General features: G+C 63.1%; 49 protein-coding genes (1 of these 49 running past the window's edge). 21 read left to right on the top strand and 28 right to left on the bottom strand.

Translation table 11 applies throughout. The features are described from left to right. Both U0988_RS12030 and asd read left to right on the top strand, forming a co-directional pair. Positions 1 to 798 carry the 3' portion of a right-handed parallel beta-helix repeat-containing protein gene (locus tag U0988_RS12030; RefSeq protein ID WP_322292870.1) on the top strand. Its footprint begins 195 nt before the window's first position, so 798 of the gene's 993 nt are visible here — the last part of the coding sequence; the start codon falls outside the window, past its left edge; it ends in the stop codon at positions 796 to 798. 50 nt (positions 799 to 848) lie between these two features. Next, positions 849 to 1706 (top strand): archaetidylserine decarboxylase, encoded by an 858-nt coding sequence (gene asd / locus U0988_RS12025; protein WP_322292869.1) that lies wholly within the window; start codon positions 849 to 851, stop codon positions 1704 to 1706. Here the strand turns inward: asd and ribA are convergent. The 7 genes from ribA to pabB all read right to left on the bottom strand — a co-directional run bounded on the left by ribA (position 1703) and on the right by pabB (position 7898). Further along, entirely contained in the window at positions 1703 to 2740 is a 1038-nt protein-coding gene (gene ribA, locus U0988_RS12020) for a GTP cyclohydrolase II (RefSeq protein WP_322292868.1), read from the bottom strand. The genes asd and ribA overlap by 4 nt on opposite strands. Positions 2741 to 2775: 35 nt before the next feature. After that, complete coding sequence (locus tag U0988_RS12015; protein WP_322292867.1) at positions 2776 to 3570, bottom strand: exodeoxyribonuclease III; 795 nt, start codon at positions 3568 to 3570, stop codon at positions 2776 to 2778. A 382-nt stretch (positions 3571 to 3952) separates the two neighbouring features. Further along, positions 3953 to 4627 carry an outer membrane lipoprotein carrier protein LolA gene (locus tag U0988_RS12010; RefSeq protein WP_322292866.1) on the bottom strand — a complete coding sequence of 225 codons (675 nt, stop codon included), beginning with the start codon at positions 4625 to 4627 and terminating at the stop codon, positions 3953 to 3955. 64 nt (positions 4628 to 4691) lie between these two features. Next, positions 4692 to 4859, bottom strand: a complete 168-nt coding sequence (gene rpmG, locus U0988_RS12005; RefSeq protein ID WP_160601956.1) for a 50S ribosomal protein L33 — start codon at positions 4857 to 4859, stop codon at positions 4692 to 4694. Between the two features lie 150 nt (positions 4860 to 5009). Continuing rightward, positions 5010 to 5414, bottom strand: a complete 405-nt coding sequence (arfB, locus tag U0988_RS12000) for an alternative ribosome rescue aminoacyl-tRNA hydrolase ArfB (RefSeq protein ID WP_322292865.1) — start codon at positions 5412 to 5414, stop codon at positions 5010 to 5012. Continuing rightward, the gene (locus U0988_RS11995; protein WP_322292864.1) at positions 5407 to 6108 is read right to left on the bottom strand and encodes an RNA pseudouridine synthase; all 702 of its coding nucleotides are present in this window, start codon (positions 6106 to 6108) and stop codon (positions 5407 to 5409) included. Before U0988_RS11995 ends, arfB begins: the two co-directional genes overlap by 8 nt. Further along, positions 6105 to 7898, bottom strand: a complete 1794-nt coding sequence (gene pabB / locus U0988_RS11990; RefSeq protein ID WP_322292863.1) for an aminodeoxychorismate synthase component I — start codon at positions 7896 to 7898, stop codon at positions 6105 to 6107. Before pabB ends, U0988_RS11995 begins: the two co-directional genes overlap by 4 nt. A gap of 119 nt (positions 7899 to 8017) precedes the next feature. On the opposite strand from pabB, the gene U0988_RS11985 reads away from it, so the two are divergent. Further along, positions 8018 to 9631, top strand: a complete 1614-nt coding sequence (locus U0988_RS11985; RefSeq protein ID WP_322292862.1) for a helicase HerA-like domain-containing protein — start codon at positions 8018 to 8020, stop codon at positions 9629 to 9631. 39 nt (positions 9632 to 9670) lie between these two features. Here the strand turns inward: U0988_RS11985 and U0988_RS11980 are convergent, their stop codons facing one another. Continuing rightward, positions 9671 to 10048 (bottom strand): VOC family protein, encoded by a 378-nt coding sequence (locus U0988_RS11980; protein WP_322292861.1) that lies wholly within the window; start codon positions 10046 to 10048, stop codon positions 9671 to 9673. Between the two features lie 84 nt (positions 10049 to 10132). Next, complete coding sequence (locus U0988_RS11975; RefSeq protein WP_322292860.1) at positions 10133 to 11950, bottom strand: aminopeptidase P family protein; 1818 nt, start codon at positions 11948 to 11950, stop codon at positions 10133 to 10135. A gap of 37 nt (positions 11951 to 11987) precedes the next feature. Here U0988_RS11975 and U0988_RS11970 point away from each other — a divergent pair, with 37 nt between their 5' ends. Together U0988_RS11970 and U0988_RS11965 are read left to right on the top strand one after the other, a co-directional pair. After that, positions 11988 to 14060 carry a S9 family peptidase gene (locus U0988_RS11970; RefSeq protein ID WP_322292859.1) on the top strand — a complete coding sequence of 691 codons (2073 nt, stop codon included), beginning with the start codon at positions 11988 to 11990 and terminating at the stop codon, positions 14058 to 14060. Beyond that, complete coding sequence (locus U0988_RS11965; RefSeq protein WP_322292858.1) at positions 14057 to 14455, top strand: acyl-CoA thioesterase; 399 nt, start codon at positions 14057 to 14059, stop codon at positions 14453 to 14455. The genes U0988_RS11970 and U0988_RS11965 overlap by 4 nt, the downstream gene beginning before the upstream one ends. Here U0988_RS11965 and U0988_RS11960 read toward each other — a convergent pair. The 4 genes from U0988_RS11960 to U0988_RS11945 form a co-directional block, all read right to left on the bottom strand. Next, a complete protein-coding gene (locus U0988_RS11960) occupies positions 14452 to 16128 on the bottom strand; it encodes a diguanylate cyclase (RefSeq protein ID WP_322292857.1) in 1677 nt (558 codons plus the stop codon). The genes U0988_RS11965 and U0988_RS11960 overlap by 4 nt on opposite strands. A 118-nt stretch (positions 16129 to 16246) precedes the next feature. After that, positions 16247 to 17362 (bottom strand): alanine dehydrogenase, encoded by a 1116-nt coding sequence (gene ald / locus U0988_RS11955; protein WP_322292856.1) that lies wholly within the window; start codon positions 17360 to 17362, stop codon positions 16247 to 16249. A gap of 72 nt (positions 17363 to 17434) precedes the next feature. Further along, positions 17435 to 19771 (bottom strand): FtsK/SpoIIIE family DNA translocase, encoded by a 2337-nt coding sequence (locus U0988_RS11950; protein WP_322292855.1) that lies wholly within the window; start codon positions 19769 to 19771, stop codon positions 17435 to 17437. 93 nt (positions 19772 to 19864) lie between these two features. Beyond that, on the bottom strand, positions 19865 to 20455 hold the full coding sequence (locus U0988_RS11945; protein ID WP_322292854.1) for a thiamine phosphate synthase: 591 nt from the start codon (positions 20453 to 20455) through the stop codon (positions 19865 to 19867). A 20-nt stretch (positions 20456 to 20475) separates the two neighbouring features. On the opposite strand from U0988_RS11945, the gene U0988_RS11940 reads away from it, so the two are divergent. Next, positions 20476 to 21162, top strand: coding sequence for a YggS family pyridoxal phosphate-dependent enzyme (locus U0988_RS11940; RefSeq protein ID WP_322292853.1), 687 nt, complete (start codon positions 20476 to 20478; stop codon positions 21160 to 21162). A 62-nt stretch (positions 21163 to 21224) separates the two neighbouring features. On the opposite strand, the gene U0988_RS11935 is transcribed toward U0988_RS11940, so the two are convergent. The 3 genes from U0988_RS11935 to U0988_RS11925 all read right to left on the bottom strand — a co-directional run bounded on the left by U0988_RS11935 (position 21225) and on the right by U0988_RS11925 (position 28533). Beyond that, positions 21225 to 23942: a TonB-dependent receptor gene (locus U0988_RS11935; RefSeq protein WP_416172395.1), complete on the bottom strand. Its 2718-nt coding sequence runs from the start codon at positions 23940 to 23942 to the stop codon at positions 21225 to 21227. Positions 23943 to 24043: 101 nt separating this feature from the next. Further along, the gene (locus U0988_RS11930) at positions 24044 to 26803 is read right to left on the bottom strand and encodes a [protein-PII] uridylyltransferase (RefSeq protein WP_322292852.1); all 2760 of its coding nucleotides are present in this window, start codon (positions 26801 to 26803) and stop codon (positions 24044 to 24046) included. Between the two features lie 38 nt (positions 26804 to 26841). Further along, positions 26842 to 28533 (bottom strand): class I adenylate-forming enzyme family protein, encoded by a 1692-nt coding sequence (locus U0988_RS11925; protein WP_322292851.1) that lies wholly within the window; start codon positions 28531 to 28533, stop codon positions 26842 to 26844. 189 nt (positions 28534 to 28722) lie between these two features. Between U0988_RS11925 and lgt the strand changes: the two genes are divergently transcribed. Further along, a complete protein-coding gene (gene lgt, locus U0988_RS11920) occupies positions 28723 to 29622 on the top strand; it encodes a prolipoprotein diacylglyceryl transferase (RefSeq protein ID WP_322292850.1) in 900 nt (299 codons plus the stop codon). Next, positions 29619 to 30686, top strand: a complete 1068-nt coding sequence (locus U0988_RS11915; RefSeq protein WP_322292849.1) for a class I SAM-dependent methyltransferase — start codon at positions 29619 to 29621, stop codon at positions 30684 to 30686. The genes lgt and U0988_RS11915 overlap by 4 nt, the downstream gene beginning before the upstream one ends. Before the next feature lie 26 nt (positions 30687 to 30712). Here the strand turns inward: U0988_RS11915 and U0988_RS11910 are convergent, their stop codons facing one another. After that, a complete protein-coding gene (locus U0988_RS11910; protein ID WP_322292848.1) occupies positions 30713 to 32275 on the bottom strand; it encodes a PAS domain-containing protein in 1563 nt (520 codons plus the stop codon). 257 nt (positions 32276 to 32532) lie between these two features. Between U0988_RS11910 and U0988_RS11905 the strand changes: the two genes are divergently transcribed. From U0988_RS11905 to U0988_RS11895, 3 genes are all read left to right on the top strand, one after another. Continuing rightward, positions 32533 to 33168, top strand: coding sequence for a 1-acyl-sn-glycerol-3-phosphate acyltransferase (locus U0988_RS11905; protein WP_322292847.1), 636 nt, complete (start codon positions 32533 to 32535; stop codon positions 33166 to 33168). After that, entirely contained in the window at positions 33161 to 33958 is a 798-nt protein-coding gene (locus tag U0988_RS11900) for a DUF1295 domain-containing protein (protein ID WP_322292846.1), read from the top strand. Before U0988_RS11905 ends, U0988_RS11900 begins: the two co-directional genes overlap by 8 nt. A 122-nt stretch (positions 33959 to 34080) precedes the next feature. Then, positions 34081 to 34707: a hypothetical protein gene (locus U0988_RS11895; RefSeq protein WP_322292845.1), complete on the top strand. Its 627-nt coding sequence runs from the start codon at positions 34081 to 34083 to the stop codon at positions 34705 to 34707. 6 nt (positions 34708 to 34713) lie between these two features. Here the strand turns inward: U0988_RS11895 and U0988_RS11890 are convergent, their stop codons facing one another. Beyond that, the gene (locus tag U0988_RS11890) at positions 34714 to 36453 is read right to left on the bottom strand and encodes a bifunctional metallophosphatase/5'-nucleotidase (RefSeq protein WP_322292844.1); all 1740 of its coding nucleotides are present in this window, start codon (positions 36451 to 36453) and stop codon (positions 34714 to 34716) included. A 122-nt stretch (positions 36454 to 36575) separates the two neighbouring features. On the opposite strand from U0988_RS11890, the gene U0988_RS11885 reads away from it, so the two are divergent. Continuing rightward, positions 36576 to 37316, top strand: coding sequence for an SDR family NAD(P)-dependent oxidoreductase (locus U0988_RS11885; protein ID WP_322292843.1), 741 nt, complete (start codon positions 36576 to 36578; stop codon positions 37314 to 37316). Positions 37317 to 37318: 2 nt separating this feature from the next. Next, positions 37319 to 37924 carry a 2-hydroxychromene-2-carboxylate isomerase gene (locus U0988_RS11880; protein WP_322292842.1) on the top strand — a complete coding sequence of 202 codons (606 nt, stop codon included), beginning with the start codon at positions 37319 to 37321 and terminating at the stop codon, positions 37922 to 37924. On the opposite strand, the gene U0988_RS11875 is transcribed toward U0988_RS11880, so the two are convergent. The 3 genes from U0988_RS11875 to gyrB are packed head-to-tail and all read right to left on the bottom strand — an operon-like array spanning position 37921 to position 42094. After that, entirely contained in the window at positions 37921 to 39096 is a 1176-nt protein-coding gene (locus tag U0988_RS11875; RefSeq protein ID WP_322292876.1) for an NAD(P)/FAD-dependent oxidoreductase, read from the bottom strand. The two genes, U0988_RS11880 and U0988_RS11875, sit on opposite strands and share 4 nt — an antisense overlap. 7 nt (positions 39097 to 39103) lie before the next feature. Next, entirely contained in the window at positions 39104 to 39499 is a 396-nt protein-coding gene (locus U0988_RS11870) for a hypothetical protein (protein ID WP_322292841.1), read from the bottom strand. Next, positions 39500 to 42094, bottom strand: coding sequence for a DNA topoisomerase (ATP-hydrolyzing) subunit B (gene gyrB / locus U0988_RS11865; RefSeq protein ID WP_416172394.1), 2595 nt, complete (start codon positions 42092 to 42094; stop codon positions 39500 to 39502). It abuts the gene before it with no gap. 518 nt (positions 42095 to 42612) lie between these two features. Between gyrB and guaA the strand changes: the two genes are divergently transcribed. Then, positions 42613 to 44229: a glutamine-hydrolyzing GMP synthase gene (guaA, locus tag U0988_RS11860; protein WP_322292839.1), complete on the top strand. Its 1617-nt coding sequence runs from the start codon at positions 42613 to 42615 to the stop codon at positions 44227 to 44229. Here guaA and U0988_RS11855 read toward each other — a convergent pair whose 3' ends face one another. Further along, on the bottom strand, positions 44230 to 45204 hold the full coding sequence (locus tag U0988_RS11855) for an oxidoreductase (protein WP_322292838.1): 975 nt from the start codon (positions 45202 to 45204) through the stop codon (positions 44230 to 44232). A gap of 140 nt (positions 45205 to 45344) precedes the next feature. On the opposite strand from U0988_RS11855, the gene U0988_RS11850 reads away from it, so the two are divergent. Beyond that, complete coding sequence (locus U0988_RS11850) at positions 45345 to 46313, top strand: nitronate monooxygenase family protein (RefSeq protein ID WP_322292837.1); 969 nt, start codon at positions 45345 to 45347, stop codon at positions 46311 to 46313. A 15-nt stretch (positions 46314 to 46328) separates the two neighbouring features. Here the strand turns inward: U0988_RS11850 and U0988_RS11845 are convergent, their stop codons facing one another. The 6 genes from U0988_RS11845 to U0988_RS11820 all read right to left on the bottom strand — a co-directional run bounded on the left by U0988_RS11845 (position 46329) and on the right by U0988_RS11820 (position 50436). After that, on the bottom strand, positions 46329 to 46757 hold the full coding sequence (locus U0988_RS11845) for a hypothetical protein (RefSeq protein WP_322292836.1): 429 nt from the start codon (positions 46755 to 46757) through the stop codon (positions 46329 to 46331). After that, positions 46754 to 47194, bottom strand: a complete 441-nt coding sequence (locus tag U0988_RS11840; RefSeq protein WP_322292835.1) for a hypothetical protein — start codon at positions 47192 to 47194, stop codon at positions 46754 to 46756. Before U0988_RS11840 ends, U0988_RS11845 begins: the two co-directional genes overlap by 4 nt. 93 nt (positions 47195 to 47287) lie before the next feature. After that, positions 47288 to 48712: a metalloprotease TldD gene (gene tldD / locus U0988_RS11835; RefSeq protein ID WP_322292834.1), complete on the bottom strand. Its 1425-nt coding sequence runs from the start codon at positions 48710 to 48712 to the stop codon at positions 47288 to 47290. Positions 48713 to 48738: 26 nt separating this feature from the next. Continuing rightward, positions 48739 to 49242: a DUF4402 domain-containing protein gene (locus U0988_RS11830; protein WP_322292833.1), complete on the bottom strand. Its 504-nt coding sequence runs from the start codon at positions 49240 to 49242 to the stop codon at positions 48739 to 48741. Between the two features lie 293 nt (positions 49243 to 49535). After that, positions 49536 to 49796 (bottom strand): zinc-finger domain-containing protein, encoded by a 261-nt coding sequence (locus U0988_RS11825; RefSeq protein WP_322292832.1) that lies wholly within the window; start codon positions 49794 to 49796, stop codon positions 49536 to 49538. A gap of 55 nt (positions 49797 to 49851) precedes the next feature. Further along, positions 49852 to 50436, bottom strand: a complete 585-nt coding sequence (locus U0988_RS11820) for a DUF4402 domain-containing protein (protein ID WP_322292831.1) — start codon at positions 50434 to 50436, stop codon at positions 49852 to 49854. Between the two features lie 122 nt (positions 50437 to 50558). On the opposite strand from U0988_RS11820, the gene U0988_RS11815 reads away from it, so the two are divergent. From U0988_RS11815 to U0988_RS11790, 6 genes are all read left to right on the top strand, one after another. Continuing rightward, complete coding sequence (locus U0988_RS11815; RefSeq protein WP_322292830.1) at positions 50559 to 51542, top strand: ABC transporter ATP-binding protein; 984 nt, start codon at positions 50559 to 50561, stop codon at positions 51540 to 51542. Beyond that, on the top strand, positions 51539 to 53125 hold the full coding sequence (gene nadB / locus U0988_RS11810; RefSeq protein ID WP_322292829.1) for an L-aspartate oxidase: 1587 nt from the start codon (positions 51539 to 51541) through the stop codon (positions 53123 to 53125). Before U0988_RS11815 ends, nadB begins: the two co-directional genes overlap by 4 nt. 28 nt (positions 53126 to 53153) lie before the next feature. Continuing rightward, positions 53154 to 53852: a VIT family protein gene (locus U0988_RS11805; RefSeq protein WP_322292828.1), complete on the top strand. Its 699-nt coding sequence runs from the start codon at positions 53154 to 53156 to the stop codon at positions 53850 to 53852. Between the two features lie 3 nt (positions 53853 to 53855). Beyond that, positions 53856 to 54740, top strand: coding sequence for an alpha/beta hydrolase (locus U0988_RS11800; RefSeq protein ID WP_322292827.1), 885 nt, complete (start codon positions 53856 to 53858; stop codon positions 54738 to 54740). A gap of 344 nt (positions 54741 to 55084) precedes the next feature. Then, positions 55085 to 55588, top strand: coding sequence for a hypothetical protein (locus U0988_RS11795; RefSeq protein WP_322292826.1), 504 nt, complete (start codon positions 55085 to 55087; stop codon positions 55586 to 55588). A gap of 596 nt (positions 55589 to 56184) precedes the next feature. After that, positions 56185 to 57671: ribonucleoside-diphosphate reductase subunit alpha (locus U0988_RS11790; RefSeq protein ID WP_322292825.1), on the top strand; the 1487-nt coding region annotated here is incomplete at its 3' end.

Genomic DNA, 57671 nt, shown 5'->3' with positions numbered 1-57671 from the left:
AATGGCAGCGGCACCATCGTCATCGCACCGGGCACCTACCGCCAATGCGCGGTCCAGACCGCCGGCTCGATTTCCTATCGTGCGGCCGAGCCGGGCAGTGTGATTTTCGACAGCGTTACGTGCGAAGGCAAGGCGGCGCTGGTGTTGCGCGGGCGTGACGCCAGTGTCTCAGGTATCGTGTTCCGGGGAATGGCAGTGCCCGATTTCAACGGCGCGGGCATCCGGCTGGAGCGGGGAAACCTCACCGTCGCGCAAAGCTGGTTTACCGACAGCCAGCAAGGCATCCTGTCGGGCGATGACCAGAATGGCCGGATCGTGATCGACACATCCACCTTCTCCGGCCTCGGCACCTGCGAGGGAGCGGGCGGCTGTGCGCATTCGGTCTATGTGGGCGATTACGGCCATCTGCGCGTCACCCGCAGCCGGTTCGAGAAGGGCCGCGGCGGCCATTATGTAAAGGCGCGCGCCGCCCGGGTGGATATCGCCTCCTCCAGCTTCGACGACAGTGCGGGGCAGCACACCAATTACATGATCGACCTGCCCGCCGGGGCCACGGGCCGGATTACCGACAACTGGTTCGTCCAGGGGCAGAGCAAGGAGAACTACTCGGCCTTCATCGCAATCGGCGCGGAAGACAGGTTGCACGACTCCGACGGGCTGGAGATTGCCGGAAACGATGCCCGTCTCGCGCCGTCGGTGCGCCGCAGCACGGTCTTCGTGGCCGATTGGTCGGGCGCGCAGCTGGCCATAGGGGCCAACACTCTGGGCACTGGTCTGAAGGCCTTCGAACGGCGCTGAACCCGTCTAAAGGATTGAGCTTGCCGGGGCAGGCCGATAGGGCAGGGGGCATGGCCATTTCCCCTTTCATCTGGTTGCAGCATCTTGCGCCCCAGCACGCGCTGTCGCGAGCGGCGGGGATGATCGCGCGGGGCCGGAACCGGCGGCTCAAGGATGCGCTGATCCGGCGGTTCATCCGCGCCTATGGGGTGGACATGGACCAGGCCGAATTGCCCGCCGCCGATTATCCGACCTTCAACGATTTTTTCACCCGCGCGCTGAAACCCGGCGCGCGCCCGATTGCGGATAGCGACGCCTATATCGTCAGTCCGGCGGACGGGGCGATCAGCCAGCTTGGCCGGATCGAGGGAGGCCGGATCGTGCAGGCCAAGGGGCAAAGCTACACCGCCGAGGAACTGATTGGCGGCGATGCCGAACTGGCCGCCCGGTTCGACGGCGGCCATTTCATCACCATCTACCTGTCCCCCAGCGATTATCACCGCGTCCATATGCCGGTCACGGGAACCCTGAGGGAGACCACCTACATTCCCGGCGCGCTGTTTTCCGTCAACACCGTGACCGCCGCCGCCGTCTCCCGCCTGTTTGCCCGTAACGAGCGTCTGGCCTCCATCTTCAACACGGCCGAGGGCGCGGTTGCCAGCGTGATGGTGGGCGCGATGATCGTTGCCAATATCGAGACCGTATGGTCTGGCCCCGTCACGCCGCATGGCAAGCGGGTAATCCGAACGCGCTATTCCGGGGGCGACGCACCGCAGTTGGAAGCCGGCGCGGAAATGGGCCGGTTCCTGCTCGGATCGACCGTGGTGCTGCTGTTCGAGCCCGGCAGGATCGAATGGCTGGATGGGCTGAAACCGCTGGATACCGTCCGCATGGGGCAGGCCCTCGCGCGGAAAATCACACCCGGTTAATCGAGCAAATGACCTGAGCGGTCGCGCTTGGTGCCCAGATAGCGGGCGCTGTGCGGGTTGGCGGGCAATTGATGCTGCACCCGTTCGATGACCCGGACACCGGCTTGTTCGAGAGCCACCACCTTGCGCAGATTGTTGGTCATCAGTCGGACGTCCCTCACACCCAGCAGTTCAAGCATCCGCGCGGCTGTGCCGAAATCACGCGCTTCGTCGGGCAAGCCGAGCCGCTGGTTCGCCTCGACGGTGTCGAAGCCCTGATCCTGCAACCGGTAGGCTCGCAGTTTGTTGACCAGCCCGATGCCGCGCCCTTCCTGCCGCATATACAGCAGCACGCCCCAGCCGCCGCCGCGCGCTTCCTGCGCCATGGCCGCCAGCGCGGCATCCAGCTGCGGGCCGCAATCGCATTTCAGGCTGCCCAGAATATCGCCGGTCAGGCATTCCGAATGCAGCCGGACCAGCGGCGCCCGCCCGGTCATCTGGGTGCCGATCACCAGCGCGATGTGTTCGCGGGTGTCGTCGGCGCTGCGAAAGGCAACGATTTCGGTGTCTTCACAGGCGGCAATCGGCAGGCGCGCGCGGGTCGCGATGGTCAGCTTTGCAGTGTCGGACCAATGCGCCAGATCGCCGGGTGCGACCGTCTGCGCCTCGCCGATACTAACGGGATCGACCAGAAAGGCGGGCAGGATACCGGCGAGCCGCGCCAGTTCTAGCGCCGCTTCCGCTGCCGCTCCCCACTCGATCGCGTCGGCCTTGAAGGGGCCTTTCAGCGGGCTGGCCAGATCGAGCGCGGGATCGGCAATCGGGCGGGCAGCGGCAAGGGTGAACGGCTCCGCCCCGTGGATCAGCACCGGCGCGTGCGGCGCGGCCGCCTCGCGCTGGTTGACCAGTTTGAGCGTCGCGGCGCGGGCGGAGGAAATCAACATTCGCCCGCTCTGCGCCCGTGCATCGATCGCGGTTTCAACCGGCAGCAACACCGGCCCGCCTTCCATCCGCAGCGGCCAGCCGTGGCGCAAGGCATCGATCGCCTGCGCCACCCGCCGGGCCGGAGAAGGAAGAGGCGGGGCTGCGCTCAGAGATCGAACTCCGTCACCAGCGGGACATGGTCGGACGGCTGCTCCCAGCCGCGGCAATCCTCATGCACGTGATGGCCCACCGAGGCTGCCGCCAACTCAGGGCTGGCCCACATATGGTCGAGCCTGCGCCCCCGGTCGTTGGCCCGCCAATCCTTCGAGCGGTAGCTCCACCAGCTGAAATAGCGTTCCGGGTCGAGGATATGCCTGCGGCCGAGATCGACCCAGCCATGCGCGTCCTGAAACCGCTTCAGTGTCTCGACCTCAAGCGGGGTATGGCTGACCACTTTCAGCAATTGCTTGTGGTTCCACACGTCGCATTCCAGCGGTGCGATGTTGAAATCGCCGACGATCAGGGTCGGGCCGGAGACCGCTTCGGCCCAGCGGGTCATCCGTTCGAGGAAATCGAGTTTCTGGCCGAATTTGCTGTTCTGGACGCGGTCGGGAATATCACCGCCCGCGGGGACATAGACATTTTCCAGCAGCATCCCCCGGCCTGGACCGAGCAATTCCACCCCGACATGGCGCGCCTCGCCATTGTCCTGCCAATCGTTGCGGGTCACTTCCCTCAGCGGGATCCGGCTGACGGTGGCCACGCCGTGATACCCCTTCTGCCCGTGCACCGCATTGTGGGTGTACCCCAGCGCCGCGAAGGCTTCGTAAGGAAAGGTTTCCGCCACCGTCTTGATTTCCTGCAGGCACAGCACGTCGGGCGCCTGCTCGGTCAGGAACCGCTCGACGATCGGCATCCGCAGGCGGACCGAATTGATGTTCCAGGTAGCGATCTTGATCATGGGCGCGGGGATAGGGGGCAGGCGCCGCACTGTCTATTGCTTTGGGTCCATTCCTTTGGTTGCCCCAAAGGGCGTGGCAGCCCAAGCGCGACCGCGCGCCGGCCGGTCAGGCCGCCCCCTCGGAGGCGTTCGCGCAGCGAAGCGGCCGCGAGAGCAGACCAGACCCCAATAAGAAACCCCCGCGCCGGGGGCATTGGCACGAGGGTTTCCTATTTAGCGTTCGTCACGCTTGTACGAGTGCGGCCTCGATGACAGCAGGACAACAGGGGGGAAACCCGCCGTCAGCCACCTCGTATTCATAAAATAGTCGGTTCCGGCTTGCTCGCCAATGAACAATGCGAGCGTTCTGTCGCATTTCTACAACGCCGCACCGGTAAAATGTTCACCGGGGCCGACGAGTCGTCTGGCGCGGATCGCGGTAAGTGAAGCTCTTGTCGTTCACTGCCACCCCGTAGCGATGATTCCTGAGCTTGACCGTGGTGCGATTGTTCTGCGAATCCAGGGCAACCCAGTTGGTCAGCTGCCAGCCGCCCGGTGCCGAAGCGTTGCGAATGAAGATCATGGTGATCACCCCATATTCGGGGCGCTTGGGATCGCGCACTTCCACGCTGATCACGTCGGAATTGCCGGTCGGTATCAGCTTGCCGTATTTGGCAATATCGCGGTTCGGATCGAGCAAGGCACCGAGCGGCGAATCCTTGATCGGCCAGCGCTGGACCTGGTTCACATCGTAATCCACCATCGTCAGCGACTTGCCGTTCGAGACGATCAGCATATTGACGTCTTTCTGGTATTCGAAGCGTATCTTGCCTGGCCGTTTCAGCGTCATGACGCCGGAAACCGACCGACCCTGACGGTCGGTCTGGACGAAATCGGCCTTCATCGTGGAGATGCCGCGAATCGCCTCGACCGCACTGCCCAACTGGCTCTGTGCTGCCACCGGCGCTGCGGGGACCAGCACGGCTACGGGCACGGCAAGAGCCGCGGCACCTGCGAGTGCAACGCGCCAGAGCTTGCGTGCTGGCGATAGACGAAAAGTAGAGTTGGTAATGTTCATGCTCCGGCAAATGACAGCGAAGCGTTGAACCTTGTCTGAATTGATCCGCTGCCGGAAATTCAGCTTACTTGATCTTCGCTTCCTTGAACTCGACATGCTTGCGCACGACGGGGTCGTATTTGCGGAACGTCATCTTTTCCGTAATGTTCCGGGGATTCTTCTTGGTGGTGTAATAGAAGCCGGTGTCAGCGGTCGAAACCAGCTTGATCTTTACTGTTGCAGGTTTCGCCATGGCGGTTTCCTAGATTCTCTGAAAGGGCCGATAGGGCCGGAAATAATACCGGCGACGCGCCCGGAAAGGGGACCGCCGCCGTTCAAGCCGCCGCCATTGGGACAGGGGGCGTAAAAAGTCAAGCGCGTTCGCGCGGGGCCACGCGCGGGGTTACCACTCCACCTTGCCGCGGCCCGCCTTCACCGCACCGCGGTTCTTCTTGCTCTTGATCCGGGCTTCCTTGCCCACCCGGTTGACCCGGCTCTTGGCGCGGACGCGGGGTGCGCGCTCCGCTTCCTCGAGCATTTCGGCAAGGCGTTTGCGGGCATCCTCGCGATTCGCTTCCTGGGTGCGGTAATTGCGCGCGGTCAGCACGATCTCGCCGCGGGAAGTCATCCGGCTGCCGGCCAGGGTCTTGAGCCGGTTGAAAACGGCGGGCTCCAGCCGTAGCGCGAAGACGTCGAGCCGCATTTGTACGGCTGTCGCCACCTTGTTGACATTCTGCCCGCCCGGCCCGGAGGAGGCGATGAAGCTTTCCTCCACCAGCCCCATGGCGCGGGCGACGATGTCAGACATCTTCTGTCATCGACCCTTCAGGGCCAACGTCCGTGAAACCCAGCCGGAGGAAATCCGCCGGCATTGGCGCAGTGGCGGTAATCGCGGGCTTGCCTTCACGCGGAACGACCAATCCCGCCGCGTGCAGCATCGTCCGGCCCCCACCTTTCTCCGCCCCCGTCTCCTCGCCAGCGCCGTAAACCGGGTCGTTAAGCAGCGCCTTGCCGAGTCCTGCTTCCGCATGGATCCGGATCTGGTGGGTGCGGCCGGTTTCGGGGCGAAATTCGACCAGCGTGTTGCCGCCCTGCACATCGATCCGCCGCCAGTGGGTGATGGAGGGCTTGCCCTTCTTCGCGGCGATCATCCGCCAGCCTTTTTCCGCGCTGCTGATTTTCGACAGGGCGAGTTCGATGGTGCCTGCCTCATCCTCCAGTTCGCCCGCGACGATCCCGAGATAGCGCTTGATCACCAGCCGGTCCTCGAACGCCTTGGCAAAGCGTTTGTGCGCCTTGGGATTGCGCGCCAGCAGCAGGCAGCCGGAGGTATCGGTGTCGAGCCGGTGCACCGCGGCGGGCGGGCGCTGGAACCCGAGTTTCAGATCCTCGAAATGATCTTCCAGAGCGTGGCCGCCCTTGCGCGGACGATCGATGGAAAGGCCCGCTGGCTTGTCGATCACCAGCGCTTCGCCGTCTTCGAACAGGATCGGGATTTTCATGTGAATTTGGCTTTCATCAGGCCGCGGACGGCATTGCCCAGCAGAAATCCCTGTTCGAGATCGGCGATCTGCAGATTGGATTCGCGCGCCTTGCCCGCTTCCAGCAGCGAGCGGCGCAAAATTCCGGGCAGCAGCCCAAGTTCGGCGGGCGGAGTCAGCAGGATGCCGTCCCGCTCGACGAAGATATTGGTCCAGCTGCCTTCGGTCAGCAGCCCGTCGTCGCGCAGCAGCAGCGCTTCCTGCGCGCCCTCAGCGCGGGCGACCGCCAGCGCATCCTGATAGAACCCCCGGTCGCTGGTCTTGTGCCGCAGCCGCCAGTCGCCGCTGTCCACCGGCAGGGGCAGCACGATGCATTCCAGCGGCTCGGCGGGAGGTTGCCCCAGTTCCTGGCCTTCCAGCGCAATGGCGCCGCTCCGCGCCAGCAGTAGCCGGATCTTTGCGGGAGCTTCCAGTTCGAAGCACAGCGCCTGGATCTGGTTGCGAGTCTGGTGGCGGTCGAAGGCAAAGCCAAGCTGTGCCGCGCTCTCCTTCATCCGTACCAGATGCAGTTCGAGCTGTTCCATGCCCGTTTCCGGATCGAATTTCATGCTTTCGATCAGATCGAACCCGCCTGCCCGCTGGCGCGCGAAGCCGCCCTTGAGGATCGATTCGCGCCATTCGGGCATCGCTTCGCTATCAGCAACAATTGCCGAGCCAACCCCCAGCACGGCGCTGCCCTGGCTGTTTTCGATCGGGGTCAGGCGCAAGGTGCGGATGGCCACGTTGAACGCCGCGTCGCCGTCCGGGCCGATCCGGCCTATCGCCCCGCAATAGGGTCCGCGCGCGTCGCGTTCGGTCTGGCCGAGCAGTTCCATTGCACGAATTTTCGGCGCGCCGGTGATCGAGCCGCAGGGGAAAATCGCACGGATCAGGTCGGCAGCGCCTTTGCCCTGTTGCAGCCGCGCACGCACGGTGGACACCATCTGGTGGACCGTGGGGTAGCTTTCGACGGTAAAGGGCGCGTCCACCTGAACGCTGCCCGCTTCCGCCACGCGGGACAAATCGTTGCGCATCAGATCGACGATCATCAAATTCTCGGCCCGGTCCTTCACCGAACCCGCCAGTTCCTGCGCCAGCGCCGCATCGGTGCCTGCGTCCTGGCCGCGGGGGCGAGTGCCCTTCATCGGCTTTACCTTGGCTTCGCCGCCGCGCAGGCTGAAGAACAATTCGGGCGACAGGCTGAGCAGCCAATGCGCGCCGTCGAACACGATTCCGCCATACCCGGCCTGCGCCGCGGGCCGCAGCGCGGCGTACAGCGCTACCGGATCACCGCGATAGCTGCCCGCCATCGGAAGGGTGAGATTGGCCTGGTAGATATCGCCGGCGCGGATCGCATCCTGCAGTGCGGCGAAAGCCTCTGCGTATCCGCCGGGGGACAGCTGCGGGTCCAGCGGGCCGAGCGATGCACTGCCTTCCGAGCGTGCGGCTAGCCAGTCCGGCACAGTGCCAGCGGGCACGATTTCCGCACTATCGAACAGCCCCAGCCACACCAGCGGGCCGCCCGCCCCGCAGTGCGCCTGCGCCAATTGCGCCAGCTTGGGTTCCAACGCAAGGCCCGCTTCATAGGCGATATATCCCGCCAGCGTACCGCCTTCGGATGCCCGTGCGGCGTCGGCAGCTTCCAGCACATCCGCCACTTCGTCCGCACGGCGCGCCGCGAAAATCCGGCGCGGACCCTCATAGACATGCGCGTCCACGCCGCCGCTTTCGCGGGCATCGTCGAGCAGGACAAAGGGTTGCCGGTTGGCCATATTTCCCCGCCATATACGGGCAGCGGAAAATTGGAACAGCCTGCATTGCAAACGCTGGCGCTTGACCGCCCCGCCCGCGCTGCGCCACAGGTCGGGAGAGCGGACGGGGAGTTACCGGCATGAGCAACACTATTGCGGACCAGATTTTCCTGGGTCTGGGCGCGAATGGCGAGAAGCAGTCGCTGCATCTGGGGCGGGCCAACCGCCACGGGCTGATCGCGGGCGCGACCGGCACCGGCAAGACGGTCACGCTGCAGGGCCTTGCGGAGAGCTTTTCGGCCAGCGGGGTGCCGGTGTTCGTGGCCGATGTGAAGGGTGATCTGGCGGGTATTTCCATGCCCGGTTCGCCCACCTTCAAACATGCCGACAAGCTGGAAAGCCGGGCGAAAGAACTCGGGATGGACGATTACGCCTATTCCGATAATCCCGCGGTGTTCTGGGATTTATACGGCGAGCAGGGCCACCCGATCCGCACCACGATTTCCGAGATGGGCCCGCTCCTGCTGGCCCGCCTGCTCGATCTGAACGAAACGCAGGAAGGTGTCCTCAACATCGTGTTCCGCTTCGCCGACGAAGAAGGAATGCTGCTGCTCGACCTCGAGGATCTGCAGACGATGCTGGTTTATACGTCGCAGCATGCCAGCGAGCTGACCACCAGATACGGCAATGTGACCAAAGCCAGCATCGGCACGATCCAGCGGCAATTGCTCAGCCTCGACAGCCAGGGCGGGGGGCAGTTCTTCGGCGAACCGGCGCTGGAAATCGCCGATTTCATCAAGCTGGACGAACAGGGGCGCGGCTATATCAACGTGCTGGCGGCGGACAGATTGATGCGCAGTCCGAAGCTCTACGCCACCTTCCTGTTGTGGCTGCTGGCCGAATTGTTCGAGTCGCTGCCCGAAGTCGGCGATCCGGAAAAGCCCAAGCTGGTGTTCTTCTTCGACGAGGCGCACTTGCTGTTCGATGATGCGCCCAAGGCCCTGGAAGACAAGATCGAACAGGTGGTCCGCCTGATCCGCTCCAAAGGCGTCGGCGTGTTCTTCGTGACGCAGAACCCGATCGACATACCCGAAGAAGTCGCCGGGCAATTGGGCAACCGGGTCCAGCACGCGCTGCGCGCCTTTACGCCCAAGGACCAGCGCGCAATTCGCGCCGCCGCCGAAACTTTCCGGATCAATCCCGACCTCGATGTGGAAACGGCGATTACGGAACTGAAAACCGGCGAGGCGCTGGTTTCGACCCTGATGGAGGACGGCTCGCCCGGCATTGTCCAGCGGACTCTGATCAAGCCGCCGCGTTCACGCCTCGGGCCGATCACGCCCAAGGAACGCGCGATCATGCAGTCGATCTCGCCGGTGGAGGGCAAATACGACCAGCGGGTGGACCGTGAAAGCGCCGCAGAAGTGATCGCCCAGAAAATGGTCGACGCCGCCGCTACCGCCGAGGAAGTGGAAACGCAGGGCCGCGATGAAGTGGCCAAGCGGGAACGCAAATCGACTTCCCTCTGGGACGGTTTAGGCGGCAAGGTCGTCAAGGCAGCAAGCGGCGCGGCGGCGGCCAGTGCTGGTTCCATTCTTGCGGCCAAACTCAGCGGCCGGAAGAGCCGCGCCAATCCCACCGCGAGCGCGGCCAGCTCGGCGGGCGGAACCATCGCGACCGAGATCGGCAAGGCGGTGGGCATACCCGGTCTGGGGCGATTTGCCCGCAATCTGATCGGCGGATTGATGCGCTGAGCGGGGCCAGGGCGCTGTCCAGGGCCCGCCGCACATCCTTCATCCCGCGCCGGTCATCAGGAACGCGTTGAGCTTGTTGCCGTCGGGATCGCGGAAATAGGCGGCGTAAAATCCGTCGCCGCGGGCACCCGGCGCGCCTTCATCGCTGCCGCCATTGGCCAGCGCAATGTCATAAATCCGTTGGACCTGCTCGATGCTGTCTGCCTGAAGCGCGACCATGACGCCATTGCCGACGCTCGCCGCTTCGCCGTTGAAGGGCTTTGTGGCAGCGATGCCCGCCGGTCCGTCCATCTTTCCCCAGGCGATGAAACTTTCAAATTCCATCATTCGCCCGACGCCCATTTCCGCCGCAATCGCGTCATAGAACTTCGCCGATCGCGGCAGATCATTGGTTCCGACAGTGACATATCCGATCATGGCTTTTCCTCCGCTTGTGGGTCTGGACGACGAATCGTACCGCAGAACATTACAAGAACAAATACCGGATGACAAGCCGGACAGTCACAGAGGCTGGCAGCTCGCCTCCACCCATTCGCGCACACCGGCATCGCCCGGCCCTTCGAGCTGCGGGAGCAGGATTTTGGCAACCTGCGCGTGATAGTCGTTCCACCAGGCAATCTCTTGCGGGGTCAGCAGGCCCACTTCGACCATGCGGCGGTCGATCGGTACGAAGGTGAGCGTTTCGAAACCGAAATACGTCCCTTCTGCGCCGGGAATTTCGCGCGGTTCGACCAGCACCAGATTCTCGATCCGGATGCCGAATTCGCCTGCCTTGTAATAGCCCGGCTCGTTCGACAGGAACATTCCTGCCTGCAGCGGTTCATCCGTGCCCGCCTGCCCGCCGCCCGATTTGGCGATCCGCTGCGGGCCTTCGTGTACCGCCAGAAAACTGCCGACACCATGGCCGGTTCCGTGGGCGTAGTCGACGCCCGCCTGCCATAGGAACTGGCGGGCGAAGGCGTCGAGCTGGCTGCCGGCGGTGTTCTCCGGGAAAACGGCCGTGGCGATCGCGATATGGCCCTTCAGGACGCGGGTATTGCGGTCTTTCACCTCCGGGCTGGGCTCACCCGGACCGATCCACACGGTTCGGGTAATGTCGGTGGTGCCATCGAGATATTGCCCGCCCGAATCGACCAGATAGACGCTGCCGGGGGCAATCGGGATGTTGCTGTCTTCATCGACCCGGTAATGCGGCAGCGCGGCGTGGGGACCGGCGGCGGAAATGGTATCGAAGGACAAATCCCTCAGCATCCCGGTCTGCTCGCGAAAGCTGCGCAGTTTCGCTGCAGCGGACAGTTCGGTCACGCCGCCTGCGGGCGCGGTTTCCGACAGCCAGTGGAGGAATTTCGACACCGCCGCGCCGTCGCGCGCCTGCGCATTGCGGTGACCTTGCTGCTCGACCGGATTCTTGACCGCCTTGGGCAACAAGGCCGGATCGCGCGCGGCGATCACCCGGGCCCCGGCGTCTTCCAGTGTCTGGAAAATCGCCGCGACTCCGCTGCTAGGATCGACCGCGATCTTCTTGCCTTGCAGATGCCGGAGCGCGCCCTCGAACTGGTCACGCGGACGGATGGTGACCGCGTTGCCCAGATGCCGGGCGACTTCGGGCGTGATTTTCTCAGGCGCGATGAACAATTCCGCCGTGCCGTCCGCATGGGCCAGCACATAGGACAGCGCCACGGGGGTGCGGTCCACATCCGATCCGCGGATGTTCAGCAGCCAGGCGATCGAATCGAGCGCGCCGATGACCACGCCGTCCAGCCCTTCGGATTTCAGCCAACCGGCCACCAACTCGCGCTTTTCCGCGCTCGATTGGCCGGCATGGCTGTCATCATGGACCATGACCACGGCGTCGGAGGGAGCAGGCCGGTCTTCCCACACGGCATCGACGGGGTTGGCATCAACCGAGACCAGTTCCGCGCCGATTTTTGCCAGCGCCTCCGATATAGTATTGGCCCAGCCGCGCGTGTGGAGCCAGGGATCGTAGCCGATCCGCGCGCCGGACTGTGCATTGGCGGCAAGCCATGCGCCCACGCTATCCTTCGGAACCTGGCAATACGCATACAGATTGCCGTCCACCTGTTCGCGCACCTGTACGGTATAGCGCCCATCCACGAACATCGCGGCCTTATGTTGCAGCACCACCGCGCTGCCCACCGATCCGCCGAAACCGGTCAGCCACGCCAGCCGCTGTGCATAGGAACCGACATATTCGGACATATGCTCGTCGGAAATCGGAACAACGAAACCGTCCAGCCCTCGCTTCTTCAACTCCTCGCGGAGAGCGGAGAGGCGGGCCTCGTGGGTAAGCATCAGCATGGTTGCGGTCCTTTCGCGACCAACATAGAGCGCCTGCATGACCAATTCCACCTCTGCGGTGCCAGCCGCCGCCCCGACCGCCCGAAAAAAGCGCTCTTCCGCGACCCACCACGGGATCACGGTCAGCGACGATTACGCCTGGCTGCGAGATCCGAAATATCCGGTGGTGGACGATCCGGAGGTGCTGGCGCATCTGGCGGCGGAAAATGCCTGGTTCGAACACCGGATGGCTCCGCACAAGCCGCTGGTGGACCGGTTGTTCAAGGAAATGCGTGCCCGGATCAAGGAAGCCGACAGTTCCGTTCCGCAGAAGGATGGCGATTGGCTGTACTGGGTAGAATACGAAGAAGGCGCGGAGTACCGCAAATGGTGGCGCAGGCCGGTTTCGGGCGGTGACGATGAGCTGATTCTCGACGAACCGGAGCTGGCGGAAGGGAAGGAATATTTCCGCCTCGGCGCGCTGGCGGTCAGCAAGGATGGCACGAAGCTGGCGTTTTCGGTCGATGACAACGGGTCGGAACGCTTCACGGCGCGGGTCAAGGATCTGGTCACTGGGGAAATGCTGGGGGACGAGATCCCCGGCACATTGTCATCGCTGGTCTGGTGCGCGGGGGGCCGCGCACTGATCTACAGCCTCGCCAACGAACAATGGCGCACCGACAACGCGCGGCTGCACTGGCTGGGGCAACCGGTCGCAGACGATGTCGAACTGTATCACGAGGACGACGAAGGCTTCCGGGTCTCGTCCGGCCTGTCGTCGAACGAGAAATGGGTGATCATTTCCGCCGGCGATCACGAAACGGGCGAAAACTACATCATCCCGGCTGATGATCCGCTGGCGACCCCGCTGCTGGTCAAACCGCGGCAGAAGGGCGTGGAATATGACGTGGACGAGCGCGGCGGGACGCTGTTCATCCACACCAACGATACGCACGAAAACTTCCGCATCGCCGCCGCCTCTTTGGAAAACCCGGGCGAATGGACCACGCTGATCGCGGGGTCGGACGAATTCTATATCACCGGGCTTGAACTGTTCCGCGATTTCTACGTTGTCGAGGGGCGACGCGGCGGTCTCGATGTGATCGAACTGCGCTATTACGACGATCCCTTGCGGATTGAACCGATCATTTTTCCCGAGGCAAGCTATAGCGCGGGGCTGGGCGATAACCGCGAATGGCACATGGAAAAACTGCGGCTGTCCTATGAAAGCATGGTCAGCCCGGCCACGACCTATGATTACGATGTCGCGGCGCGGACGCTCGAAACGCTGAAGGTGCAGGAAATCCCCTCGGGCTATGATGCCGAACTGTATATTACGGAGCGGATCGAAGTGGCCGCGCGGGATGGTACCATGGTCCCGGTCAGCGTGCTCTACCGCAAGGATCGCGAAGCTGCCGGACCACTTCATCTCTATGGCTACGGCGCTTACGGCATTTCCATCCCTCCGGGCTTTTCCACCACAAGGTTCAGCCTGGTGGACCGCGGTTTCGCTTATGCCATCGCGCATATCCGCGGCGGCGATGATCTGGGGCGGGCATGGTACAAGGCGGGCAAGCTGGAAAGCCGCACCAACGCCTTCAACGATTTCGTCGATGTCGCAAACGGCCTGATCGAACGCAGCCTGACGCAGGCGGGCAAGATCAGCATTTCGGGCGGATCGGCGGGCGGTGAACTGATGGGCGCGGTGATCAATTCCGATCCGCATCTGTTCGGCGCGGTGGTGGCGCATGTCCCCTTCGTCGATGTGCTGGCAACCATGCTCGATGCCACATTGCCGCTGACCCCGGGCGAATGGCCCGAATGGGGCAACCCGATCGAGGACCGGGCCGCGTTCGAACTGATCCGGTCCTACAGCCCCTATGATCAGGTGCGCGCGCAGGATTATCCGCCGATGCTGGTCACCGCGGGCCTCAACGATCCGCGCGTGACCTATTGGGAACCCGCCAAATGGGTCGCAAAATTGCGCGAGTTGAAGACCGACGGGAATGAATTGCTGCTCAAGACCAATATGGGCGCGGGCCACGGCGGGAAATCGGGCCGCTTCGAAAGCCTGACCGAAACGGCGGAGGAATTCGCCTTCATCCTGTGGCAGATGGGAATGGCGGAGTGAGCAACCGCTTCACCAGGGTCTTCACCGCCGCGCCGGACCATATCGATGTGATGGGCCATGTGAACAACGCCGTCTGGGTCCAGTGGATACAGGACATGGCGACGGCCCATTGGGATGCGGCGGCGCGGGCGGAAGACCGGGATGCGTTCTTCTGGCTCGTGATCCGGCACGAGATCGATTATCGCGGCAATATCTCGCTGGGGCAGAGTGTCACCGGGGAAACCTGGATCCCCGATGGTGCGCGCGGGGCGAAGTCCTCCCGGCGGGTGGATTTCATGGATGCTGCGGGCAAGGTGATCGTTTCCGCGAATACCACCTGGGCGATGCTGGATCGCGAAACCGGCCGCCTGGCGCGCGTGCGGGCCGAGGTAATGGCTCCCTTCGTCCAGCCTTAAGCTGCGACCGACTTGCCGGGGCGGCGTTCGCCCCGACGGTCGGGAAAGGCGACCAGTTTTTCGAACATGGCCCGGTTACGTCCGGCTTCCTTGGCTTCGTACAGCAACTTGTCGGCACGGCTGTATAATTCGTTGAAACTGACGTGTTCCAGCCCGGCATCCGGCATTTCGACTACACCCATGCTGGCAGTGACCAGTCGGTCCAGCCCTGGCACGACAAGGGCGGTCCGGGCGGGGATCGCGATGCGCCGCTGTTCGGCCCTGCGGCGGGCTTCCCTGCCGCGCAGCAGCAGGACGAATTCTTCCCCGCCCAGCCGGATCGCCAGCACGTTCTCGTCTGCATCAAGCGCCTGGGCGACCGCCTGCAGCACCTCATCACCCAGCGCATGGCCATGCGTATCGTTGACGGATTTGAACCGGTCGAGATCGATCAGCGCAAAGGTGTTGAAGCCTAGGCTGCGCAATTCGGCAAAGCGCGGCTCGATCGCGCGGCGGTTCATCAGCCCCGTCAGGTGATCGCGTTCCGACAGCGCTTCGGACTGGCGGGCCATGGCCAGAGCATCGTCGCACTGGCGGCGAAGGATCATGAAGCGATCCACCACGCCGAGTGCGGTGGCGCCGCATTCCAGCGCGATGGCACCATAGAACATCTCGAAAGCGTCTATCTGCGGCAGGCTGGTATTGAAGTAGCTGAAAATCCGGATAATCCCGACGATGACGAACGGAGCCCAGCCCAGCAGCTGGAACCACACTGCACGGCTGCCCCGTCGGATGGCGCTGAAAATCACCAATGCGAACACGGGCAGCATGAGCGCCGAGCCGAGATAGAACAGATCCGACGAATAGCGTCCGAGAGCTCCGGCTCCGAACGCATGGATCATGGTGATGAACGCGCACCACAGCGCCCCCGCACAGAGTAATTTTCGCAAGCGGGGAGAAAGCTTGTCCGGTTCGATAAAGGTAGCCGCAAACTTCGTCGCGGCAACCATCATGCCGCCGAAGGACAGAATGATCAACGCACGCAGCTGGATAATATCCAGCGTGACGAAGGCAGAATAGAAGCCCGAGGTCAGCATGATCTGGGCAAGCGAGCAGGTCGACAGCATGACGTGCCACAGCAGGAATTGTTCTCGAAGCACGCGGTAAAAAGCCAGATTGAACCCCAGCGGCAGCAGGATCATCCCGGCCAGCGCCGCTACCAGGAACAGCACGGTACGGTCTTCGGCCGCTTCGCCGGGCAAGTCCGTCGAAAGATGCAGTTGATCGAGCAGGATGCGTTGATTCGCGCCCTCGATCGCTACGTAGATATGCTGCGTGCCGGATTCGATTTCCGGCAAACGGACCGCAAATTGCTGGTCCGGCAATCCGGGGATCACCTGGTTGAAGGCATAGCGCAGCTCGCGGGATTGGCCGCCGGGTCCTGCCGCCATGACGGTGAGGTGGCGGAATGCCGAAGTCCGGCTCACTGCGTATCGGGGAGACGTCTCCGCCGACTCGTGCAGGGAACTGTCCACGGGGAGCCGCAGAATGATTGCCGGTGCGGACAGGTCGGAATGGTCGCTGCTGCAATTCCAGTCGCGGCGGTTGGAAATCTGTTGCTGCAAATCACCGCCCGCCGCGGCGCTGATGAAGCAGACTGGCTGGCTTCGGTCCGCCGCAGCAAGGGCGGGCACGCCCGGCAATGCGCAATACAGCGCCGCAAGCACAAGCCACCAAAATGCGATTCTTACCCGCCCCATGGGGCAGGAATAACGGGAATTGCTTAGCCCAAAGTTAAAAGCGCCAATCTTTTCAACTTATTGCATCGTCCACGGAAAGGTGCTGGTAACCAAGTTCCTTTGCCACCGCGGCATAGGTCACCTGCCCGGCGTGGACATTCAGCCCTTCGGCCAGATGCGGGTTCTGCCGCATTGCCTCTTTCCACCCCAATTGCGCGATCTTCAGGGCATGGGGCAGAGTGACATTGTTCAGCGCATAGGTGCTGGTGCGGGCCACTGCGCCGGGCATATTGGCGACGCAATAATGCACGATCTCGTCCACCACATAGGTCGGGTCGGCATGGGTGGTGGCGTGGCTGGTTTCAAAACAGCCACCCTGATCGATCGCGACATCCACCAGCACTGCGCCGGGGCACATCGTCTTCAGCATAGCGCGGCTGACCAGCTTGGGTGCTGCCGCGCCCGGGACCAGCACCGCCCCGATCACCAGATCGGCTTCGGCCACCGATTCTTCCAGATTGGCCTTGTTCGAAAAGCGCGTCTTGGCCCGGCTTTCGAAATGGATCCCGAGCTTTTCGAGCACTTCGGGATCGCGGTCGAGGATGGTGGTGTCCGCGCCCAGCCCGACCGCCATTTGCGCCGCATTGAAACCGACCACGCCGCCGCCGATCACCACGACCTTGCCCGGCAGCACCCCGGGGACCCCGCCCAGTAACACGCCGCGGCCGCCATGCGCCTTTTCCAACGCGGTTGCGCCCGCCTGGATGCTCATTCGTCCAGCAACCTGGCTCATCGGTTTCAACAGCGGCAGAGTGCCGCCCGGACCGGTGACGGTTTCATAGGCTATCGCGGTGACGCCCGAACGGATCAGATCGGCGGTCTGTTCGGGATCGGGGGCCAGATGCAGATAGGTGTAGAGGATCTGCCCTTCGCGCAGCTTGGCCCGCTCGACCGCCTGCGGCTCCTTGACTTTGACCACCATCTCGCAGGTGCCGAAAATCGGGTCGGGTCCGTCCTGGATTACCGCCCCGGCCGCGCGGTATTGGTCATCGGTGGCGCCGATGCCCATGCCCGCGCCGGATTCGATCCAGACCTGGTGACCGTTCACGGTCAGTTCCTTGACGCTTTCGGGAGTCAGGCCGACCCGGTATTCGTGATTCTTGATTTCCCTGGGGCAACCGACGAGCATGGCGCTTCTCCTTGGCCAGGGTCGTTACAAGTGAAACCGGACGGGTGCAACGCCGATCCGACCGCCCAATAGCTACAGTGGATTGCCGTCCCGGTCGCGGTAAATCTCGCGCCGGCCGACGTGATTTGCAGGGCCGACCAGGCCTTCATCTTCCATCCGTTCGATCCATTTCGCGGCGGTATTGTAGCCGACGCCCATCTGGCGCTGCAGCCAGCTGCCGCTCGCCTTCTGGCTTTCGAAAACGGACTGGCAGGCCTGGCGGTATTTGCGTTCCTCGGGATCGTCGCTGCCGGTCAGTTCGTCGTCGAAGCTGAAGCCGCCGTCCTCCGGTTCCTCGGTCACCGCATCCACGTAATCCGGCTTGCCTTGTGCGCGCCAGTGGCTGGCGACCCGTTCCACTTCCTCGTCCGACACGAACGGCCCGTGAACGCGGACCATCGCGCCGGTGTTGGGCTTGTAAAGCATATCGCCCTTGCCCAGCAGCTGCTCGCTGCCCTGCTCGCCCAGGATGGTGCGGCTGTCGATCCGGCTGGTGACCTTGAAGCTGATCCGCGTGGGCAGGTTGGCCTTGATCACGCCGGTGATGACATCGACCGAGGGGCGCTGGGTTGCCATGATCAGGTGGATGCCCGCAGCGCGCGATTTCTGGCTCAGGCGCTGGATCAGCACCTCTATTTCCTTGCCGATGGTCACCATCAGATCGGCCAGTTCGTCGACGATCAGGACGATCTGCGGCAGCGGTTCGTAATCGAGCTGTTCCTCCTCGAACAGTTCCTCCCCGCTGTCCGGATCGAAGCCGATGCCGACCCGGCGGCCGAGCGGCTTGCCCTTGGCGATGGCGGCGTTGACCCGTTCGTTGAAGCCATTGAGATTGCGCGCCCCGATGCTGCTCATCATCCGGTAGCGGCGCTCCATTTCCTCGACTGCCCATTTCAGTGCCCGGACCGATTTGTGCGGCTCGGTAACCACCGGCGACAGCAGGTGCGGGATATCGTCGTAGCTTTTCAGTTCCAGCACCTTGGGATCGATCAGGATCAGCCGGCATTCAGCGGGCGTGAACCGGTACAGCAGCGACAGCAGGATGCAGTTGAGACCGACCGACTTGCCGGATCCGGTGGTCCCGGCGACCAGCAGATGCGGCATCGCGGCCAGGTCGGCCACGATCGGATCGCCCGCGATATCCTTGCCCAGGATGATCGGCAGATTGCCGGTCGATTCGGCGAAAGCGGCGCAGGATACCAATTCCCTCAGGGCGACCGTCTGGCGGTCAACGTTGGGCAGTTCGATACCCATTACCGTCTTGCCCGGTATCGGCGAGACGCGCGCGCTAATGGCGGACATGTTGCGCGCGATGTCTTCCGCCAGGCCGATCACCCGGCTGGCCTTGATCCCGGGCGCGGGTTCCAATTCATACATCGTCACCACCGGGCCGGTGCGCACAGCGGTAATCTCGCCCTTTACATTGAAATCGTCGAGCACGGTTTCGAGCAGCCGGGCGTTGCGTTCCAGCGCCATCTTGTCGAGCTTCGGAGCCTGGTGGACCGGCGGTTCTTCCAGCAGCTCGAGACCCGGCAATTCATATTTGGCGAACATGTCGCGCTGTTTGGCCCCCGCCATCACCGCCTTCTTGGGCGGCGCGGAAGGGTCGGTTATCTCGGGCATCCGCCGCGCGGGCTGCTGGATGAAGGGCTCGTCCGCCGACGCTTTGGTCGCTGCTGCCCGCGCCTTGCGTCTTGGAGCAAAGGCGGCGTCCCGGTCATCGCCGCCTGATCCGCGCCGGAGGAAGGCCGGCAGGGTGAGCAATTGCGCCCAGTCGATCGCGAACACCCGGGTCACCAGCGCCGCCCCGCCCGCGAGGCACATTAGTGCCAGCGCGAGGATGGTCCACGACTGCGCGGCTGGAGGGAAACGCGCAGCCACCGCTTCGATCGCCCCCGCACCGAGCAGTCCCGAAAGACCGCCAAGCGAAGCCGGAAAGGTCCAGCCCGGCCCCTCGAATGCGAGCGCCAGAACCGTCGATATCAGCGCCATCGCGGCCAGCAGCATGGCGACCGGCTGCCACCAGCGGGTGTCGGTATCCCGGTCCTCCTGCTCGACATCGCGCCACAATTTGCGTGCGCCGACATACAGCAGCGGCAGCAGCAGGATGCCGGTGAGCCCGAACAGGAACAGCACCCGTTCCGCCGCCCATGCACCGGATATGCCCATCCAGTTGCCGATATCGGTTCCGGCAGCGGCGGTGGAGGCGCTGGGGTCGGTATGTGTGTAACTGACCAGCGCCAGGCCAAGGAAAACCGTTGCCAGCAGCAGCGCCGCAGCCCCGGTCATCTGCAGGGCGCGGCGCAGCGAACGCCGGAATGCCGCGCGCCAGTCGGTCGCCGATGATTTCCCGATTGCGCGGGTGGCCATGGTGTTGTCCTCACTTCACCTGCACGCAGGTGTCCTAGGGGTATAATGCACAGCGCGGGACTCCCGCGTCAAGAATCCGATGGCAGAAAGGCGCTATTCGCTGTTCGACTGTGGCCCGCCTGCCAATCCCTCGGGCAATTCCGCGACCAGGCCATCGATCGCCCCCCACCGGGGGCAGCCGAGTTGCTCTGCGCTTGCCGGGTTCATCCCGCCAAGCGCAATGACCGGAGCAATGGATTGCCGCGCGAGCGCATGGAAACCCTCGGCCCCCAACACCTCGACCCCCGGATGGGAGCGGGTGGGGAAGACCGGGGAGACGAAAATTCCGTCCGCTCCACGCCGGTTCGCCGCGGCAAGTTCGGCAGCGTCATGAGCGGTCGCCAGCCACAGCAGCCCCGCCGGGCGCGTGTCAGCAGCGGTCGTCGGCCCGCCATAAAGCCCGTCCGCGTCCCATTCCTCCGCCTCGCTCCAGCAGCGGCCGGACAGGACCGTACAATGACCCTGCCCGCGTGCGACCACGGCCAACCGGGCAAACCGCGCGCGGCGTTCGCGGGCATCGAGGTGGTAGTGGCGGAACACGAAGCCCGATCCGCGCGGCAGCGCGCGCAGTGCCGCTTCCAGCACGGCATCGTTGCGCGCATCGCTTAGCAGCCAAAGCAGCGGGAGGGTCTGGCGTGTGCTCATGCCTGCGCTATAGCGCAGCGATGATCGAAAACGAACACGCCCCCGCCAATCTTGCAGCCGCCCGGCTCGCCTCCGTCCGCGAGAAAATCGCCGCCGCCGCCGCTTTGGCACAGCGCAAGACCGAGGAAATCACCTTGATTGCGGTCAGCAAGACCCATGATGCCGGTGCCATCGAGCCGCTGCTGGAAGCGGGGCAACGGGTGTTCGGGGAAAACCGGGTGCAGGAAGCCGCGGCCAAATGGCCCGAGCTCCGCGAACGCTATCCCGATGCGAAGTTGCATCTGGTCGGCAGCCTCCAGTCCAACAAGGCCGGGGATGCCGCCGCGCTGTTTGACTGTATCCACTCGCTCGACCGGCCCAGCCTGGTCAAGGCGCTGGCGGGCGCGATGGACAAGGCAGGGCGGCGGATTCCCTGTTTCGTCCAGGTCGATATCGGCGAGGAAGAACAGAAAGGCGGCTGCGCAATTGCCGACCTGCCGTCACTGATCGAACAGGCCCGCGCCGCGGATATCCCGCTTGCCGGGCTGATGTGTGTGCCGCCTGCCGGGATCGAGCCGACGCCGTTTTTTGCTCTGCTCGATAAATTGGCGATGGATAATGGCCTGACGGGGCTGAGCATGGGGATGAGCGGCGATTACGAAATTGCGGTGAAGCTGGGCGCGACCCATATTCGCGTTGGCACCGCGCTGTTCGGCGCGCGAGAGTAGCGCGCATGAAAAAGGGGCCGCCTCCTTTCGGAAACGGCCCCTCTTCTATTCGGATATAGGGTTTAGAACTTGCCGCGAACCGTCACGCCGTAAGTGCGTGGTTCGGCGAGGAACGCGGAATAAGTCTGCTGCGAAGCAACGAACGGCGTGTTGAAGGCAACCTGCGTATAACCCTTGTCGAACAGGTTCTGTGCCCAGCCTTCGATCGACCATGCTTCATCCGGCCCGCGAATACCGACCCGTGCGTTTACCAGGAAGAAACCGTCCTGCTCCTTGCCGAAGAGAAGGTCTGATCCGGTGTTGTAGTCGCCGGTCATGCGGGCGTTGACGAAGAACAGTCCCGACAGGCCGCTGTTGCCCAGTTCAGGGGTATAGCTGAACGAGGTTGTGCCGACCCATTCCGGTGCGTTCGACAGATTGTCGCCCGGCAGCAGGCGAAGGGCCGGATCGAGCGGTGAACCGGTGTCGCGGCCGATCAGATTATCTTCGTAGCTGGTATCGGTGTAGGTGATGCCCATCGTCATTGTCAGGTCCCGAACCGGGCTGAGCGAGGCTTCGAGTTCAACCCCTTGCGCGACGACACCGGGCTGGACGTCATCGGGCGAACAGGCACCGGTTACCGGGCTGGCATCTCTATCCGCACCGCTGAGATCGGTGCCGCAGGCGTTGACGTTCTGCACCAGGAAGACCGAACCGTTGAAGGTGTTCAGCTGGAAATTGCTGAATTCCTGCCGGTAAATCGCCCCGCTGAGCGAGAAGCCCGGCGCGGTGAACTTGGCACCGATTTCGAAAGCGTCCACTTCCTCCTGGTCGAACTGCAGGTTCGCGGTGGTCCCGATAAGTGCGGGATTCCCGGCCACCGGATTGCTCAGCGCCGAACGGTCGAGGTTGAACCCGCCCGCCTTGTAGCCGCGCGAATAGCTGCCGTAGAGCAACAGGTCGGGAGTGGGCTGCCACGACAGGACTGCCGTGCCCGAAAACGCATCTTCCTTGCGGCTGTCGCTCAGCGTCAGGCCATCGATTTCGGACGTTGAATTGCCCTGGCAGGACAGTGCGATAAGCCCGCCCGCCAACCCGGCAAGGGGGGTACCGAGAAGGCCCGACATCAGAGCGCGCTGCTGCGGACAGAACACGTTGTCATTGCCGAATTCTGCATCGAAATCCTTGGTTTCGTTGGTGTAACGAAGGCCAAGCGTAAGATCGATGGTGTCGGTGACGTGGAAGATGTTGTGGGTGAAGAACGCGAAGTTCTTGCTGTTCTGTTCGTAGATATCGCCCGTGCCGCCCAGATCGTTGACCTGTGCCAGCGTATCGAGACCGGCGAAGATCAGCGGCGTTGCCGCCCCGAACGCACCGGCACCGCCGTTAGCAGCCTGCAGGATAGCCCGCCCACCAGCGCTCAGGCAGCCGGTGCTCAGCGGCGAAGCGAGCGCCGGGTTGACGGCGTTGACGATCCGGCACGGGGCAAACGCACCATATTGGGTGCCGAAACGCAGATTGTCCCGCACGGTCAGATCTTCGTTGGCGAAGAAGCCGCCAATCAGCCAGTCGAGACGGTCGTTGAAGGCCGTACCCTTGAGGCGCAATTCCTGGGTGAAGGTTTCGAACGCCCGCGAGCCGGCGTCTTCGCCCGGGGCACGGTAGAGGATGTCGACGGTGGTATAATCGGTGTCCGAAGCCTGGTTGTTGGAATATTCGCGGTATCCGGTAATCGATGTCAGGGACACGTTCCCGAAATCGTAATTTACTTCGAAAGCTGCACCGTAATCCTCGGTTTCGCCTTCGTAGGAACGGCCCGCGGTGGGATAGATGTTGTAATTGAACGTTTCCTGCGACAGCGCATTCGGGTTCTGGCCCAGCGCCAGCAGGATCGGAATGATCGGGTTCTGGGTGCTGGTCAGCGCCGGGCTGCCGGGCAGCGGCATGGCAAAGGGATCGAGCCCGGGCGACACGCGCGCGAGCGGGGCAAAGCCGGGCTGCACGAACACGGCGGCACAGCAGGCTTCGTTCTTGTTGGAATAATCGACGGTCAGGCGCGCATCCAGGGCGTCATTCGGCTCGAACAGCAACTGCCCGCGGACCAGATAGCGGTCGCGGTTGTTCACGTCGGTGTCGTTGGTGACGTCCGTGTAGAAACCGTCACGCTTGAAATATACCCCGTCCACACGGGCGGCGATCGTTTCCGATACCGGCCCGGTGACCCCGCCTTCGATGCGGATCGCATCGTAATTGCCGTAGCTGAACGCGCCGTAGCCGCCGAATTCAAACTCCGGCTTGGCGGTGTAGATGCTGATCAGGCCGGCAGAAGCGTTGCGCCCGCCGAGCGTACCCTGCGGTCCGCGGAGAATTTCGATCCGGTCGATCGGGCCCAGTTCGCTGAGCGCGTTGCCGCTGCGCGAACGATAGACGCCGTCCACGAACACCGCGACCGAACTTTCGAGGCCGGGGTTGTCCCCGACAGTCCCGATACCGCGAATACGCGCCGATCCGTTCGCTTCGTTTCCGGTGGAGGATACCAGCAGCGAGGGAGCGACCTGGTTCAATTCGCGAATGTCGTTGGCACCGGATTTTTCGAGCAAGTCGCCCGAAACCGCGGAGATGGCCACCGGCACGTCGGACAATTGCTGTTCGCGGCCCTGCGCGGTCACCACGATGATCGAGGAATCGTCGAAGTCCTGCTGGTCTGCCGCCGGTTGTTCCTGCGCGAAGACCGGCATCGCCGCCATCGAAGCGATGGAAACGCAAAAAAGGGACGTGGTTGCCCGCAAAGCGAATTTCATGATCATGCTCTCCCAAACATTTTATTGGTTATATGTCTTACTGCCCGGACATCGCGCAGCATCAGTTTTTAATCAATACCAAAATCCGTAGTGCCTCCCATTCACGCGTCCTCGAGTTTGGCCTGCCGCTCGTCGCTCGCTGCATCGAGCAGCGCTTCCTCGATCGCTTTCAGCCTCTCGGTTGCGGTTATTTTATTACCAAGAAGGTCGGTAACATAGAAATTATCTGCCGCACGCTCACCATAAGAGGTGATGTGTGCCGAATATACCACAAGCTGGTGCTCGAACAGTGCGCGTGCGAGGCGGTTGAGCAGGGCCGGACGGTCGCGCGCGTTCACCTCGACGACGGTAAACTTGTTCGACGCCTCGTTGTCGAACAGGACCCGCGGACGCACGTCGAACGTGCTCGCGCGCGAATGCGGCAGCGGACGTTTGGCGAGCCGCGGCACCAGTTCGATCCGGTTGGCCAGCGCGTCGGAGATCGACCGTTTGATCCGCTCGATCTGCCCCGGTTCGTGGAACGGCCTGCCGAGCGGATCCTGGATCAGGAAATTGTCCACTGCCCAGCCATTGCGGGTGGTGTGGATGCGGGCGTCGATGATGTTTGCTCCGGCCAGGTGAATTCCGCCCGCGATCCGGTAGAACAATCCCGGATGGTCCGAAGCGATGATCGTCACCAGCGTCGCGCCGCGCCCTTCGTCATATTCGCAGTGGATCGAGAGTTCTTCCTCCAGCTGCCGTGCCACCGAATACTGGACGAGGTTGCGAGCAATGATCTCTTCGGGTTCCGCCACCCAATAGGCATCGCCGAACAGCTTGCCGAAGTCCTCGATCAGAGGCGCATTATCGCCCAATAGCCCGGCCACGGTTTCCTTCTTGTAGGCGACCCGTTCCTTGCGCCGATGGGGCATATGGCCCAGCCGCAGGCGTTCCTGCGCGGCATCGGACAATTCGCCCAGCAACTGCCGTTTCCAGCTGTTCCACACGCCCGGTCCGACCGCGCGTATATCCACCGCGGTCAGCATCATGAGATGCCGCAGGCGCTCCACGCTCTGCACCTGGGCGACGAAATTCTCGATCGTCTGCGGATCGGTCAGGTCGCGCTTGAACGCGGTCGCGCTCATCAGCAGGTGGTGCCGGACCAGCCAGGCAACCAGATCGGTTTCGTCCTGGTCGAGGCCGAAGCGGGGGCACAGTTTTTCGGAAATTTCCGCGCCGAGAACCGAATGATCGCCGCCGCGGCCCTTGGCAATATCGTGCAGCAGCACCGCGACATAGGCCGCCCGGCGCGAGGCAACCTGGTGGATGATTTCGGAAGCGCGGGGATGGTCTTCCACCAATTCCCCTCGCTCGATCCGGCTGAGCAGGCCGATCGCGCGAATGGTGTGCTCGTCCACGGTGTAATGGTGGTACATATCGAACTGCATCTGCGCGTTGACGCGTCCGAAATCCGGCACGAACTTGCCGAACACCCCGGCTTCGTTCAGCCAGCGGAGGACCTTTTCGGGGTCGTTCCGGCCGGTCAGCAAGCCGATGAACAGCGCGTTGGCCCGCGGATCCTTGCGGACGGCCGAGGTGATGAGCCCGGAATCGCGGTCGGCCTGCCGCATGGTTGCGGGGTGAACTTCCAGCCCCTCGGCTTCGGCGATCTGGAACACCTCGATCAGCCGGGCGGGGTCCTTCGCAAACCAGTCGTCGGACGGGGCTTCTATCTTCCCGCCATGGACCCGGTATCCCTTCACCCAGCGGGGGCGGGTAGTAAAACCGGCCAGCAATCCGCGGCGCGCACGGCGCTGGGCGAATTGCTGGTCGATATGGTCGAGGAATACGCCGGTGAGGCTGCCGACCCGCTTCGCCTGAAGAAAATAGAGCTGCATGAACCGTTCCACGGCGCTCTTGCCCGTGCGGTCGGCGAAATTCATCCGCTGGGCGACCTGTCGCTGAAGGTCGAAAGTCAACCGGTCCTCTGCCCGCCCGGTGATCATGTGCAGATGGCAGCGCACCGCCAGCATGAAGGTTTCGGCGCGGCGGAACGAACGGTATTCCAGCCGGGTCAGGAGTCCCGCCTCGACCAGATCCGCGCCGCTCCTGACCTTGTGGATATATTTGCCGATCCAGTACAGCGTCTGCAGGTCGCGCAATCCGCCCTTGCCGTCCTTCACATTGGGTTCGACGACATAGCGGCTGTCGCCCATCCGCTTGTGCCGGGCGTTGCGTTCCTCGAGTTTCTCGGACAGGAACTTGCGCTCGGTTCCGGCGACTACCTCGGCAAAGAACCGCTTGCGGGCCTGGTCATAGAGATCGCTGTCGCCCCACAGGAAGCGCCCTTCCAGCAGCGACGTACGGATCGACAGATCCTCTTTCGCCATCCGTACCATGTCGTCGGGTGTGCGGCTGGAATGGCCGACCTTCAGGCCCAGATCCCACAGGTAATAGAGGATCGCCTCGATCACCTGTTCGCACCACGGCGCCCGCCGGGTGGGGGTAAGGAACGCGATATCGACATCGGAATGCGGTGCCATTTCGGCGCGGCCATACCCGCCCACCGCCATGATGCTCAGCCGTTCGCCGGTGGAACGGTTGCCCGAAGGATAGACATCGCGGACCACATGGTCGTGGATCAGGCGGACCAGCTGGTCGACCAGAAACGCCTGCCCCGCGCAGCATTCGTGCCCTGCAGACGGCTTTTCTTCCAGCCGCCGCGCCACTTCGGCCCGCCCTTCGTCCAGCGCCCCGCGGAGCAGGGTAACGATCTCGGCCCGGGCGGCGGTGCCGCCGCGCGCGGCCAGTTCCTCGATCGCGCCGCCGATGGCCCGCCGGTCGATGATCGCGCGCTGGTTGGGGATCCTTACCTTGTTCACAAGTTCAACAATTTCCCCGTGGGTTCAAGAAGTGGGATCTATCCGGCGCCCATTGCCGCAGCGTATTGTTCGCGCAGGGTCTTCTTGTCGATCTTCTGCGTGCCCAGTTTGGGCAGCGGTTCGTCCGCCTGCCACAGATGGGCAGGCATCTTGAAAGGTGCAAGCTTTCCGTCGAGGAAGGCGCGCAGCTGCTCGGGCGTCAGGGTCTTGCCTTCGCGCACCATATAGGTCGCGCCGACGATCTCGCCAAACCGCTCGTCGGGCAGGCCGAACACCGAACATTCCGCCACGTCGGGGTGGGCGTAAAGCGCCTGTTCGACTTCGATGCAGGAGATGTTCTCGCCCCCGCGAATGATGATGTCCTTCTTGCGGTCGACGATGAACAGATAGCCGTCTTCGTCCAGATAGCCCAGGTCTCCGCTGCGGAAATAACCATCGCTGGTGAAGGCCGCCTCGGTTGCCGCATCGTTTTTCCAGTAGCCGCGGAAGTTGGCCACCGTGCGCAGGCATACCTCGCCGACCTGCCCCTGGGCGAGTTTGTTGCCGTCATCATCGAGGATGGCGAGATCGACCAGCGGGCGGCTCGCTCGTCCCGTGCTGCCCGGCTTCGCCAGATAGTTTTCGTTGAAATTGCCGCAGCCGACCGCGTTGGTTTCGGTGAGGCCGTAGCCCAGCAGTGGGAAGCCGTCGGGGAAGGAATCGCGGATCTTGGTCACATGGTCGATGGGCCGCGGGGCCCCGCCGGCGGCAAAGCTTTTGCAGGTGGACAGATCATAATTGCCGCGATCGGGATGGGTTGCCATTTCATAGCTCATCAGCGGCACACCGACGAAATAGCTGACCTTTTCCGCTTCGATCAGACGCATTGCCTCGCGCGCGTCCCACTTTGGCATCATCACCAGCTTCCGCCCGATGGCAAAGCTCTGCAGGAACAGTGGCACTTCGCCGGTCACGTGGAACAGCGGGACCGCGACCAGCGCACAGGGCTGCCCGACTGGCGGATTGCCCTGCTTGGTCAGCAGCAGCGACGCCATCGCCGATTGCGCCACATAGTTGAAAATTCCCGAAACCACCCCGCGGTGATCGGACCATGCCCCTTTGGGAAAGCCGGTCGAGCCGGACGTGTACAGGACAGTCGCCAGATCGTCGGGGCCGACTTCGGGCAGGGCGGCAGAACCGGGCTCGGCCCACACATTGGCCAGACCACACGATTGGAGACCATCGTGACCGATGATCACCAGCTGCGCGGAATGGTCGGTACCCTCCAGCCGCTCCGCACGTTGCTTGTCCGCCAGAACCAGGCTGCATTCGGCGATCCTGATGCCGAAGGCGAGTTCGTCGCCGGTCCAGAATCCATTGAGCAGGGTTGCACAGCCCCCGGCCATCACGATCCCCATATAGGAAATGATCCAGTTGGCCGAATTACGCGCCGCGATTCCCACGCGGTCCCCGGTCTTGACCCCGTGACGCGAAACCAGCCCTGCCGCGACCGCCTGCGCCGCGGCATAGGTTTCGCCAAAGGTCAGGCGATTGTCGCCATCGACCAGGAACGGCAGGTCCGCATGTTCGTGGCAATAATGCGCGAAATAATGCGTCAGGCTTGGCGGTGCGTTCTTGAACGCTGGCAATTGCTGGCCGAACCGCTCGTAAGGGACCGTTTCGAAGGGCTGCCCTGGCTGCACCAATGCGTCCATTATGGAGTTGAGTGCCTGATCCAGTTCCGTTGCCATCTAGAAGTATCTCCCAATCCCGATTATGCGGTCCGCCTTGGTCTGGCGAATTCGCGCTGGTCAATCCATTTCGAAGCCCGAATGTTCGCAGCGAAGGGTTTAACCTGCCGCCGGGCTATGCCAAAAGCCGCGCTGTATCCGGCGATGCGGGATATCCATGCGGCTCTGGTTACTTAAGGGGTATGCTTCTTGCTGTCACTACTGGCATCTGCCGCTGCGTCCGATCCGATCCAATGGGCGGAACTCGGCCTGAAACCCGGCATCGAGATCGGGTCTTTCACCTTGCGCTATTACTCGCTCGCCTATCTGGGCGGGCTGCTGTTCGCCTATTGGCATCTGTCGAAGATGCTGCGGGCACCCGGCGCGCCGATGGCGCAGCGCCATGCGGACGATCTGTTCTTCTACTGCACGCTCGGCATCATTCTCGGCGGCAGGCTGGGCTATGCGATGTTCTACGATCCCGCGCTGTTCACCAGTTTCGAAGGCAATGGTTTCGTCAGCTACCGGCTGCTGCGGCTGTGGGACGGCGGGATGAGCTTCCACGGCGGCTTGATGGGCGTGCTGGCGGCGATCGCCTATGTCAGCTGGCGCGGGGAGCTCAGCTTCCTGCGCGTGTGCGATTACATCGCAGTCAACGTGCCGGTGGGGATGATGCTGGGGCGGCTCGCCAATTTCATCAACGGCGAATTGTGGGGCCGGGTCATCACCGTACCCAGCGAAGTGCCGTGGGCGATGGTCTTCCCCGGCGGCGGCCCGCTGGCGCGGCATCCCTCGCAGCTTTACCAGGCTGCGCTGGAAGGGGCGATCCTGATCGTGATCCTGCTCTATGCCTTCTGGCGCACGCGCGCGCGGTATCGCCCCGGGCTACTCGTGGGGATATTCACCACGGGCATCTCGCTGGGGCGCTTCGTCTCGGAATTCTTCCGCGAACCCGACGCGCAATTGGCGGACTTCGCGCGCGAAAGCGGCCTGTCGATGGGCCAGTGGCTGACCATTCCGCTGATCGTGCTGGGCATCGCGGTGATGGCGCGGGCCCTGATTCGCCGTCCGCTCGCCAGTGGCACCACGGGTGATCCCGCCCCCGCATGAGCCGTGACTTCGAAGCACCCGGCAGCGATCATGCGGAGATGGTCCGCCGGCTGATCCGTACCCACGGCCCGATTTCGCTCTCCCGCTTCATGGGGGAAAGCAACGCACGCTATTATGCGGGCAAGGATCCGCTTGGGGCGGGCGGCGATTTCGTCACCGCGCCCGAAGTCAGCCAGATGTTCGGGGAATTGATCGGATTGTGGCTGGCCGACATGTGGATCGCCGCGGGACGCCCGCAGCCGGTCCATTACGTCGAGCTGGGTCCCGGGCGCGGCACGCTGGCGAAGGACGCGCTGCGCAGTGCGAAACGCTACGGTCTGGAGCCGTCGGTTCATCTGGTGGAGGGATCGCCTGTTCTGCGGGACATCCAGCAGGCAGCGCTGGGACCGGTCAATTTTCATGACGATCTGACCAGCGTACCGGCGGATGGACCGTTGCTGCTGGTGGCGAACGAATTTTTCGACGCGCTGCCGATCCGGCAATTGGTCCGCTCCGCCGATGGTTGGCGGGAACGGATGGTTGGGCTGAACGAAGAACGGCTGGTGTTCGTAGCGGGCGACCAGCCGATGGACGCCGCGGTTCCGCCGGACTGGCGGGAGGCGACGCAGGGCACATTGATCGAAACCTGCCCGGCAGCGGCGGCCATCATGCAGGAAATCGCCGCAAGACTGTCGGCGCAGGGCGGCGCGGCGCTGGTGATCGATTACGGCCACACCGAACTGCGCGGCGGCTCGACCCTCCAGGCGGTCCGCGAACACAGGAAGGTGGATCCGCTGGCCGCTCCCGGCGCGGCGGACCTGACCGCCTATGTCGATTTCGAGACGCTCGCCCGGATCGCCCGCGCGCACGATGTCCGCTGGCTCGGCACTGTGTCGCAGGGGCAGTGGCTGACCGAACTCGGAATAGACATGCGCGCCGAAGGGCTGGCCCGGCTAGCGCCCGAATACGCCGAGCGGCTCCAGCAGGACAAGCGGCGGCTCGTGGCGGACGATCAGATGGGCCTTATCTTCAAGGTGATGGGCCTCGCCGGGCCGCGTTGGCCGGGCGGCCCCGGTTTCGCTTGAAGCCGGTGCGGGGTGTCGCCGGAGAGCTAGAGCGCAGACAGCGGCAATCTCAGCCGCGCGACAAATCCTCCGGGTTTCATTTCGCGCTCGAGTGATCCGCGCAACTGGCTGGTGACGGTCATTTCCACCAGTCGCGTGCCAAAGCCTATGTGCTGCGGATCTGCCGGACTGGCAGCGGGGAGCCTCGGGCCGCCGCTTTCGTGCCATTCGATGGTAGCGTAGCCCTCCTCCCCATCGTCCCCGTCACTTCCGTCAACATGGGACACCGTGACCGCGACCTTGCCCTCGGGCACCGACAAGGCGCCGTATTTTGCCGCATTGGTGGCGAATTCGTGGAACACCAGCGCCAGCGGGGTGGTCGATTGCATCCCGATCGTCACCCCGTCGCCGCGAACGGTGATGCGCCCGGAATTTCCTTCGGCATAGGGCTTGAGCAAGATTTCCAGCAGTCCGTGAAGGCTGTCGCCCATTTCGTTTTCGACCGGCCTGACGAAATCGTGCGCCCGGCCCAAGGCATGAATCTTGCTGTTCAGTTCCTCGGCAAATGTTTTCGCTTCGGGCCTGTTTCTGGAGGTCAGCGTGATCAGTCCCGAAACAACCGCAAAGATGTTCTTGATCCGATGGGACAATTCCAGCGCCAGCAGCTTGTTCTTTTCGGAATGCCGATAGGCATCGTCGACGTCGGTGATAGTGCCGGCCCAGCGAAGGCGCGTGGTAATGGCGGCGGACATCGGCCGTGCCCGGGCGAGCACCCAGCGATAACCGCCATCTTTCTGCCTCAGGCGATATCTGGCTTCGTATGGCTTATCCGATGCGACACATCGGAGGAATTCGTCGAGCGCCCCCTGGAAATCGTCAGGGTGTATGAACGGCTCCCATTCGAGCGCAGTTTCGGGGGGTTCGGCGCCGGTTACTTCCTTCCAGCGGGCATTGAAATAATCAAATTGGCCCTCAGCATTGGCCGACCACGCGATCTGCGCCAGGCTGTCGAGAATCGTGCGCAGGCGAATCCGGCTGGTCTCCAGCTTGCTATGCGCTTCCCGCCGTTCGTGATTGTGTCGCATCCGGCACGTAACCGACTGCGCCAGTGCCTCCAACCCGTTAAGCTGGAACCGGGTCAGCCCTTCGGGGCGGGGCACGGTGTCGATCACGCACAAGGCACCGATCGGAGTCCCGTCCTCGGTATGCAGCGGTGCCCCGGCGTAGAACCGGACGTGCTCCGGACCGGTTACCAGCGGGAAATCGGCAAAACGCGGATCCTTTGTCGCGTCGGGGACCACCATCGGCTCCGTTCCCGGCATCGCATAGGCACAGAACGATGTGGAGCGAGGAGTCTCCCGCTCCTCGGTGCCTTCGCGGGCAAGATACCACTGGCGCTCCGCCTCCACCACGGAGACGGTTGAAAGCGGCGTATTGCAGAGTTCGGCGGCGAATTTGACGATCGCGTTGATTTCGGGATCGTCCTTGAGCGCATGGAGATCATGAGACGCCAGGATCTGCGCGCGCGCATCCTCTGTCGAATCGGCAGTGGGCCGCGCCTCGACCAGGGTCCCCGTCGACCCATTTCCGCGTGTAAATCGTTCAGGCACTGGTGTGGGCGCGCTTTCATGCTCGGAATTGGTCTATTCGACGGAATTCATTACTTGTGGAACAGATATTTCGCAAACAAATGTAGTCGTGTTCGGGAGATGTATGGGTGATGATACCGATCGCTTTGACGGCGCGGAATTGATGGTTTAGCCGGATAGCGGGACCGCGGCATTCTTCGCGCCAGCGCCGGCACTAAGCGACCGGCACTCAGGGGTAGGGCTGCGGGGCAACCGCCGCGGGAGATGGGGTAATTCTGATGGCTTTGACCCCGCACCTGCGCGGCGACCGTGTGCCAAGCCTGCTGTCGCGGGCCGTGCGCCGGATCATCCTGTGGCTCTATCGCTGGAAAGGCTGGAAACTCGACGGGAACCTTCCGCCGATCGCCAAATATGTCATCGCCGGCGCGCCGCATTCCTCCAACTGGGACTTCGTGTTCTTCGTCGGGGCGACTGCGGAACAGGGCGTCCAGCCCAATTTCATGGGCAAGAACACGCTGTTCCGCTGGCCGATGACCAGATTCATGCTCGACATGGGCGGCATCCCCGTGGACCGGTCGAAAAGCGCCAATTACGTCGCCCAGGTTGCGGCCGAATTTGCCGCGCGGGACAGGCTGGCGCTGGTGATCGCGGCTGAAGGCACCCGCTCCTCGAAAGGCGAATGGCGCTCGGGCTTCTATCATATCGCGGTGGCGAGCGGCGTTCCCATCGTCCCCGCCTGGGTGTGCAATGAACGGATGATCCTGGGCTTCGGCCCCCCGATCATGCCCACTGGCGATTACGCGGCAGACCTGACGAAGATCGCGGCTTTCATGCGTTCCAAGCTGCCCGATTACGGCCGTTACAAGGTGCTGGAAGCGCAGGCGGCGCGGTTGATGGAGGCGAGGAATGGTTGATGCGCTGCTGGTGAATGCGGGCATTCTGCTGGCGCTGGTGCTTGCCCTGTGGCTGGTGTCGGTGCGGATTGGCGATGTCTCCTTCATCGATGCGTTCTGGGGCACGGGAATGGCGATTCTCGCGATCACGAGCTTCGCCCAGACGCCGGATCCCGGCAGTCTGGCTGTGCTTCTGCTGATAATGACGGCGCTATGGGGATTGCGGCTGGGCCTCCACCTGTTCCGCCGCTGGCGGGCCGAGGGGGAGGATAAGCGCTACGAGAAAATCCTGCGCAAGGACCGGGAGAAAGGCCGCTTCGCCCTCGCCGCGCTGACCAAGATATGGCTGGGCCAGGCGGTCCTGCTGTTTCTCGTGTCCAGCCCCGCGCAGGCCGGCATCCTGCGCAGCGCGGACGGAATGCCGGTCTCGGCTCTCGCCTGGGCCGGGTTTGCGCTGTGGTGCGTGGGCATGGTGTTCGAAGTGGTCGGGGATTGGCAGCTATCCCGCTTCAGGGCCGACCCGGCCAACGCGGGCGAAGTGATGGACCGCGGCCTGTGGCGTTACACCCGCCACCCCAATTACTTCGGCGATGCCTGCGTCTGGTGGGGCATCTGGCTGGCGGCGGCCTCCACCGGGTGGGACATTGCGCTGTGGACGCTGGCCGGGCCCGTCTTTTTGACCTTCACGCTGACGCGGTGGTCGGGCGCGCCGCTGCTCGAAGGCGGCATGAAAAAGCGCCGACCCGGATATGCAGCCTATGTCGAACGGACTTCGGGCTTCGTGCCGATGCCGCCAAAGCAGCGAGGATAGGTGCCCGGACGCCGGATTGCGTGAAGTTCGTCGACACACAGGGGCACTTGGCGTAAAATCGCTTCACCCGGGGGCAATCGCGGCGAAAGACAGGCTCCCTGCCGAAGCGGACGGAAGCAGACATGTACGACAGCGATTTGAACGACGAACGGGACCGGCTGGTGGAATTGGCGATGGAGTCCGTCGCGCGGCGGGGCGGGGATATTTCCAAGGCCACCCTCGCTACCGATACGCAGGTCGCCCGCGCCAAGATCGACCGCCTATTCCCCGAAGAAGCCGATCTGGCCGCAGCGCTGGTTGAACGCTGGTTCCGGCCGCTGGTCGCGATCATGGAGGACGTGCTGGCTGCCGAACTTCCACCCAATCGCAAGATGTATGAATTCTTCGCCCGCCGCTTCGACTATTTGCGCGCGCTGTTTCAGCGCGATCCGGCCACTTTCGCGCTGTTCGTCGAACTCGGCGACAGCCATTGGGAGGAAGTGCGCAGCTATGTCGATCTGGGGGATCATTACCTCAGCGAGATCATTGCTCAGGCGCAGGCCGACGGGTATTTTCCGGGACTGACGATCAACCACGCCCTGTCGCTGATCAACCAGATGCTGGTGACCTATGTCCAGCCGATGTTCCTGATCATGATTCCCGAGAAGCTGAGCGAGGACAAGCTGGCGCAGATCGTCGATACGGTCTTTGCCGGGCTTTCCGCCAGCGATCGCGGGGCCGCCGGGGTTTCGAAACTTCGGATCGCCTGACGCGGTCTATTTGATCTCGGTGATTCGGCCGATTGCAGGCAATTCGCGCACCGGGACCGCACGCAGATATGCCTCGATCGCGTCGAGATCGACCGGCCTGGTGACGCTGTCCGCACCTTGGGTAAACACGGTGAAGCTGTCGCCGCCGGCGGCCAGAAAACTGTTCATTGTGACGCGGTAGGTTGCCGCAGGATCGATCGGTTTTCCGTCCAGCATGACCGACACCACCCGGCTGCCGGACGGGCGGCGCAGATCGTAGATCATCGCCAGGCCTTCGGAGACGGAAAATGTCTGCATGAACCCCTCACCGTCGAATTGCTGCTCGAACAGCGCAAGCAGTTGGGCGCCGGTATAGCTGCGCGTGATCAGCAGGTTCCCGAAGGGCTGGACGGCGTAGATATCGCCGTAGCTGACCGTGGTTCCGTCCGCCGGATCGAGAGCGGCGCGGATGCCCGAATTGTTCATCAGCGCGATTTGCGCACCGGCACTGCGCGTTCCCGCAAGCTGTGCATCGGCGATCAGATTGCCCAAATGGCTTTCCTCGGTCGCCGGGCCAGGCTTGGGCGCAGGCCCGCTGATCACGCCTACCTTCCGGTCGGCCGCTGCCTGCGATGCATCGACATAGCGCGCCACATAGGCCGCCACCGCAGCATCTGCGGCGAATTTTTCGAAGGCGGGATTGGCAGGCAACAGGGTGCCGTCAGCGCCGCGTACTTCGCTTTGCACGATAATATTGTCGGCACGTGCCGCGATCACGTCGCCTAGTACCGGATCGACGGTCAGCGCAATGTCGGTCAGCATCGATCCGCCGTATCCGGCGCTGGTGACCAGGAATTTACGGGCGGGATCGATCGCCGAATAATCGCACACATAGGCGTAATGGGTATGGCCGGAAATCACCAGATCGACCCGCGGATCGACCCGCCCGAGGATGTCCAGCAACGGCCCGGACACGCCGCCGCAGCTTTTGTCGTTATAGCCGACTTCGGTGTAAAGCCCCTGATGGATCGACACCACGATCACATCGACGCCCTGTTCCACCAGTTCCGGTACCAGCGCGTTGATGGTTTCCGCTTCGTCGGCGAAGGTCAGGCCGTCCACGCCCGAGGGAGTCACGAGGGTGGGCGTGTCCACTGTAGTCAGACCGATGATGGCGACCGCGATTTCCGCGTTCCCCGTGCCGAACCGCTTGATCCCGTAGGCCGGGAACAGCGTGGTGCCGTCCGCAGTGATGACATTGGCGGCGAGGAAGCCGAACTCGGCACCGGAAAAGTCGCTTTCGACCTGGCACGGGTCCCGCATGGTATATCGGGTGCAGCCCCCTTGCTGCAGCCGCAGCAGTTCCTGCCATCCGCGGTCAAATTCGTGATTGCCGACCGCATTATAAGTGAGCCCGATGCGGTTCATCGCGCCGATCGCCGGTTCGTCGAGGAAAATGGACGAAGCCAGCGGGCTTGCGCCGATCAGGTCGCCCGCCGCGACCACCATGCTGTGTTTGTCCTGCGCCCGGTATTTCGCCACCGCGCTGGCCAGATAGGCCGCACCGGCAGCGGGCACTTCCTGGACAACGCCGGCATCGTCCATCACCCGGATCGGACGCCGGATCGGCTCGATATTGCCGTGGAAATCGTTCAGCCCGATGATCCTCAGGGTCACAGGCTCCGGCGCGGTGGGGGTTTCGGGGATCGTCGCGCAGGCAGACAGGGCGACCGCGGCGAGTGCCGGGGCAAGGAAACGGGTGATCATGACTGGCAGCCTTAGCGGCGCGGTGTGGCATTAGAAAGTCCGTTCGATTGCCGCGTTACCTGCACGGCGAAAGATGCTAGCTTTTCTTTCGCCACGAAGGTGCAGAGGCGAGGAGTTCGGGGATGCCGGAGGGGACGCAGCGAAGCTGCCTGATCATGGGCGCAGGGATTGGGCTGGGTTCCGGTCTCGCCCGTGCCTTCGCGGCGGAAGGGTTGACCGTCTGTTTGGCGCGCCGCGCGCGAAACCTGCCCGAGCTGGAAGCGCTGGCGGAGGAAATCCGCGGCTCCGGCGGAGCGGCCCACGCTTTCGGGGTCGATGCGCGCGACGAAGCGGAGGTCGCTGCACTGATCGACCGCATCGAAGCCGACATCGGCCCGCTCGAAGTGGTGATTTTCAACATCGGGGCCAACGTCCGGTTTGCCATTCGGGAAACGACTGCCCGGGTTTTCCGCAAGGTGTGGGAAATGGCGAGTTTCGCAGGCTTCCTGACCGGGCGCGAGGCGGCGCGGGTGATGGTCCCGCGCGGACGCGGCACGATCATCTTTACCGGCGCGACTGCGTCGGTGCGGGGCAGCACGGGCTTTGCCGCTTTCGCCAGCGCCAAGCACGGACTGCGGGCATTGGCGCAGAGCATGGCGCGCGAATTGTCGTCCGAGGGCGTTCACGTGGTGCATACGATCATCGACGGGCTGGTCGACGGGAAGTTCGCCCGCGAAAATTTCGCCGACGTAGCGGAACGGGCCGCGGAGGACCGGATCCTCAGCCCCGACGACATCGCGCAGACCTATGTCGCCTTGTGGCGGCAGCCGCGTTCCGCATGGACCCATGAACTGGACCTGCGGCCCTGGACGGAGACTTTCTGATCATGCCCCGAGCCGTGGAATTCCTGTTCGATTTCGTCAGCCCCAACGCCTATCTGGCCTATTATCCGCTCAAGGATATTGCCGCGCGCTGCGGCGCGGAAATCAACATCACGCCGGTGTTCCTTGGCGGAATGCACAAGCTGACCGGCAACGCGCCGCCCTTCATCCGCGACGCCGGGGTGAAGGGCAAGAACGCCTATGCCATGCTGGAAATGGAACGGTTCATCGCCCGGCACGGCTTCGACAAATTCCGGATGAACCCGCATTTTCCGTTCAATTCGATCCAGGTCCAGCGGATGCTGGTGGCGGCGGAAGACATGGGCCGGGCGCTCGAATTCATCGATTTCCTGTTGCCGCAGATATGGGAACAGGGGGCCGACATGACCGATCCCGACGCGGTCACGGCCCTGCTCGCCGCTTCGGAATTCAATGCGCAGGAGCTGTCCGAAAAAATCCAGTCGCCGGAGGTAAAGCAACGGCTGGCGGACAACACCGCCGGGGCTGTCGAGCGCGGTGCCTTCGGAATTCCGACCTTTTTCGTGGGCGGCGAGATGTATTTCGGCAAGGACCGTCTGGCGCAGGTCGAGGACGCGCTGGACGCCAGCTAGAGCGCCTGCGCCGCTGCCCAGCCGCTGCTCCACGCCCACTGGAAATTGTAACCGCCCAGCCAGCCGGTCACGTCCACCGCCTCGCCGATTGCGTAGAGGCCGGGGACCTTCTTCGCCTCCATCGTTTTGGAGGACAATTCGGCGGTGCTGATTCCGCCCGAGGTCACTTCCGCCTTGGCCAGCCCCTCGCTGCCATTAGGGCAGAACGGCCATCTGGCGAGCCGCGCTTCGGCGGCGTCCAAAGCCTTGTCGGGCATCGTCTGCAACTCGCCTTCCTGACCCAATCGGTCCGCCAGCGTAGCGGCGAGCCGGTCGGGCAGGGCATCCTTAAGCACCGCGCGAAGCGTGCTTCGCGGTGCAGTGCGCTTGGTTTCGCGTAGCCAACCGCGCGGCCTGCCGGGCAGAAAGTCGATTTCGACCATGTCCCCCGGCCGCCAATAGGAGGAGATCTGCAGGATCGCCGGGCCGGACAATCCGCGGTGGGTGAACAGCGCCGCTTCGTGGAACCGCACCTTGCCGCAAATCGCGTCCACCCGGGCCGCAACGCCGGACAGGTCGCGGAACAGCACGTCCTCCCCGCCCAGGGTCAGCGGCACCAGCGCCGGGCGCGGCTCGACCACTTTCAGGCCGAATTGCCGCGCCAGTTCATAGGCATATCCGGTCGCGCCCATCTTCGGGATCGAGGGCCCGCCGGTGGCGATCACCAGCGCCCTTGCCGACAGAGTCTGGCCGTTCGCGCTTATGGAAAAAAGCCCGTCCGCATGGTTGGCGGCGGTCACATCGACATTGCAGCGGACTTCCGCGCCGCCCCTCGCGCATTCTTCCAGCAGCATCGCCACGATCTGCTTCGCAGACCCGTCGCAGAACAATTGGCCGAGCGTCTTTTCATGCCAGGCGATGCCATGCGCCTCGACCAGCGCGAGGAAAACGCGCGCGGTATAGCGGCTGAGCGCCGATTTGGCGAAATGCGGATTGGCCGAGAGATAGCGGTCGGGCGCGGTGTGAAGGTTGGTGAAATTGCACCTGCCGCCGCCCGAAATGAGGATTTTCTTGCCCGCCTGCTCGGCCCTTTCGAGCACCAGCACCCGCCGCCCGCGCTGGCCGGCGATGGCCGCGCACATCAGCCCCGCCGCACCGCCGCCAAGAATGATCGCGTCATACGGCTCCGTCATGCCCGGATCAGAAAGCGGCATAGGCGAGCCAGCCCGCCGCGGCGAAAGTAGGGATGGCCATGATCCGGACGGCAACCGGCGGTATTTTCTGTGCCCAATAGCGCGAATAGGCGTGATGCCATGCCCGCGGCAGGATCAGGATCGCGAGCGAGGAAAGGAGCACGAACCAGCCGCCGATGGCGAAGATTTCGGGTGCCTTCGAATAATCGGCCCGCAGGATCAGCGCCGCGCCTGCCGCCGCGCGCAGCGCATGTTCGCCGATCTGGATAGCCCAACTGCCGCCCATCCTGCCAAGCTGCGCCAGTGCCAGATCGGGGCGCACCGCGCAGACCAGGCCGACGAAGACCAGCCATGCTGCGGCGGCCAGCACTACGGCGAGGGCGGCGCTGGCCAGCAGAATCATTCAGGTGTCGAGATTGGCGACGTTGAGCGCGTTGTCCTGGATGAATTCGCGGCGCGGTTCGACCACGTCGCCCATCAGGCGGGTAAAGATCTCGTCGGTCACGTCGGCGTCTTCCACCTTGACCTGCAGCAAGGCGCGGTTGTCCGGGTCCAGCGTGGTTTCCCACAATTGGTCGGCGTTCATTTCGCCCAGCCCCTTGTAGCGGGCGATGGCAAGACCCTTGCGCCCCGCCGCCAGCACCGCATCCAGCAATTGCGTCGGGCGGGTGATCGATTCGTCGGCAGAAATAACCGGCGCATCATCGGCGCCGTCATCCTCTGCGCTGCCTTCCGTTTCGGCTTCCTGCAAGTCCGCTGCGGAGCTTTTCACCAGGCGCGACGGGTTTTCGTACACATCGGCCTGTTCGGAAGCGAGCTTGTGCATCTTGCGTGCTTCGGCGCTTGTCAGGAACGCGGCGTCAATCTCGTGAACGTCGGTCACCCCGCGCCACAGCCGGTCGAACCGGACACCGCCATCGTCCTTGAGCGAGGCGGACCATCTGGCTTCCTGATCGCCCAATTGCAGGCGGCGCGCGGCGTTGGTCAGCGCAGCCTCTCGCCCTGCCTTGCCGAGATCGGGGTTGAGCACGCCCGCTAGCGCCATTGCCTCGATCAGCGCAGGATCATATTTGCGCGGCACGAAAGCCATCAGGTTGCGAATCCGCAGCGCGTGATCGACCAGGCCGGTCAATTCCGCCCCTCCGCGCGCACCGCCGGAGCTTTCGAGCAAGCGGCCCTGCAGGCCCCCTTCGACCAGATAGCGGTCGAGCGCGGCCTGATCCTTCAGATAGACTTCGCTGCGCCCCTTGTTGACCTTGAACAGCGGCGGCTGGGCAATGAACAGATGGCCCGAACGGATGATTTCGGGCATCTGGCGGTGGAAAAACGTCAGGAGCAGGGTGCGGATATGCGCGCCGTCGACATCGGCGTCGGTCATGATCACGATCTTGTGATAGCGCAGTTTTTCGAGGTTGAATTCGTCGCGGATGCCGGTGCCCATCGCCTGGATCAGCGTGCCGACTTCCTTGGAGGAAATGATCCGGTCGAACCGCGCGCGTTCGACATTGAGGATCTTTCCCTTCAGCGGCAGGATCGCCTGGTAATGCCGGTCCCGCCCCTGCTTGGCGCTGCCGCCGGCGGAATCGCCTTCGACCAGGAACAATTCGCTCTTGGCTGGATCGCGTTCCTGGCAGTCGGCCAGCTTTCCGGGCAGGCTGGCAATGTCCATCGCGCCCTTGCGCCGGGTCAGTTCGCGCGCCTTCTTGGCCGCTTCGCGCGCGGCGGCGGCGTCGATGATTTTCTGAACGATGGTTTTGGCGTGGGCAGGGTTTTCTTCCAGCCAGTCGCTCATCTTGTCCGCCATCAGGCTTTCCAGCGGCTGGCGCACTTCGGAGGATACCAGCTTGTCCTTGGTCTGCGAACCGAATTTCGGATCGGGCAGTTTGACCGAGACGATGGCGGTCAGGCCTTCGCGCATATCCTCGCCGGTCAGGCTGACCTTTTCCTTCTTCATCAGCCCGGTGCGTTCGGCGTAATTGTTGAGCGTACGGGTCAGCGCAGCCCGGAACGCCGCAAGGTGCGTGCCGCCGTCGCGCTGTGGGATGTTGTTGGTGAAACACAGCACGTTTTCATAATAACTGTCGTTCCATTCCAGCGCGACTTCGATTCCGATCGAATCCCGCTCGGCTGAAATCGCAATCGGTTCGGGGATCAGCGCGAGTTTGTTACGGTCGAGATATTTCACGAACGCGCCAATGCCGCCTTCGTAGAACAGGTCGTGCTCGACCACCTCTTCGTGCCGCTTGTCGCGCAATTTGATGTGGACGCCGGAATTGAGGAACGCGAGTTCGCGGTAGCGATGCTCCAGCTTTTCGAAATCGAAATCGAGGACATTCTTGAACGTATCGGTGCTGGCCATGAAGGTGACCCGGGTGCCCTTGCGATTGCCGCCGTCTTCAGCCGGCGGGGCATCGCCCTTGACCACCAGCGGGCCGACACTGTCGCCATGCTCGAAGCGCATCCAGTGCTCCTTGCCGTCACGCCAGATGGTGAGTTCCAGCCATTCGGACAGCGCATTCACCACCGACACGCCCACACCGTGGAGGCCGCCGGAAACCTTGTAGGCGTTTTCGTCCGAGGTGTTCTCGAATTTACCGCCCGCGTGCAGCTGGGTCATGATGACCTCGGCCGCAGACATGCCTTCTTCCTTGTGCATGTCCACCGGGATGCCGCGGCCGTTGTCTTCCACCGAGACCGAGCCGTCGGGGTTGAGTTCGATCAGCACCAGATCGCAGTGACCGGCCAGCGCTTCGTCGATCGCGTTGTCCGAAACTTCGAACACCATGTGGTGCAGGCCGCTGCCATCGTCGGTGTCGCCGATATACATCCCCGGCCGCTTGCGCACCGCGTCGAGGCCCTTGAGGACCTTGATCGAATCCGCTTCGTAAAGGTTCTGGTTCGGGAGAGCCTTGGCGGGCGCACCGTTGGTGGTATCGGAACCCGCATTTTCGGGAGCTGCTGCGGGCTGGTTTTCGGGTGTTTCACTCATGCCCATCATATAGGGCTTCGGGGCCTGTAACCCAAGCGAATTGGCCGTTTGCCGGGGGGTTTTTCCACCGTTCCCAGCGGTGCCGGACGGATCAGGCGCGGGAGGTGCGAAAAGCGAGGCGCGGCCACTCCGGGAGGGGGGAGGTGGAGTGAGCCGCGCCTCTCGGCCTTCGCTTGGGATCAGACGCCGGATCGTCAGGCGATCGGGACGCCGATCATCACACCGCTTATCGAAACGGCTGCGAGGAAGGCCAGGACATGGGATGCTATTCTGTGCATCGTGATGCTCCTGTTCTGTTGTGCCGGGGCGGCAGAGGGGAGAGGGGGAGAGAGCTCTGCCGACCCGGTATGGCGCTGAAATAATATTACGCCGCGCTTTATACAAATGAGAAAATTGCCAAATGTGTTTCGTTTTTTGCAACACACAGCCGGCTGACGTGCAGCGGGCGCAAACACGGCTGGGGACGTCCGCGCTTCGGGCTCCCGCCCGCGCTTGCCAGCTTCTGCAGCGCATCCTAACCCCGCCGCATGACCAGCACCCCGCATTCCGCCCCCGCTCCGTCCGATTCGGCGCTCCCGCCCGCCGCGTCCGATTGTATCCTGATTGTTGATTTCGGCAGTCAGGTGACTCAGCTGATCGCCCGCCGGGTCCGCGAAGCGGGGGTCTATTCGGAAATCGCGCCGTTCACGCAGGCAGAGGAGGCCTTCCACCGGCTGAAGCCCAAGGGGATCATCCTGTCCGGCTCGCCCGCCGGGGTGCCCGACGAAGGCAGCCCGCGCGCACCGCAGATGCTGTTCGAAGCGGGCGTCCCGATCCTCGGCATCTGTTACGGCCAGCAGGTGATGACCCACCAGCTTGGCGGCGAAGTGCGGCCCGGCCATGAAACGGGGGAAGGGGGCGAATTCGGCAGGGCCTTCCTGACCGTGACCCGTCCCTGCGCCCTGTTCGACGGACTATGGGCAGAGGGCGAGCGGCATCAGGTGTGGATGAGCCACGGCGACAAAGTAACGCGGTTCGCCCCCGGCTTCGAAATCGTTGCCACCAGCGACGGCGCGCCCTTCGCGGTGATCGCGGACGAAAGCCGCAAATTCTATGGCACCCAGTTCCATCCCGAAGTGGTCCACACGCCCGACGGCGGAAAACTGCTCGCGAATTTCGTACGCCATGTCTGCGGTCTCGCGGGCGACTGGACCATGGCCGAATTCCGCAAGACCAAGATCGACGAAATCCGCGCGCAGGTGGGGAATGGCAAGGTCATCTGCGGCCTCAGCGGCGGGGTCGATAGCGCGGTTGCCGCGGTGCTGATCCACGAGGCGATCGGCGAACAGTTGACCTGCGTGTTCGTCGACCACGGGCTGATGCGGCTGAACGAAGCGGAGCAAGTCGTCACCCTGTTCCGCGACCATTACAATATCCCGCTGGTCCATGTGGACGCGGAGGAGATGTTCCTCTCCGGCCTTGCCGGGCTGACCGACCCGGAGAAGAAGCGCAAGTTCATCGGCGGCGCCTTCATCGACCTGTTCGAAAAGGAAGCCAAAGCCATCGGCGGGGCCGATTTCCTCGCGCAGGGCACGCTCTATCCCGATGTGATCGAAAGCGTGTCCTTCACCGGCGGCCCCAGCGTGACGATCAAGAGCCACCACAATGTCGGCGGATTGCCCGAACGCATGAACATGCAATTGGTCGAACCTTTGCGCGAATTGTTCAAGGACGAAGTGCGCGAATTGGGCCGCGAGCTTGGCCTGCCGGAAATTTTCGTCGGCCGCCACCCGTTCCCGGGGCCCGGCCTCGCGATCCGCATTCCGGGAGAAGTAACCAAGGAACGCTGCGACATTCTGCGCAAAGCGGACGCAATCTATCTCGAGGAAATCCGCAATGCGGGGCTGTACGACGCGATCTGGCAGGCGTTTGCGGTATTGCTGCCGGTCAAGACCGTCGGCGTGATGGGCGATGCGCGCACCTATGACAGTGTCTGCGGATTGCGCGCGGTGACCAGCACCGACGGGATGACCGCCGATGTCTATCCTTTCGACGCCGGTTTCCTGACCGGCTGCGCCACGCGCATCGTAAACGAGGTGAAAGGCGTCAACCGCGTGGTGTATGATTACACCAGCAAGCCGCCCGGCACGATCGAGTGGGAATGATCAGGCAGCGAAGCTGACTCCCGTCATTTCTTCCGACTTTACCCACAGCGCTGCTGCCAATGTCTCATCCCGAATGTGCGGGGATACGCCCGATCCGCGCGGGGTTTCTTCGGTTGCCGGCGCGCCCAGATTGCAATTCTCGCAGTAAACTCCGCCCATTCCATCGAGCAGCGGAGAGACGGCGCACCACACGCTGGTGGATGCGCCTTGCTCCACCGTTTTGAAGACCTCGTTGACGTTGCCCTGTTCATCGAACCAGCCCATTGCGACCTGTTCCTCCATCGTCAGGTGCCGCTGCAGTTCGGTAACAATGCCGCCGGGATGCACCGCGAAGGCGCGCACACCATGCGGCGCGCCGATCTTGTCCAATTGCAAGGCGAACAGCGCATTGGCCGATTTGGCCTGCCCGTAAGCCGGCCATTTTCCATATTCACGGGTCACGAAATTGGGATCGGCCAGATCCAGCCCGTTCAGCCTGTGGCCGACCGAAGACAGCACCACGACGCGCGCACCCCGGGTTTCACCTGCCGCAGCCAATAAGGGCCACAGCCGCGCGGTCAGCTGGAAATGGCCGAGATGGTTGGTCGCAAACTGGCTTTCATATCCACGCGCATCGCGGGTGAGCGGGTTAGCCATGATCGCTGCATTGTTGATCAATATATCCAGACTGTCCGTCAGCGCGGCAACTTTGTGCGCAAAATTGTCGATCGACACCGGGTCGGCCAGGTCGAGGGGCAGGATGGTAATGGTGCCATCCATTTCGTCCAACACTTCCTGGGCCCTATCGGGTCGGCGCGCGCCCACGATCACATGCCCGCCGCAGCTGGCCAGAGCACGGACGGTTTCGGTGCCGATTCCCGAATAACCGCCGGTGACGACGATAGTCTTGCCCGTCAGGTCGATATCTTTGGCGACTTCCATGGCGGTTGAGCGATAATGGAATGGCGAACCGATTGGAGTTTGGGGGGAGAGCACGGCATTTCCTCTGGCAGTTGTAGTTCCTGATCTGCACGCTGCGCCGCAATCGGACAAGCGCCTTGCATGACCGGGGGTTCCGGCTCTAACCCTGCCGCAAAAATTTCGGTCCCGCGTGCGGGCCGCATAGGGAGAGACATATGAAAACCGCCATTACCAAGATGTTCGGCATTCAGCATCCCATCATCCAGGGGGGAATGCATTACGTCGGCTTCGCGGAAATGGCGGCGGCGGTCTCCAATGCAGGTGGGCTGGGGATCATTACCGCGCTGACGCAGAAGACGCCCGGCGATCTCGCCAATGAAATCGCGCGGTGCAAGGATATGACCGACAAGCCGATTGGGGTGAATGTCACCTTCCTTCCTACCGTCAACGCGCCCGATTATCCTGCGATAATCAAGGCGATCATCGATGGCGGCGTGAGCGTGGTGGAAACCGCGGGCAACAATCCGGTGGCGGTGCTGCCCTATCTGAAGGACGCCGGGATCAAGGTGATCCACAAATGCACCGCGGTGCGCCACGCGCTGAAGGCGCAGAGCATCGGCTGCGACGCGGTTTCGGTGGACGGTTTCGAGTGCGGCGGCCATCCGGGCGAGGACGACATTCCGAACATGATCCTGCTGCCCCGCGCGGCGGACGAACTGGAAATCCCCTTCGTCTCATCCGGCGGCATGGCGGACGGGCGCAGCCTTGTCGCCAGCCTCGCAATGGGCGCGGCGGGCATGAACATGGGCACGCGGTTTATCGCCACCAAGGAAGCGCCGGTACACGACAATGTGAAGGCGGCAATCGTGGCGGCGAGCGAGCTTGATACGCGGCTGGTGATGCGCAGCCTGCGCAACACCGAGCGGGTGATGACCAACGCGGCGGTCGAACGGCTGCTGGACAAGGAAAAGGCGCTCGGCGATGACCTCAAATTCGAGGACATAATCGAGGAAGTCGCCGGGGTTTATCCGAAAATCATGATGCACGGCGAGATGGACGCCGGCGCGTGGAGCTGCGGCATGGTGGCCGGGCTGATCGACGATATCCCGACCTGCCGGGAACTGATCGACCGGATCATGGCGCAGGCCGAAGACATCATCGACCGGATGAATGCGATGCGTTGAGCCTCCGGGCGTGTCTCAGCCTTCGCCGGAACCCTTTTCGGCGCGGGTATAGGGCACGAAGTCGTTCAGCATCACGTTCCCGTTGTAGAACCCGCCGTGCCGGTCGCGCGTTTCTATCCAGTCGAGGCGGCACAATTGGCTGCCGTTATATCTGCGGATCAACAGAATATCGTCTTCATCCAGCGAATCGGCGTATTGCGGCACGTTGACATAGATCGTCTTTCCCCGCCCCACGACCAGAGCCGTGCCATCGATCACGTTGATGCTTTCGCTCGGCAAGGTGCGGACACAGGTCTGCGGTTCACCGGCGACCCGGCCATCAAGCAATTTGGCGAGTTCGGTTGCGCCCTTGCTCGGCTTTTCGCCGGTGTCCGGCTGCGCGGCACCCGGGGCAGCGAGCAAGGTCAGGGCCGTCAGGGCGGCGATCTGTTTCAGCGGCATCATTGCTTGGGTTCCTTCTCACGTTTGTACGGGATGAAATCGTTCAGCACCACCACCGGGCCGCCGATCCCGGACGTCCGGCTCCGCAGTTCGACCTGATCCAGTCGGCACACGTCCGAACCGTAAACACGGAAAACCGGCACATCGAACTGGTCCAGGAATGTGGCCCCCTCGGGCCGGTTGACATAGATCGTGTCGCCATCGCGAAACACGAATGCGGTGCGGTCGATCACTTCCATGCTGCGCCGCTGGCTGTCCCGCAGGCATCCTTGCGGCTCGCCCTTGGTTCGGCCTTCGAGCAGCCTTGCCAGTTCGGCTTCGCCCGCCGAATCTTGCGGCTTACCCGCATCCTCCGCCTGCGCCCCGAACGGGAGCGCGAGACAGGACAGGGCTGCGATCACTGGCAGCGAGATCCTGCGCGGCAGATATCGGATCACCATTACCGTTTCTCCTATCGCGTAGAGTATCACATATCCCTGAACACACGCTGACTTGAGCCTTCAGGCCGACGAGCCGATTCTGGCTTCCGGTTTTCAGGCAGTGCCCCCGACGGTCAGACCGTCCACCAGCAAGGTCGGCTGGCCGACACCGCAGGGTACGCCTTGCCCGCCCTTGCCGCACACGCCCACCCCTTCGTCCAGCGCCAGGTCGTTGCCGATACCGCGCACCTTGGTCAGCACGCTCGGCCCGTCGCCGATCAGCGTCGCCCCCTTGATCGGCGCGCCCAACCTGCCGTTTTCGACCAGATAGGCCTCGGTGCAGGAAAACACGAACTTGCCGGAGACGATATCGACCTGCCCGCCGCCGAAGCTCTTGGCGAAAATGCCTTTCTTCACGCGGGACAGCAGCTCGGCCGGATCATCCTTGCCGCTGCGCATGAAGGTGTTGGTCATCCGCGGCATTGGCGCATGCTGGTAGCTTTCGCGGCGCCCGTTGCCGGTGGCGGGAACCCCCATCAGCCGCGCGTTGAGCCGGTCCTGCATATAGCCCTTCAGAATGCCGTCCTCGATCAGCACGGTTTCCGATGTCGGCGTGCCTTCATCGTCGATCGACAGCGATCCGCGGCGGTTTTCGATCGTGCCGTCATCGACCACGGTCACGCCCGGCGCGGCCACCCGCTCGCCCAGCCGCCCGGAAAAGGCGCTGGTGCCCTTGCGGTTGAAATCGCCTTCCAGCCCGTGGCCGATGGCCTCGTGCAGCAGCACGCCGGGCCAGCCGGGGCCGAGCAGCACGGTCATTTCCCCTGCCGGAGCATCGACACTCTCGAGGTTGGTCATGGCCTGCGCCACGGCGATGTCGAGCCCGCGGTTCCATTCCGCCGGATCAAACAGGCGGCCGTACAGATAGCGCCCGCCCATGCCGAAGGAACCTGTCTCGCGCCGGCCGTTTGCTTCGGCCACGATGGCGATGCTCAGCCGGACAAGCGGGCGGATATCGCGCGCCACGAACCCGTCGGCGCGGACGATCTCGACCACTTTCCAGCTGCCGAGCAGCGATACCGTGACCTGCGCCACGCGTGGATCGCGGGCGCGGGCGGCGGCGTCGATCGTTTCCAGCAATTGCACCTTTTGGGCAAAAGGCACCGCGTCCAGAGGGCTGGCATCAGTATAAAGGTGCCGGTTGCTGCGCGGCGGCGGCGGGGCAGGCTGGCCCTTCGCCGGGTCGAGCAATTGCAATGTTTCCCCGGCCCGCCGGATCGCGGCGGCGCTGATGTCGTTGGCATGGGCGAAACCGGTCATCTCGCCCGAGATACCGCGCAGGCCGAACCCGGAATCGCGCGAATAATCGGCGGTTTTCAGCCGCCCGTCATCGAAAGTGAATGCCTCGCTGGCGCCAAATTGCAGATAGAGTTCGCCATCATCGCAGCGCGAGAGGGTTTCCGCGGCCAGCGCCAGCGCCTCTGCAGGGGTCAGCTTGCCGTCGGCATAAATCAGCGATGCGGGATCGAAGGTGTCCATGCCGCTCATATAGGGCGGCAAACCGGCTAAAGATAGGCGACCATCAGCGTGAAAGTGCCTTCATAGAAGCCGTCCGCCTGGTTACCCGCCACCACCAGCGATCCCCCGGTGTGGATTTCCTGCGTCGGGGCCGTCGCGACCAGTCCGATCGGCAGTCCGAATACCGTCACGGCGGCGAGGCCGCTGGTCGGCCGGTGGATCAGGGAAGCCGTCATGGTCTCCGTGCCGCCTGCCCGGGTAAGCACCACCGAAGGATCACCGGAAATTATCATGGTGAAGCCGATCGGGACTTCGAGGGTAAAGCGGGCGCGGGTTTGGTTGCTGCCGAGGGCGACGACCTCCCCGATGGTGCTGACGCTGCCAGTGTCCGCGTTGATCGTCACCGCGCCGCCCGAACCGGTTGGAACGATCTGCCCGAACTGCAACGCCTGGACGTTCTGCAGGCTGGTGCCGTCGAACACCAGAGCTGTGCTCACGGCAATCGCATCGTCGGCAGCGAGCGAGGGGGCTGCCACCGAAAGCGCACCCATGGCAAGCAGGCTGCGGAATGCCGCGCGCGCCTTGAAAGCCGCCGTGAAGCCGTGAATGGAAGTTGTGCAATACACGATGAACAATGCCCCCGATAGGACACCGTATATAGCCCGTCGGAACAGAATTTCCGGTGACCAAGCGTGGTCAACAAGTGGGGTTAACGCGGGCTTACCAGACCAGCGGCGACCAGTGGGTGGCTAATATGTGAGGAGGAGGGGAACCAGGCGGTCACAATCTCCGGTGAGCGCACCGACAGGAACAGGCTAGGCCCGCTGGCAATCTTGCTTGGAAATCAGCTGGCACCCGCCGAAATGTCCGGCAATTCTGCCTGTTTCGCGCCATCCGCCGGTCCGCCTCGCAGCACAAACCGCCGGTCGCAATAGCCGCAATCGACGTAGCCGTGCTCGTCGATCTCCAGATAGACCAACGGATGCCCCAGCGCGGCTGGCGTGTAGAACGCGCCCCCGTCTGCGGGGCCGCGAATGGCGCTGGCACCGTTACAGCTAACGCGGGCGTGATCGACAAAAATGGTTTCGGGTGGCGGAATGGTCATAGGGCAAGGCGATAGGCACATGGTCGCGGATTCGCAAGCGGGCCGCAGCCCTGCGTCAGTCGTAATTGATATCGATGTTGAAAGTACCGGTGTAGAGGCCGCTCGGCTGGTTCGCCCCGACGTTAAGCTGCCCGCCAAGACGGAACGCGAAGAAGCCCGACCCGGAATTGATCCGGAAGCGGCTGAAGCCCGGAGTCTGCTGGATCGAGGTAAGTTCCGGATCGCCGTTCAGCACCAGGTTGGTGATGGTCATATTGGCACCGGGTCCGGTCAGGATGATCTGGTCGCCAGCGGGTTTCTTGATCCTTACGATCCGCCCGTTCTGGCCCTTGCCGACAAATGTGGCTGGTTGGCATTCCCCGGAATGGACCAGGCCAGCGGAGGCAGTACAGGTCGGGCTGGCCAAAGCCGTCATCACCACCGTTCCGGCCGCAGTGCCCGCGATATTGCCGAAATCCAGGTCTTCGGCTTTGACCAGGCTCAATTCGCCCAGCAATGTTGCGCGGACATCGACCGTATCCGTTGCCTGCGCCAGGGCAGGGGAGGCCGGCAGGCAGACAGCCACCAGCGCCAGCGATGCAACCCGCATGCTGGCAATTGCCCGCGCACAGGAACCGGCAGGAGATGGGGCTGACTTCATGGCGACCCCGTAGCGCAGGAATGGTAAATGCCCCGGCAGACTTGATGGTTAATGGCGCGTAAGGGATCTGCGTTCACTAAAACCGCTTTACGGCCCGCACACCTGCGCATTAGGTGGACGGAATGACCGTTCAGCCTGCACCTACCGGACCAGTCCTGGCGCCCGATATACCGCCTGCCATCGCCATTCGCGACCTTGTGAAACGCTATGCCGGGGAACAGGGAACGGATGGCAAGCTGGCGCTGAAGGGCGTCAGTTTCGATGTCCCCCAAGGCGGCATTTTCGGCCTTCTGGGTCCCAATGGGGCGGGCAAATCAACCTTGATCAACATTCTTGCCGGGCTGGTAACCAAAACCAGCGGCACGGCGGAAATCTGGGGCTTCGACATCGACGCGCAAACCCGCAATGCGAAGCGCTCGATCGGGATCGTACCGCAGGAAATCGTCTTCGATCCCTTTTTCACGCCCTTCGAGGTGCTGGAAAACCAGGGAGGTTTCTACGGCATTGCCAAATCAATGCGCCGGTCCGAAGCGCTGCTGAAGGCGGTCCATCTGGCGGACAAGCGCGATGCCTACGCCCGCACCCTGTCGGGCGGAATGAAGCGCCGGTTGCTGATCGCCAAGGCGATGGTCCATTCTCCGCCGATCCTGATCCTCGACGAGCCGACCGCGGGCGTCGATGTCGAATTGCGCAAATTGCTGTGGGAACTGGTCACCAGCCTTAACGACGACGGGGTCACCGTGGTGCTGACCACCCATTACCTCGAGGAAGCCGAGCAATTGTGCGACCGGATCGCGATCATCAACCACGGCGAGCTGATTGCCAACAAGCCGACCCGCGAAATGGTCGACATGGCGCGGGAGAAGATTGTCGCAGTCACCGTGGGCAGCGATCTCGCCGCCGCGCCGGTGCATGATGCCTTCGTGAAAAGCGAACTGGCCGGGCCGCGCGGGGTGGAAGTGACCTATGACAAGGACATTCTGACTGCCGGACAGGTGCTCGCGATCCTCCAGGCGCAGGGCCTGGTGGTGGAGGATGTCACCACGCGGGAGGCGGATCTGGAGGATGTCTTCGTGTCGCTGACCAGCGCGGCGTCCCGCGGATGACCAGTCAGGTGCATGATGTGCTGATCATCGGGTCGGGCGCTGCCGGGCTGACCGCCGCGCTCGCCCTGGCGCAGCACCGGAAGGTTCTCGTCCTTGCGAAGGGATCGCTCGACGGCGGCAGCACGGCCTGGGCGCAGGGCGGCATCGCCGCGGTGCTGGACGCAGGCGACACGTTCGAGAACCATATCCAGGACACGATGCGCGCGGGCGCGGGCCTCAACCGGCTGGAAACGGTCGAATATGTGATCGAACGCGCGCCGCATTCGATCGCCCGGCTGGCCGAGCTCGGTGTACCCTTCAACGCACAAGGCGCCGACCTGCATCTGACGCGGGAGGGCGGCCATTCGCACCGCCGGATTGTGCATGTGAACGATGCAACCGGCTGGGCCGTCCAGGAGGCTTTGCTGAAGGCCGCCAGCGCCAACCCCAACATCACCATGCTGCCGGGGCGCAGCTGCGTCGACCTGATCACCGGCAAGCACGAGACCAGATATTCCGGTTCCGGCCGGGTCTGGGGCGCCTATGCGCTGGATGACGCAACCGGCAAGGTAGAAGCGCATACCGCGCACGCCACGATCATGGCGGCGGGCGGTGCGGGCCGGGTGTACCAGTTTTCGACCGCACCGCGGGGCGCGACGGGCGATGGTATCGCGATGGCGTGGCGCGCGGGCGCTCGGGTTTCCAACATGGAAATGATGCAGTTCCACCCGACCTGCCTGTACAATCTGGAGGTCAAGAATTTCCTGATTACCGAGGCCGTGCGGGGCGAGGGCGGGCATCTGCTCCACCCGGAAACCGGGCGCCGCTTCATGGCGGATTACGATCCGGAACGCATGGAGCTGGCCCCGCGCGACGTCGTTGCCCGTGCGATCGACGACCAGATCAAACGCTACGGCCTCGACTGCGTGCATCTCGACATCAGCCATCGGCCAGCCGCATTTGTCAGGGACCATTTCCCGACCATCCATGAAAAGCTGTTGGGTCTGGGGATCGACATGACCACCGGCCCCATTCCGGTGGTGCCCGCGCAGCATTACACCTGCGGCGGGATCCTGATCGATCTGGCGGGACGGACCGACCTGCCCGGCCTCTATGCGGCCGGCGAATGCACCGAAAGCGGGCTGCACGGCGCGAACCGGCTGGCGTCCAACAGTCTGCTCGAATGCTTCGTGTTCGGCGAAGCGGCAGCGGCCGACATCCTCGCGCGGTGGGACGAATTCGCCGCGCCGCCGCCGGTCAATGCCTGGGACGAAAGCCGCGTCACCGATTCGGACGAAGAAGTGATCATCAAGCAGAACTGGACCGAAATCCGCCGCTTCATGTGGAACTACGTAGGGATCGTGCGCACCACCAAACGGCTGCAGCGCGCGCAGCACCGCATCCGGCTGCTGAACGAGGAAGTCGCCGATTACTACGGCCATTTCCGCGTCACGACCGATTTGATCGAACTGCGGAACCTGCTGCAGAGCGCCGAACTGATCGTCCGTTCTGCGCTGGCGCGGCACGAAAGCCGCGGGCTGCATTATACGCTCGATTATCCTGAAACGGACGAAGTAGCCCGCGATACGATACTGGTGCCATAAGACGCGCACCCAGGGACGAGCAAAAGAGATGAGCAGACTGCACAGCGAATCCCACACTATCGGCCGCATCGGGTGGCTACGCGCAGCGGTGCTTGGCGCGAATGACGGGATCGTGTCCACGGCCAGCCTGATTGTCGGGGTCGCGTCGGCTGCGGCAGACAAGCCCGCCATTCTGCTTGCCGGGTCCGCCGGTCTGGTGGCTGGCGCATTATCGATGGCTGCGGGGGAATATGTATCGGTCAGCTCGCAATCAGACACTGAAAACGCCGATGTTGACCGTGAACGCAGGGAACTGAGGGACCAACCTGAATTTGAATTGGATGAGCTGGCCGCCATCTATGCGCAGCGCGGCCTTGCACCCGATCTGGCGCGCGAAGTTGCCCGCCAGCTCACTATGCACGATGCACTTGGTGCCCATGCCCGCGACGAACTTGGCATTTCCGAACTTACCACCGCGCGGCCGCTGCAAGCGGCTCTGGCGTCGGCGGGGACATTTGCCGTCGGTGCCGCATTGCCCATGCTGCTGGTGCTGGCGGCGCCGGCAGATGCGATTGTTTCCAGTGTTATCGCCGCTTCGCTGATCTTTCTGGCGGCGCTTGGCTTTATGGGTGCCCGGGTGGGCGGATCACCAACCCTGAAATCCATCGTCCGGGTAGTTTTCTGGGGCGCGCTGGCCATGGCTGTCACCGCCGGTGTAGGCTCTCTTTTTAACACGAAAGTTGTTTAATCCATGCCTCAAATCACCGCCAACAACATTGCGCTGGAATACGAATCTTACGGCGCTGAGAGCGATCCCGCTATGCTGCTGGTGATGGGCTTGGGCGCGCAACTGACGTTGTGGCCGATGGAGCTGGTCGAGGCGCTGGTGGCGCGCGGCTTTCGGGTGATCCGCTATGACAACCGCGATATCGGCCTCAGCCATAAATTCGACGATGCAGGCAAGGTCTCGATCCCCTGGACCATGATCAAGGCGCGCTTCGGACTGAAGCCCCGCGTGCCCTATACGCTGTCGGACATGGCAGCGGACGGGGTCGGTCTGCTCGACGCGCTGGGGATCGAGCGGGCGCATATCGTCGGCGCGTCGATGGGCGGGATGATCGCGCAACTGATCGCGGCGGAACATCCGGCCCGCGTGCTCAGCCTGACCTCGATCATGTCGACCACCGGCCATTCCAGCGTGCCCGCGGCGGACAAGGAAGCGATGAGCGCGCTGACTACCCGCCCGGCCGACACCGAGTTGGCCACGATCCGCGCTCACGGCGTGCGCGTCGCCCGCGCCATCGGCAGCCCCGCCTATCCGGCTGACGAGGCGGTTCTGCACCAGAAGATCGAAACCAATTTCCGGCGCAGTTTCTATCCCGCCGGGATGGCCCGCCAGATGGCCGCGATCATTGCCGACAGAAGCCGCCGCAGCCGGCTGGCGGCGATCACCGCGCCGACGCTGGTGGTCCACGGCGAGGCCGATCCGCTGGTCAAGGTGGAAGGCGCGCATGACACCGCAGCGCATATTTCCGGCGCCAAGCTGAAACTGTTCCCCGGCATGGGGCACGACCTTCCGGTGGAGCTGGTCGAACCCATGGCCGACGCAATCGCCGAGCATGCCGCCAGCGCCTGAGGATCTATTTTGTAGCTGCCTGCGCGACTCGAAGCGCTGCGCGGAGCCGGCGTTGCCGATCCGCGGACGTAGAAAGTTGGTACGTGCAGCATCATGAAAAAATTGTCCGGTTTATCAGCGGCTCAGAACCGCGGAGAGACGTGCTCCCGAGTGTCGAAAAAATTGACAATTTGTCCCAATCGGAGTATTTCTCCCTTTGCCAAAATAGCGACCCGCAGACGCGTTTTGACTGATCGACCAGTAAAAGATCGTCGTATGCGCTGCTAAGGCGCTTTCTATAAAACAGGGTCGCTGCAGCGATTTTCCTCTGTGGCCGGTCATCCCATTGAAAAAAGGATGATCCGATGAAAATACTAGCATCAGTTGCAATTGCAGCATCGCTTGCCCTCCCGCTTTCCGCAATACAGGCCCAGAAGGCCGACATCGTGGTGTCTTCCAATCGCTCGATCGAGCGGTTTGCCGAAGATATTTCCCGCGATCTTGATCGACACCTTCAATCGCCCACCCCGCTTCGCTCCCAAGTGCAGGAGTCCGGCGTGGCCCAGGTGCTTTTTCAATGCGGTCCCGACGGTAAACCAGCGAACATCACGATGTATCGCGGGGCCAGTTCCTTGGCGGTCAACCGGCTCGCCAAAAGAGCCGTTTCGAAAATAAAGGTACTACATCCACTGCCGAGCGGGCTGTCGGAAGACCAGTTGTACCTTGCCAACATAATCATTGCGAACAGCCCTGTTCAACACGCTCAATTGTCCCGCCAGCTTCAGAAACGCGAAGCGCAGCGGCTCGCTTCAGGAAAGGACCTGCGTAAAATCTTTGCCTTCAATGTTCGAAACACGCCCTCGACCTGAAGTTTAATTCAGGCGGACATTGGCACTGTCGACGTTCCGCGCTGCGGGCGGTGCTGCGGCAGTGCCAATCGTCGCCCTGGCCAAGGGCTGCGGGCTCCACTGGACTGCGTGCCTGCGGGGCACAGAATTTCCGGTCCCGATTCGATTGATTCAAAGCCCGCACATCATCTTATCCCGTGAAATATTTTTTCGCAGATTCATTTTTGGACTTGCGCAACGCGCCAGCCAAGGTTTCCCCACGCGTCGCGCGTATTGCAAAGACAATACACCCGGGCCGATGGCTGTCGGCAGGCTATTAAATCGGAATTTACCCTCTTGCGTGATTGGACGCACTGATTCACTATCTAGTGGTTGGTTACCGGGGGGCACCTACTAGAACTTGTTACACCATCGGCTTGCCTGGCGAAGGCGGCGAGGGCGAATTCGGGACAGTTGCATGGGCGTTCGGCGGTATCTGTGGGTATGTGGGGGGAAAAGTAATTCCCCTTCGGCCTGCGAAAATTGCTAGGTGGGGACACGCTCCGCCGAATCGAACGGAAGTAGAACATTGGCTTGATTGGGGGCAATGTTCCCACCACATTGAGAACGGGGCTGAGATGGATTTCAAAAGCGGGGACGATGCAGCCATGGGGCTCGATCTGGATGGTAACGACACGATCGACGACACTCCCCCGCCCCGGCCGGCAAAAACTCCGGCCAAGAATGAAGAGAAGCAAATTGTGACGATGGACACGGCAGACAAGGGCAGCGACGCGCTGGTGGCGGAAAAGGCGGCGCAGGCGATGACCGGCGCGCTGGCTGCTGCGGTGAATTCTGCCGGTGCCGCGGCAGACAAGGCCGACACCAAGAAAGTGCGCGACCGCCGCTTTGCCGTGGTCACGGACACCAGTCGCGACGCTCTGCTGACCGATTTCGGCAAGGACACGCTGATCGATCGCTACCTGCTGCCGGGCGAGAATTTTCAGGACCTGTTCGCCCGCGTGGCCGATGCCTATGCCGATGACCAGGATCATGCGCAGCGGCTGTACGACTATATCTCCAAGCTGTGGTTCATGCCCGCCACGCCGGTGCTGTCCAACGGCGGCACCAGCCGCGGACTGCCGATTTCCTGCTATCTCAATTCGGTGTCCGACAGCCTCGTAGGGATCGTCAACTCCTGGAACGAAAACGTCTGGCTCGCGTCCAAGGGCGGCGGGATCGGCACCTATTGGGGCAATGTGCGCGGGATTGGCGAACCGGTCGGCCTCAACGGAAAGACCAGCGGCATCATCCCCTTCGTGCGGGTGATGGACAGCCTGACGCTGGCAATTTCCCAGGGTTCGCTGCGGCGCGGCAGTGCCGCCTGCTATCTCGACGTGTCGCATCCGGAAATCGAGGAATTCCTCGAAATCCGCAAGGCGTCGGGCGATTTCAACCGCAAGGCATTGAATCTGCACCACGGCGTGCTGTTGTCCGACAAATTCATGGAAGCGGTCCGCGCGGGCGAGAAATTCGACCTGCTATCGCCCAAGACCGGCGAAGTGCGCGGTACGGTGGACGCGCGTTCGCTGTTCCAGAAGCTGGTCGAAACCCGGCTGGCCACGGGCGAACCCTATATCGTCTTCTCCGACACGGTGAACCGGATGATGCCGAAGCATCACCGCGACCTGGGGCTGAAGGTTTCGACTTCCAACCTATGCAGCGAGATCACCCTGCCGACGGGTATCGACCATCTCGGCAACGACCGCACCGCGGTGTGCTGCCTGTCCTCGCTTAATCTCGAAAAATGGGACGAGTGGAACGGCGACAAGGTCTTCATCGAAGACGTGATGCGCATGCTCGACAACGTCCTGCAGGATTACATCGACCGTGCGCCCGAAGAAATGGCGCGGGCGAAATATTCGGCGATGCGCGAACGCTCCGTCGGCCTCGGCGTGATGGGTTTCCATTCCTTCCTGCAGATGAAGAACCTGCCGCTCGAAGGATCGATGGCGAAAGTCTGGAACCTCAAGATGTTCAAGCACATCAGCGGCAAGGCGGAAGAAGCCTCCATGCTGCTGGCGCATGAACGCGGCCCCTGCCCCGATGCGGAAGACATGGGGGC

The organism is Allopontixanthobacter sp., from assembly GCF_034376665.1.
GTDB lineage: Bacteria > Pseudomonadota > Alphaproteobacteria > Sphingomonadales > Sphingomonadaceae > Allopontixanthobacter.
This window is presented reverse-complemented; position numbering and strand designations above follow the sequence as displayed.

What these genes read in the sequence shown, in the direction of transcription:
- asd (WP_322292869.1), top strand. Translation starts at nt 849, where the DNA reads ATGGCCATTTCCCCTTTCATCTGGTTGCAGCATCTTGCGCCCCAGCAC.
- U0988_RS12015 (WP_322292867.1), bottom strand. Translation starts at nt 3,570, where the DNA reads ATGATCAAGATCGCTACCTGGAACATCAATTCGGTCCGCCTGCGGATG.
- U0988_RS12010 (WP_322292866.1), bottom strand. Translation starts at nt 4,627, where the DNA reads ATGAACATTACCAACTCTACTTTTCGTCTATCGCCAGCACGCAAGCTC.
- rpmG (WP_160601956.1), bottom strand. Translation starts at nt 4,859, where the DNA reads ATGGCGAAACCTGCAACAGTAAAGATCAAGCTGGTTTCGACCGCTGAC.
- arfB (WP_322292865.1), bottom strand. Translation starts at nt 5,414, where the DNA reads ATGTCTGACATCGTCGCCCGCGCCATGGGGCTGGTGGAGGAAAGCTTC.
- U0988_RS11995 (WP_322292864.1), bottom strand. Translation starts at nt 6,108, where the DNA reads ATGAAAATCCCGATCCTGTTCGAAGACGGCGAAGCGCTGGTGATCGAC.
- pabB (WP_322292863.1), bottom strand. Translation starts at nt 7,898, where the DNA reads ATGGCCAACCGGCAACCCTTTGTCCTGCTCGACGATGCCCGCGAAAGC.
- U0988_RS11985 (WP_322292862.1), top strand. Translation starts at nt 8,018, where the DNA reads ATGAGCAACACTATTGCGGACCAGATTTTCCTGGGTCTGGGCGCGAAT.
- U0988_RS11980 (WP_322292861.1), bottom strand. Translation starts at nt 10,048, where the DNA reads ATGATCGGATATGTCACTGTCGGAACCAATGATCTGCCGCGATCGGCG.
- U0988_RS11975 (WP_322292860.1), bottom strand. Translation starts at nt 11,950, where the DNA reads ATGCTGATGCTTACCCACGAGGCCCGCCTCTCCGCTCTCCGCGAGGAG.
- U0988_RS11970 (WP_322292859.1), top strand. Translation starts at nt 11,988, where the DNA reads ATGACCAATTCCACCTCTGCGGTGCCAGCCGCCGCCCCGACCGCCCGA.
- ald (WP_322292856.1), bottom strand. Translation starts at nt 17,362, where the DNA reads ATGCTCGTCGGTTGCCCCAGGGAAATCAAGAATCACGAATACCGGGTC.
- U0988_RS11950 (WP_322292855.1), bottom strand. Translation starts at nt 19,771, where the DNA reads ATGGCCACCCGCGCAATCGGGAAATCATCGGCGACCGACTGGCGCGCG.
- U0988_RS11945 (WP_322292854.1), bottom strand. Translation starts at nt 20,455, where the DNA reads ATGAGCACACGCCAGACCCTCCCGCTGCTTTGGCTGCTAAGCGATGCG.
- U0988_RS11940 (WP_322292853.1), top strand. Translation starts at nt 20,476, where the DNA reads ATGATCGAAAACGAACACGCCCCCGCCAATCTTGCAGCCGCCCGGCTC.
- U0988_RS11935 (WP_416172395.1), bottom strand. Translation starts at nt 23,942, where the DNA reads ATGAAATTCGCTTTGCGGGCAACCACGTCCCTTTTTTGCGTTTCCATC.
- U0988_RS11925 (WP_322292851.1), bottom strand. Translation starts at nt 28,533, where the DNA reads ATGGCAACGGAACTGGATCAGGCACTCAACTCCATAATGGACGCATTG.
- U0988_RS11915 (WP_322292849.1), top strand. Translation starts at nt 29,619, where the DNA reads ATGAGCCGTGACTTCGAAGCACCCGGCAGCGATCATGCGGAGATGGTC.
- U0988_RS11905 (WP_322292847.1), top strand. Translation starts at nt 32,533, where the DNA reads ATGGCTTTGACCCCGCACCTGCGCGGCGACCGTGTGCCAAGCCTGCTG.
- U0988_RS11900 (WP_322292846.1), top strand. Translation starts at nt 33,161, where the DNA reads ATGGTTGATGCGCTGCTGGTGAATGCGGGCATTCTGCTGGCGCTGGTG.
- U0988_RS11895 (WP_322292845.1), top strand. Translation starts at nt 34,081, where the DNA reads ATGTACGACAGCGATTTGAACGACGAACGGGACCGGCTGGTGGAATTG.
- U0988_RS11890 (WP_322292844.1), bottom strand. Translation starts at nt 36,453, where the DNA reads ATGATCACCCGTTTCCTTGCCCCGGCACTCGCCGCGGTCGCCCTGTCT.
- U0988_RS11885 (WP_322292843.1), top strand. Translation starts at nt 36,576, where the DNA reads ATGCCGGAGGGGACGCAGCGAAGCTGCCTGATCATGGGCGCAGGGATT.
- U0988_RS11880 (WP_322292842.1), top strand. Translation starts at nt 37,319, where the DNA reads ATGCCCCGAGCCGTGGAATTCCTGTTCGATTTCGTCAGCCCCAACGCC.
- U0988_RS11875 (WP_322292876.1), bottom strand. Translation starts at nt 39,096, where the DNA reads ATGACGGAGCCGTATGACGCGATCATTCTTGGCGGCGGTGCGGCGGGG.
- U0988_RS11870 (WP_322292841.1), bottom strand. Translation starts at nt 39,499, where the DNA reads ATGATTCTGCTGGCCAGCGCCGCCCTCGCCGTAGTGCTGGCCGCCGCA.
- gyrB (WP_416172394.1), bottom strand. Translation starts at nt 42,094, where the DNA reads ATGATGGGCATGAGTGAAACACCCGAAAACCAGCCCGCAGCAGCTCCC.
- guaA (WP_322292839.1), top strand. Translation starts at nt 42,613, where the DNA reads ATGACCAGCACCCCGCATTCCGCCCCCGCTCCGTCCGATTCGGCGCTC.
- U0988_RS11850 (WP_322292837.1), top strand. Translation starts at nt 45,345, where the DNA reads ATGAAAACCGCCATTACCAAGATGTTCGGCATTCAGCATCCCATCATC.
- U0988_RS11845 (WP_322292836.1), bottom strand. Translation starts at nt 46,757, where the DNA reads ATGATGCCGCTGAAACAGATCGCCGCCCTGACGGCCCTGACCTTGCTC.
- U0988_RS11840 (WP_322292835.1), bottom strand. Translation starts at nt 47,194, where the DNA reads ATGGTGATCCGATATCTGCCGCGCAGGATCTCGCTGCCAGTGATCGCA.
- tldD (WP_322292834.1), bottom strand. Translation starts at nt 48,712, where the DNA reads ATGGACACCTTCGATCCCGCATCGCTGATTTATGCCGACGGCAAGCTG.
- U0988_RS11830 (WP_322292833.1), bottom strand. Translation starts at nt 49,242, where the DNA reads ATGGGTGCGCTTTCGGTGGCAGCCCCCTCGCTCGCTGCCGACGATGCG.
- U0988_RS11825 (WP_322292832.1), bottom strand. Translation starts at nt 49,796, where the DNA reads ATGACCATTCCGCCACCCGAAACCATTTTTGTCGATCACGCCCGCGTT.
- U0988_RS11820 (WP_322292831.1), bottom strand. Translation starts at nt 50,436, where the DNA reads ATGAAGTCAGCCCCATCTCCTGCCGGTTCCTGTGCGCGGGCAATTGCC.
- U0988_RS11815 (WP_322292830.1), top strand. Translation starts at nt 50,559, where the DNA reads ATGACCGTTCAGCCTGCACCTACCGGACCAGTCCTGGCGCCCGATATA.
- nadB (WP_322292829.1), top strand. Translation starts at nt 51,539, where the DNA reads ATGACCAGTCAGGTGCATGATGTGCTGATCATCGGGTCGGGCGCTGCC.
- U0988_RS11805 (WP_322292828.1), top strand. Translation starts at nt 53,154, where the DNA reads ATGAGCAGACTGCACAGCGAATCCCACACTATCGGCCGCATCGGGTGG.
- U0988_RS11800 (WP_322292827.1), top strand. Translation starts at nt 53,856, where the DNA reads ATGCCTCAAATCACCGCCAACAACATTGCGCTGGAATACGAATCTTAC.
- U0988_RS11795 (WP_322292826.1), top strand. Translation starts at nt 55,085, where the DNA reads ATGAAAATACTAGCATCAGTTGCAATTGCAGCATCGCTTGCCCTCCCG.